Origin of the sequence: Nocardia anocheti (genome assembly GCF_029675105.1) — a bacterium.
Lineage (GTDB): Bacteria > Actinomycetota > Actinomycetes > Mycobacteriales > Mycobacteriaceae > Nocardia.
In genome coordinates, this window is the sequence record NZ_JAQQFV010000008.1 from 115344 (window position 1) to 170883 (window position 55540).

58 protein-coding genes, 1 tRNA gene and 1 pseudogene (2 of these 60 only partly in view) are annotated in these 55540 nt (G+C 69.4%); 27 read left to right on the plus strand and 33 right to left on the minus strand.

Going from position 1 to position 55540, the window contains the following annotated elements; genetic code table 11:
- A protein-coding gene (locus QC180_RS21525) for an ArsR/SmtB family transcription factor (RefSeq protein WP_278264601.1) crosses the window boundary here: on the minus strand, positions 1-7 show its beginning. It extends 374 nt beyond the left edge of the window; 7 of the gene's 381 nt are visible here — the first part of the coding sequence; the start codon lies at positions 5-7; the stop codon falls past the left edge of the window.
- Positions 8-25: 18 nt separating this feature from the next.
- Entirely contained in the window at positions 26-625 is a 600-nt protein-coding gene (locus QC180_RS21530; RefSeq protein ID WP_278264602.1) for a TetR/AcrR family transcriptional regulator, read from the minus strand.
- Between the two features lie 72 nt (positions 626-697).
- Between QC180_RS21530 and QC180_RS21535 the strand changes: the two genes are divergently transcribed.
- Entirely contained in the window at positions 698-1837 is a 1140-nt protein-coding gene (locus QC180_RS21535) for an acyl-CoA dehydrogenase family protein (protein ID WP_278264603.1), read from the plus strand.
- A gap of 98 nt (positions 1838-1935) precedes the next feature.
- Positions 1936-2709, plus strand: a complete 774-nt coding sequence (locus QC180_RS21540; protein WP_278264604.1) for a DUF1542 domain-containing protein — start codon at positions 1936-1938, stop codon at positions 2707-2709.
- A 3-nt stretch (positions 2710-2712) separates the two neighbouring features.
- On the opposite strand, the gene QC180_RS21545 is transcribed toward QC180_RS21540, so the two are convergent.
- Positions 2713-3327, minus strand: a complete 615-nt coding sequence (locus QC180_RS21545) for a hypothetical protein (RefSeq protein ID WP_278264605.1) — start codon at positions 3325-3327, stop codon at positions 2713-2715.
- Between the two features lie 225 nt (positions 3328-3552).
- On the opposite strand from QC180_RS21545, the gene QC180_RS21550 reads away from it, so the two are divergent.
- A tRNA-Arg gene (locus QC180_RS21550) sits at positions 3553-3628 on the plus strand.
- A 7-nt stretch (positions 3629-3635) separates the two neighbouring features.
- On the opposite strand, the gene QC180_RS21555 is transcribed toward QC180_RS21550, so the two are convergent.
- Positions 3636-4523: an exodeoxyribonuclease III gene (locus QC180_RS21555; RefSeq protein ID WP_278264606.1), complete on the minus strand. Its 888-nt coding sequence runs from the start codon at positions 4521-4523 to the stop codon at positions 3636-3638.
- A gap of 211 nt (positions 4524-4734) precedes the next feature.
- Here QC180_RS21555 and QC180_RS21560 point away from each other — a divergent pair, with 211 nt between their 5' ends.
- Both QC180_RS21560 and QC180_RS21565 read left to right on the plus strand, forming a co-directional pair.
- Positions 4735-5064, plus strand: a complete 330-nt coding sequence (locus QC180_RS21560; protein WP_278264607.1) for an ArsR/SmtB family transcription factor — start codon at positions 4735-4737, stop codon at positions 5062-5064.
- Positions 5064-5762 (plus strand): cation efflux transmembrane domain-containing protein, encoded by a 699-nt coding sequence (locus QC180_RS21565; RefSeq protein ID WP_278264860.1) that lies wholly within the window; start codon positions 5064-5066, stop codon positions 5760-5762. Before QC180_RS21560 ends, QC180_RS21565 begins: the two co-directional genes overlap by 1 nt.
- Positions 5763-5765: 3 nt before the next feature.
- Here QC180_RS21565 and QC180_RS21570 read toward each other — a convergent pair whose 3' ends face one another.
- The 3 genes from QC180_RS21570 to QC180_RS21580 all read right to left on the minus strand — a co-directional run bounded on the left by QC180_RS21570 (position 5766) and on the right by QC180_RS21580 (position 7785).
- Positions 5766-6080, minus strand: coding sequence for a hypothetical protein (locus QC180_RS21570; RefSeq protein ID WP_278264608.1), 315 nt, complete (start codon positions 6078-6080; stop codon positions 5766-5768).
- A 1091-nt stretch (positions 6081-7171) separates the two neighbouring features.
- On the minus strand, positions 7172-7414 hold the full coding sequence (locus QC180_RS21575) for a helix-turn-helix transcriptional regulator (RefSeq protein WP_278264609.1): 243 nt from the start codon (positions 7412-7414) through the stop codon (positions 7172-7174).
- 191 nt (positions 7415-7605) lie between these two features.
- A complete protein-coding gene (locus tag QC180_RS21580; protein ID WP_278264610.1) occupies positions 7606-7785 on the minus strand; it encodes a hypothetical protein in 180 nt (59 codons plus the stop codon).
- A gap of 160 nt (positions 7786-7945) precedes the next feature.
- On the opposite strand from QC180_RS21580, the gene QC180_RS21585 reads away from it, so the two are divergent.
- Both QC180_RS21585 and QC180_RS21590 read left to right on the plus strand, forming a co-directional pair.
- A complete protein-coding gene (locus QC180_RS21585) occupies positions 7946-9217 on the plus strand; it encodes a hypothetical protein (RefSeq protein ID WP_278264861.1) in 1272 nt (423 codons plus the stop codon).
- Positions 9217-10536, plus strand: coding sequence for a lipase family protein (locus QC180_RS21590; RefSeq protein ID WP_474646507.1), 1320 nt, complete (start codon positions 9217-9219; stop codon positions 10534-10536). Before QC180_RS21585 ends, QC180_RS21590 begins: the two co-directional genes overlap by 1 nt.
- On the opposite strand, the gene QC180_RS21595 is transcribed toward QC180_RS21590, so the two are convergent.
- The gene (locus tag QC180_RS21595; protein ID WP_278264611.1) at positions 10537-10953 is read right to left on the minus strand and encodes a MarR family winged helix-turn-helix transcriptional regulator; all 417 of its coding nucleotides are present in this window, start codon (positions 10951-10953) and stop codon (positions 10537-10539) included.
- A gap of 92 nt (positions 10954-11045) precedes the next feature.
- On the opposite strand from QC180_RS21595, the gene QC180_RS21600 reads away from it, so the two are divergent.
- Positions 11046-11402, plus strand: a complete 357-nt coding sequence (locus QC180_RS21600) for a DMT family transporter (RefSeq protein ID WP_278264612.1) — start codon at positions 11046-11048, stop codon at positions 11400-11402.
- Between the two features lie 39 nt (positions 11403-11441).
- Positions 11442-11762 carry a DMT family transporter gene (locus tag QC180_RS21605; protein ID WP_278264613.1) on the plus strand — a complete coding sequence of 107 codons (321 nt, stop codon included), beginning with the start codon at positions 11442-11444 and terminating at the stop codon, positions 11760-11762.
- Positions 11763-11851: 89 nt separating this feature from the next.
- On the opposite strand, the gene QC180_RS21610 is transcribed toward QC180_RS21605, so the two are convergent.
- Both QC180_RS21610 and QC180_RS21615 read right to left on the minus strand, forming a co-directional pair.
- Complete coding sequence (locus QC180_RS21610; RefSeq protein WP_278264614.1) at positions 11852-12136, minus strand: hypothetical protein; 285 nt, start codon at positions 12134-12136, stop codon at positions 11852-11854.
- A gap of 151 nt (positions 12137-12287) precedes the next feature.
- A complete protein-coding gene (locus QC180_RS21615) occupies positions 12288-12725 on the minus strand; it encodes a DUF6194 family protein (RefSeq protein ID WP_278264615.1) in 438 nt (145 codons plus the stop codon).
- A 61-nt stretch (positions 12726-12786) separates the two neighbouring features.
- Here QC180_RS21615 and QC180_RS21620 point away from each other — a divergent pair, with 61 nt between their 5' ends.
- Complete coding sequence (locus QC180_RS21620) at positions 12787-13554, plus strand: MerR family transcriptional regulator (protein ID WP_278264616.1); 768 nt, start codon at positions 12787-12789, stop codon at positions 13552-13554.
- Here the strand turns inward: QC180_RS21620 and QC180_RS21625 are convergent.
- Positions 13488-13997: a pyridoxamine 5'-phosphate oxidase family protein gene (locus QC180_RS21625; protein WP_278264617.1), complete on the minus strand. Its 510-nt coding sequence runs from the start codon at positions 13995-13997 to the stop codon at positions 13488-13490. The two genes, QC180_RS21620 and QC180_RS21625, sit on opposite strands and share 67 nt — an antisense overlap.
- 170 nt (positions 13998-14167) lie before the next feature.
- Here QC180_RS21625 and QC180_RS21630 point away from each other — a divergent pair, with 170 nt between their 5' ends.
- On the plus strand, positions 14168-15283 hold the full coding sequence (locus tag QC180_RS21630; protein ID WP_278264618.1) for a Fic family protein: 1116 nt from the start codon (positions 14168-14170) through the stop codon (positions 15281-15283).
- Here QC180_RS21630 and QC180_RS21635 read toward each other — a convergent pair.
- Positions 15265-16962 carry a SulP family inorganic anion transporter gene (locus tag QC180_RS21635; RefSeq protein WP_278264863.1) on the minus strand — a complete coding sequence of 566 codons (1698 nt, stop codon included), beginning with the start codon at positions 16960-16962 and terminating at the stop codon, positions 15265-15267. The two genes, QC180_RS21630 and QC180_RS21635, sit on opposite strands and share 19 nt — an antisense overlap.
- Positions 16963-16980: 18 nt before the next feature.
- A pseudogene (locus QC180_RS21640) lies at positions 16981-17638 on the minus strand (GAP family protein).
- A 124-nt stretch (positions 17639-17762) separates the two neighbouring features.
- Here QC180_RS21640 and QC180_RS21645 point away from each other — a divergent pair.
- A complete protein-coding gene (locus tag QC180_RS21645; RefSeq protein WP_278264619.1) occupies positions 17763-18227 on the plus strand; it encodes a hypothetical protein in 465 nt (154 codons plus the stop codon).
- On the opposite strand, the gene QC180_RS21650 is transcribed toward QC180_RS21645, so the two are convergent.
- Entirely contained in the window at positions 18224-19081 is an 858-nt protein-coding gene (locus tag QC180_RS21650; RefSeq protein WP_278264620.1) for an NAD(P)-dependent oxidoreductase, read from the minus strand. The genes QC180_RS21645 and QC180_RS21650 overlap by 4 nt on opposite strands.
- A 196-nt stretch (positions 19082-19277) precedes the next feature.
- Here QC180_RS21650 and QC180_RS21655 point away from each other — a divergent pair, with 196 nt between their 5' ends.
- From QC180_RS21655 to QC180_RS21685, 7 genes are all read left to right on the plus strand, one after another.
- Complete coding sequence (locus tag QC180_RS21655; RefSeq protein WP_474646508.1) at positions 19278-20273, plus strand: adenylate/guanylate cyclase domain-containing protein; 996 nt, start codon at positions 19278-19280, stop codon at positions 20271-20273.
- Between the two features lie 50 nt (positions 20274-20323).
- The gene (locus QC180_RS21660; RefSeq protein WP_278264864.1) at positions 20324-21088 is read left to right on the plus strand and encodes an RluA family pseudouridine synthase; all 765 of its coding nucleotides are present in this window, start codon (positions 20324-20326) and stop codon (positions 21086-21088) included.
- Positions 21089-21262: 174 nt separating this feature from the next.
- Positions 21263-22042 carry a metallophosphoesterase gene (locus QC180_RS21665; protein ID WP_278264622.1) on the plus strand — a complete coding sequence of 260 codons (780 nt, stop codon included), beginning with the start codon at positions 21263-21265 and terminating at the stop codon, positions 22040-22042.
- 201 nt (positions 22043-22243) lie between these two features.
- Positions 22244-24328, plus strand: coding sequence for an ABC transporter ATP-binding protein (locus QC180_RS21670; RefSeq protein ID WP_278264623.1), 2085 nt, complete (start codon positions 22244-22246; stop codon positions 24326-24328).
- The gene (locus QC180_RS21675; RefSeq protein ID WP_278264624.1) at positions 24325-25065 is read left to right on the plus strand and encodes an energy-coupling factor transporter transmembrane component T family protein; all 741 of its coding nucleotides are present in this window, start codon (positions 24325-24327) and stop codon (positions 25063-25065) included. Before QC180_RS21670 ends, QC180_RS21675 begins: the two co-directional genes overlap by 4 nt.
- A gap of 48 nt (positions 25066-25113) precedes the next feature.
- Positions 25114-25791: a DUF1345 domain-containing protein gene (locus tag QC180_RS21680; protein WP_278264625.1), complete on the plus strand. Its 678-nt coding sequence runs from the start codon at positions 25114-25116 to the stop codon at positions 25789-25791.
- 213 nt (positions 25792-26004) lie between these two features.
- Positions 26005-26643: a DUF8020 domain-containing protein gene (locus QC180_RS21685; RefSeq protein ID WP_278264626.1), complete on the plus strand. Its 639-nt coding sequence runs from the start codon at positions 26005-26007 to the stop codon at positions 26641-26643.
- Positions 26644-26796: 153 nt separating this feature from the next.
- Here the strand turns inward: QC180_RS21685 and QC180_RS21690 are convergent, their stop codons facing one another.
- From QC180_RS21690 to QC180_RS21710, 5 genes are all read right to left on the minus strand, one after another.
- Complete coding sequence (locus QC180_RS21690) at positions 26797-26976, minus strand: antitoxin (RefSeq protein ID WP_278264627.1); 180 nt, start codon at positions 26974-26976, stop codon at positions 26797-26799.
- A 73-nt stretch (positions 26977-27049) separates the two neighbouring features.
- The gene (locus QC180_RS21695; protein ID WP_278264628.1) at positions 27050-29308 is read right to left on the minus strand and encodes an ATP-dependent DNA ligase; all 2259 of its coding nucleotides are present in this window, start codon (positions 29306-29308) and stop codon (positions 27050-27052) included.
- Between the two features lie 48 nt (positions 29309-29356).
- The gene (locus QC180_RS21700) at positions 29357-29611 is read right to left on the minus strand and encodes an antitoxin (RefSeq protein WP_278264629.1); all 255 of its coding nucleotides are present in this window, start codon (positions 29609-29611) and stop codon (positions 29357-29359) included.
- A 27-nt stretch (positions 29612-29638) separates the two neighbouring features.
- Positions 29639-30772 carry an MBL fold metallo-hydrolase gene (locus tag QC180_RS21705; RefSeq protein ID WP_278264630.1) on the minus strand — a complete coding sequence of 378 codons (1134 nt, stop codon included), beginning with the start codon at positions 30770-30772 and terminating at the stop codon, positions 29639-29641.
- On the minus strand, positions 30772-31500 hold the full coding sequence (locus QC180_RS21710) for an enoyl-CoA hydratase (RefSeq protein WP_278264631.1): 729 nt from the start codon (positions 31498-31500) through the stop codon (positions 30772-30774). Before QC180_RS21710 ends, QC180_RS21705 begins: the two co-directional genes overlap by 1 nt.
- 90 nt (positions 31501-31590) lie before the next feature.
- On the opposite strand from QC180_RS21710, the gene QC180_RS21715 reads away from it, so the two are divergent.
- Positions 31591-32709: an NAD(P)-binding domain-containing protein gene (locus QC180_RS21715; RefSeq protein ID WP_278264632.1), complete on the plus strand. Its 1119-nt coding sequence runs from the start codon at positions 31591-31593 to the stop codon at positions 32707-32709.
- Here the strand turns inward: QC180_RS21715 and QC180_RS21720 are convergent.
- From QC180_RS21720 to QC180_RS21745, 6 genes are all read right to left on the minus strand, one after another.
- Positions 32690-33544, minus strand: coding sequence for an aldo/keto reductase (locus QC180_RS21720; protein WP_278264633.1), 855 nt, complete (start codon positions 33542-33544; stop codon positions 32690-32692). The two genes, QC180_RS21715 and QC180_RS21720, sit on opposite strands and share 20 nt — an antisense overlap.
- Before the next feature lie 93 nt (positions 33545-33637).
- Entirely contained in the window at positions 33638-35149 is a 1512-nt protein-coding gene (locus QC180_RS21725) for a carboxyl transferase domain-containing protein (protein ID WP_474646509.1), read from the minus strand.
- A 104-nt stretch (positions 35150-35253) separates the two neighbouring features.
- Positions 35254-35856, minus strand: coding sequence for a GTP-binding protein (locus QC180_RS21730; RefSeq protein ID WP_019044951.1), 603 nt, complete (start codon positions 35854-35856; stop codon positions 35254-35256).
- On the minus strand, positions 35837-36211 hold the full coding sequence (locus QC180_RS21735) for a DUF742 domain-containing protein (protein ID WP_019044950.1): 375 nt from the start codon (positions 36209-36211) through the stop codon (positions 35837-35839). The genes QC180_RS21730 and QC180_RS21735 overlap by 20 nt, the downstream gene beginning before the upstream one ends.
- A gap of 7 nt (positions 36212-36218) precedes the next feature.
- The gene (locus QC180_RS21740; RefSeq protein ID WP_011207200.1) at positions 36219-36632 is read right to left on the minus strand and encodes a roadblock/LC7 domain-containing protein; all 414 of its coding nucleotides are present in this window, start codon (positions 36630-36632) and stop codon (positions 36219-36221) included.
- Positions 36629-40435 carry an ATP-binding protein gene (locus QC180_RS21745; RefSeq protein WP_278264635.1) on the minus strand — a complete coding sequence of 1269 codons (3807 nt, stop codon included), beginning with the start codon at positions 40433-40435 and terminating at the stop codon, positions 36629-36631. Before QC180_RS21745 ends, QC180_RS21740 begins: the two co-directional genes overlap by 4 nt.
- Before the next feature lie 333 nt (positions 40436-40768).
- Here QC180_RS21745 and QC180_RS21750 point away from each other — a divergent pair, with 333 nt between their 5' ends.
- Genes QC180_RS21750 through QC180_RS21760 form a run of 3 tightly spaced genes read left to right on the plus strand, consistent with a single transcriptional unit; the run spans position 40769 to position 44917 of the window.
- Positions 40769-42817, plus strand: coding sequence for an AMP-binding protein (locus QC180_RS21750; RefSeq protein WP_278264636.1), 2049 nt, complete (start codon positions 40769-40771; stop codon positions 42815-42817).
- 31 nt (positions 42818-42848) lie between these two features.
- Positions 42849-43553, plus strand: a complete 705-nt coding sequence (locus QC180_RS21755) for a response regulator transcription factor (protein ID WP_278264637.1) — start codon at positions 42849-42851, stop codon at positions 43551-43553.
- Complete coding sequence (locus QC180_RS21760) at positions 43550-44917, plus strand: sensor histidine kinase (RefSeq protein WP_278264638.1); 1368 nt, start codon at positions 43550-43552, stop codon at positions 44915-44917. The genes QC180_RS21755 and QC180_RS21760 overlap by 4 nt, the downstream gene beginning before the upstream one ends.
- A gap of 52 nt (positions 44918-44969) precedes the next feature.
- On the opposite strand, the gene QC180_RS21765 is transcribed toward QC180_RS21760, so the two are convergent.
- The gene (locus tag QC180_RS21765; protein ID WP_278264639.1) at positions 44970-45626 is read right to left on the minus strand and encodes a DUF8020 domain-containing protein; all 657 of its coding nucleotides are present in this window, start codon (positions 45624-45626) and stop codon (positions 44970-44972) included.
- 265 nt (positions 45627-45891) lie between these two features.
- Between QC180_RS21765 and QC180_RS21770 the strand changes: the two genes are divergently transcribed.
- A complete protein-coding gene (locus tag QC180_RS21770; RefSeq protein WP_278264640.1) occupies positions 45892-47052 on the plus strand; it encodes a YhgE/Pip domain-containing protein in 1161 nt (386 codons plus the stop codon).
- A 50-nt stretch (positions 47053-47102) separates the two neighbouring features.
- Here QC180_RS21770 and QC180_RS21775 read toward each other — a convergent pair whose 3' ends face one another.
- Positions 47103-47741 (minus strand): DUF8020 domain-containing protein, encoded by a 639-nt coding sequence (locus tag QC180_RS21775; protein ID WP_278264641.1) that lies wholly within the window; start codon positions 47739-47741, stop codon positions 47103-47105.
- A gap of 247 nt (positions 47742-47988) precedes the next feature.
- On the opposite strand from QC180_RS21775, the gene QC180_RS21780 reads away from it, so the two are divergent.
- The gene (locus tag QC180_RS21780; protein WP_278264642.1) at positions 47989-48651 is read left to right on the plus strand and encodes a hypothetical protein; all 663 of its coding nucleotides are present in this window, start codon (positions 47989-47991) and stop codon (positions 48649-48651) included.
- 59 nt (positions 48652-48710) lie between these two features.
- Here the strand turns inward: QC180_RS21780 and QC180_RS21785 are convergent, their stop codons facing one another.
- The 4 genes from QC180_RS21785 to pdxH form a co-directional block, all read right to left on the minus strand.
- Entirely contained in the window at positions 48711-49070 is a 360-nt protein-coding gene (locus tag QC180_RS21785; protein ID WP_278264643.1) for an FKBP-type peptidyl-prolyl cis-trans isomerase, read from the minus strand.
- 78 nt (positions 49071-49148) lie between these two features.
- Complete coding sequence (locus QC180_RS21790) at positions 49149-50462, minus strand: citrate synthase (RefSeq protein WP_278264644.1); 1314 nt, start codon at positions 50460-50462, stop codon at positions 49149-49151.
- Between the two features lie 206 nt (positions 50463-50668).
- Positions 50669-51952, minus strand: coding sequence for an MFS transporter (locus tag QC180_RS21795; protein ID WP_278264645.1), 1284 nt, complete (start codon positions 51950-51952; stop codon positions 50669-50671).
- 63 nt (positions 51953-52015) lie between these two features.
- Entirely contained in the window at positions 52016-52711 is a 696-nt protein-coding gene (gene pdxH, locus QC180_RS21800) for a pyridoxamine 5'-phosphate oxidase (protein WP_278264646.1), read from the minus strand.
- A 127-nt stretch (positions 52712-52838) separates the two neighbouring features.
- Between pdxH and QC180_RS21805 the strand changes: the two genes are divergently transcribed.
- On the plus strand, positions 52839-53963 hold the full coding sequence (locus QC180_RS21805; protein ID WP_278264647.1) for a citrate synthase 2: 1125 nt from the start codon (positions 52839-52841) through the stop codon (positions 53961-53963).
- Positions 53964-54052: 89 nt separating this feature from the next.
- On the opposite strand, the gene QC180_RS21810 is transcribed toward QC180_RS21805, so the two are convergent.
- Together QC180_RS21810 and QC180_RS21815 are read right to left on the minus strand one after the other, a co-directional pair.
- Positions 54053-54625: a PIN domain-containing protein gene (locus tag QC180_RS21810; protein WP_278264648.1), complete on the minus strand. Its 573-nt coding sequence runs from the start codon at positions 54623-54625 to the stop codon at positions 54053-54055.
- A gap of 9 nt (positions 54626-54634) precedes the next feature.
- Positions 54635-55168: a helix-turn-helix domain-containing protein gene (locus QC180_RS21815; protein WP_278264649.1), complete on the minus strand. Its 534-nt coding sequence runs from the start codon at positions 55166-55168 to the stop codon at positions 54635-54637.
- Positions 55169-55360: 192 nt separating this feature from the next.
- Here QC180_RS21815 and QC180_RS21820 point away from each other — a divergent pair, with 192 nt between their 5' ends.
- Positions 55361-55540: the 5' end (the start) of an alpha/beta fold hydrolase gene (locus tag QC180_RS21820; protein WP_278264650.1), read on the plus strand. Its footprint extends 552 nt past the window's final position; only the first 180 of its 732 coding nucleotides appear in the window; its start codon is at positions 55361-55363; its stop codon lies off the right edge, out of view.

Consider the following 55540-nt stretch of genomic DNA (forward strand, 5'->3'; position numbering starts at 1 on the left):
CGTTCATGCGCAGATAATAGTTCGGTCAGCTCAGGGCCAGGTCCGCGAGGGCGGTCCAGTCGGCCAGCACCTGCTTGCGCCGGGCCCGGTCCCGCCCGACCATCTCGTCGAGGGTGGCCCCGCGCACCAGATTGATGGTGAGCCAGAACGTGCTCTCCAGTCGGTCACGCGGGATCGCGGGGTCGATGAGCGCGGCGCAGCGATCGAGCAGCTCGACGGTGAGATCGTGCTGCACGCGCAACATCTCGCGTCGCAGCGGCGCGTCGTTGGCGATGCCGACATACAGCTCCACCGCCGCGCGACCGAGCTGCCCCGCGAAGGTCGCGGTGACCAACCCCACCAGCACCGCCCCCGCCGACGACTCGGCCGCCACCGCTTTCGCCTTGCGCTGCATGGCTTCTCGCTGACGCTCGGTGAGATGACCGATGGTCTGCGCGAAAAGCTCGCCGCGCGTGTGGAACTGGTGCAGCTGCGCCCCGCGCGTGACACCCGCGCGCGCGGTGATGTCGGCGATCGACGCGCCCGTGTAGCCGACCTCGGCCAGGCTCTCGATGGCGGCGTCGAGCAGCAGCGTGCGCGTGCGCAGACTCTTCTCCTGGTGCTTGTTCGGCGGCAGCGCGGACATCGCACCAGTATAGAGGCAGAAAATTCCGTGCTGCCTTGCACGTAATTCCATGCTGGACGTACTGTTGCCGACATGGCTGTTGACCGGATGCTGCCCACCGACGAAGCGCGCGAGCTGATCGAGCTGACCCGCGACATCGCCGACAAGGTCCTGGAACCGCGCGTCGCCGAGAGCGAGAAGACCGGCGTCTTCCCCGAGGGCGTGTTCCCGGCGCTCGGCGCGGCCGGGCTGCTGAGCCTGCCGTATCCGGAGGAGTTCGGCGGCGGCGCGCAACCCTACGAGGTCTACCTGCAGGTACTCGAGGAATTGGCCAGCCGCTGGGCGGCCGTCGCCGTCGCCGTGAGCGTGCACGGCCTGAGCTGCCATCCCCTGTTCACCTACGGCACCGACGAGCAGAAACAGCAGTGGCTCGCCACCATGCTCTCCGGCGAAACCGTCGGCGCCTACAGCCTTTCCGAGGCGCACGCGGGCTCCGACGCCGCCGCCCTGCGCTGCCGCGCCACCCCCGTCGACGGCGGCTACCGGCTCACCGGCACCAAAGCGTGGATCACCAACGGCGGCCGCGCCGATTTCTACACCCTGTTCGCCCGCACCGGCGAGGGCTCGCGCGGCATCTCCTGCTTCCTCGTCCCCGCCGACACCGCGGGCCTGAGCTTCGGCAAGCTCGAGGAGAAGATGGGCCTGCGCGGCATTCCCACCACCACCGCCGCCTACGACGACGCCTTCCTCCCCACCGAACGCCGCATCGGCGAAGAGGGACAAGGCCTTTCGATCGCCTTCAGCGCCCTGGACGCGGGCCGCCTCGGCATCGCCGCCGTGGCCACCGGCGTCGCCCAGCGCGCCCTCGACGAGGCCGTCGCCTATGCCAAGGAACGAGAGGCGTTCGGCCGCAAGATCATCGACCACCAGGGTCTCGGTTTCGTCCTCGCCGACATGGCCGCCGCCGTCGACACCGCCCGCGCCACCTACCTCGACGCCGCGCGCCGCCGCGACGCCGGTCTGGCGTACTCGCGCCAGGCCAGCGTCGCCAAGCTGGTCGCCACCGATGCCGCCATGAAGGTGACCACCGACGCCGTGCAGGTCTTCGGCGGCTACGGCTACACCCAGGACTTCCCCGTGGAGCGCTACATGCGCGAGGCGAAGGTCATGCAGATCTTTGAAGGCACCAATCAGATCCAGCGCCTGGTTATCGCTCGCCATCTCGCCGGGTAGCTATCCCGCCACGCGCTGCTCAACGCGGGTCGACGCGTTCGGGCAACCATTCAGTAAACTGGACGGCATCTCGAGACCTCGGGCGAAAGAGGTGCGCGATGCTGTGGTGGTTGATCGTGATCGTGATCGTCTGCGTGGGTCTGCTGCTGTACCTGCGCGCCGAACAGAACCGGCGCACCGCCAGGGAGCTCGAGGAGGCCCAGGCCGACGCCAGGGTGACCATCGAGCGGCTCGGCGGGCAGGTCTACCAGCTCACCCCGCGCAACGAGGCCGCTCGTCAAGCCCTGGCCGACGCCTCCGAGCGCTACAACGCCGCGGGCGGCCAGATCGACCGCGCCACCTCCGCCGCTCAGGCGGGCCTGGCCAAACAGTCCGCCGTCGAGGGCCTCTACTACATCGCCGCCGCCCGCACCGCTATGAACATGGACCCCGGCCCGCCCATCCCCCCGCTCCCCGGCCAGGACGTCGCTGGCCGCGTCGACCAGCCCCGCGTGATCGAACACGACGGCCGCCGCATCGCGGCCTCCCCCGCCGCGTCCCCCGGTACCCCCAACTACTACCCCGGCGGCCGCGTCGCCGGGCGGCCCGTTCCGGCAGGCTGGTACTCCGAACCGTGGTGGCGGCCCGCCCTGATCGCCGGGGCGTGGGGTGCCGGGTCGGCGCTGCTGTTCACGTCGCTGTTCGCCGGAATGCCGGGAGTCGGGTACGACGCGCAGGCGTTCGAGGACGGGTCCGGGGAAGCCGCCCTCGACCAGGGCGACCCCGGCGTCGACCCCACCGGATTCGACGACCCGAGCGGTTTCGACGATCCCAGCTGGGGCGGCGGCACCGACACCGGTTTCGACGGAGGATTCGACGGCGGGTTCGCCTGACCCTCAGCTCCTGGTCTGACACTCGGCCAGTTCCGCGGTCTCACGCCGCACCTGTTCGGAGGCGGGCAGCCGGTCGGCGACCAGCCGGACACGCGGATTCTGGTTCGCGATCTGCTGCGCCGAGGCGGCGATGAGCTCGCGCGCGGCGGTCTTCAGATGATCCGGATCGCCCGGATCGACGGCCGCCATCTCGGTCGCGCGGGACCGGTCCGCCAGATGCAGACCATCGAACAGCAGGATCAATTCGGCCTGCGCCGACCGCCATTCGTCCGGGAACAACTCGGGAATCGGCAGCTCCGCGACCCCCCGCCGCGCGGTGTCGGCCGCCGTGGCCCGCGCCGTCAACATGGCCGCGGCCGCGTCCCGATACTGCACCGGCGTCAACTGCCCACCACCCGCCTCGGCCGCCTGCAGATCGGCCCGATACCGCGTCTGCACCACACACACCGACCGATAGAACGCGACCATCCCCGCCTGCACCCGCGGCCCCGCCCCCTCGATCTCCGCCGCCCGCGCCACCACCGCCGGATCGGCCTCCGACGTCACCGCCCTCCCCACCAACCCCCCTTCGACCGCACACCCACCCAGCACCCCACACGCCGCCACCGCGACCAGCACCCCTCGAAAACCCGCCCGACCAGCCATGACCAGGTACTCCTCGGAAGAAGAACACTCAGCATGCGCACCATCGCCCCACGGGGCGGAAACAAACCGAACGCTAGATCACCCACCCCTGAGTACCCCACCCCACACCCATTTCACATCCGGCGTGTCGCCCCACCACCAAGGTTGTAACCACCCCACCCCCACCCGGTAGACTCCCTTCGTCCCCCAGGGACCCCCGCCTTCGTAGCTCAGGGGATAGAGCACCGCTCTCCTAAAGCGGGTGTCGCAGGTTCGAATCCTGCCGAGGGCACCAGGACTTCTCAGGTCGGCATCGCCGAGTAGGTCACCACGAGTGGAGCGTGGTCGGAGAGTCGCTCGGTGGGTGAGGGTTCCTTGTCTACGACGACAGTCGCCGCGAGGCGGGCGAGAGCCGGTGTCGCGAGTTGGTGGTCCACTCGCCAACCCACATCCTTGGCGAAGGATCGACCCGCCCAGCTCCACCAGGTGAGCGGGCCAGGGCGGTCGCCGTGCACCTGTCGCACCACGTCGACGAGGCGGCGCGTGCCGAGAACCGAACCGAACCACTCACGGTCGGTGGGCAAGAAGCCGTCCATCGTGCGGGCGGCACGCCAGTTGGTCACATCGTGGTGGGTGTGCGCGATGTTCAGGTCGCCGGTGAGGACGAACTCGCGTCCCGCACTCAGCGCCGCGAGCCGGTTCCGATGCGCTTCGCGCGCGAACGCCGCGAGGAACCTTTGCTTCCGTTCGTACCTGACCCCACCGTCGGGCAGTTCGCGCATCGATCCCGGGCGCTGGAGATGCGCGGGCAAACCACCCTTGGGGAGATAGAGGCAGGCCACCGTCACCGGGCGGTCGGCCAGGTCGACCTCGATGTAGCGCCCCTGCGTGGCGAACTCACCGAGTCCGCGGGCCCTGGGTGGGTGGGTCACCCACGTTCGCACGGCAGCGGCGGGAACCTTCGTCAGTACGGCCACGCCGTTACGACCGGCCACGGAACCGACGTCCACCGCCGCCGAATAGCCCGGGAAGGTTCCCACATCAGCTGCGGGACAACGCAATTCCTGCAACCCGACCACATCCGCCGACCTGGTCCGCAACCACTGATCGAATCCACGACGACGTGACGCGCGGATTCCGTTGACATTGAAAGTGGCGACAGTGAAAGAGTCAGCGACCGACGAACCCATGGCAACACTGTGCCGGAGTGCCCTGCGGCCCACCCGGGCAGCTCCGGTACGCACCAGTCGTGTTCTTCGGGATGATCGCCCGCCCATGATGCGCAACTGTCGATCAACGCACCGACGCCGACCCGGCCATCGCGCAGAGAGTTCGAGGGGCAGCGTTCGCGCCATCAGTTCAGGATTCCATGAATACAGATTCGGATGTACTGTTGAGATCGTGGAAGCCGCCCTGCACACCGACGCCCTCGCCCGCTTCGGGCACGCCCTGTCCGACACCACCCGCACCCGCGTGCTGCTCGAATTGCGTTCCGGTCCCGCCTATCCCGCCGATCTCGCCGACACGATCGGGGTCTCGCGCCAGATCCTGTCCAACCATCTGGCTTGCTTGCGTGGCTGTGGGCTGGTCGTGGCCGTGCCGGAAGGTCGACGTTCCCGCTACGAGCTGGCCGACGCTCGGATCGCGGCCGCTCTCGACGACCTGCTCGGACTGGTTCTGACCGTCGACCCTGCGTGCTGCCCGGCCTCGGATACCGACGGGTGCTGCTGATGGTCTCCCTGGGCGTGTCCGCGGATCCGGCGCGCCGAGCGGTGCTGACGCGCCGGATCCGCTGGTTCGTCGCCGCGACCATCACCTACAACGTCATCGAGGCCGTCATCGCGCTCAGCGAGGGAGCGCGAGCGTCCTCCACCGCGCTGATCGGCTTCGGGCTGGATTCGGTGATCGAAGTGTCCTCCGCGGCGGCGGTGGCCTGGCAGTTCGCGGGGCGTGATCCCGAGAAGCGGGAGAAGATCGCGCTGCGGATCATCGCGTTCTCCTTCTTCGCGCTGGCCCTCTACGTCACCGTCGACTCGATCCGCGCGCTGCTCGGCGTCGGCGAGGCCGCGCACTCCCCCGTCGGGATCGCGCTGGCCGCGGTGAGCCTGGCCATCATGCCGGTGCTCTCGGCCGCCCAACGCCGCGCCGGACGCGAACTCGGCTCGGCCTCGGCGGTGGCCGATTCCCAACAAACCCTGCTGTGCACCTACCTCTCCGCCGTACTGCTGGCCGGGCTGCTACTCAACAGCCTCCTCGGCTGGTCCTGGGCCGACCCGATCGCCGCCCTGGTGATCGCCGGGATCGCGGCCAAGGAAGGCCGAAACGCCTGGCGGGGCGATACCTGTTGCCCCACAACGCCGATCGGCGCACGTGCCGAAGACGCCGTGGTCGACGCATGCGCCTGTTGCAACGATGACGACCGGCGATGACCACTATTTCGGCAGGCGGGATACGGCCGCGAGGAGCAGCGCGCCACCCGCGAAACCGATCAGCGTCGCCAGGCTGGTGGCGACGCCGGAGCCGAGCACACCCAGCGCGGCGATGATGATCGCGATGCGCTTGTTCGCGGCGATACCGACGATGCCGCAGCCGACACCGGCCACACCGGCCAACAGGTAGAAGAACATTGCCGCTGCGGCGGATTCACTGACGGTGCCACCGATTCCGTCTTCGGCGAGCTCACTGAGCGAGAACGACCCGAAGACGATCTCCACCCACGGCACGGCGATCGTGAGCAGTGCGAGCAATCCACTGGCGATGGCGGTAACGCCACCCCCGATGGCAGACAGCGGTCGGGACGGGGCCGCGGACATGACGGGGGTGCCGAATCCGTGCGGAGCGGGGTGCTGGGGAGGGTTGGAGTTCTCGGGATGTGTCATCGCCCGGCCTCTCTCATCGGTGTGGGTCTTACACCTTGGTGATGCCGACGTGCGTGAATCCGGTTCGCACGCTGGTTGATTCAGCTCACTATTCCAGTGAACCGATGGCTCGCCGGATCGCATCAACTGGTTACACGGACGAACTCGCCCGAATCAGGAGGAGAAGCGATGAGAGTTTCGACAGCTGGTACGGGCCGTATTCGTCGCCGGAGCGGTGCGCAGACGATTCGACGATCTCGTACTGAGATTTCAGGAGGATCCCGAATACCGGGAGTACATCGCACGATTGAGCTCCTGCGCCTACAACTCAGGAAGCGAAGGGCCCTCGTTCGGCGGCAACCCACCCAACACCGGGCCGGGATGGTACTTCGGTCACTACAACGGCATATAGACCCGTCCCGCTTTCGGTACTTCGGCCCCGCCCGCACGCTGAGCGCGTCAAGCCCAATGCCGTCGTACCCACAGTGATTCGATCGCGTCCGTGATCTGTTCCGTGCCCGGCGGCGGGGCGGTCGAGTGTACGACGTCCCACACCTTCGCCATCACGGATCGGACGGTTCGCTGGGCGACTCCATCCGGGCGCGCGACCAGGAGGACCTTGTCCTGAATTCCGGCCAGGGACGCCTGCGGGACCGTTCCCTCGGGGAGGTGATACGTCGGTAGGTCGGCGACGAGCCGGTCGACTTCGTCCCCGGAAAGTTCCCTGATCGAGCCCGCGGTGGGCACGGCATCTTCGGGAAGGCCGCCACGGGTCTGCCACCCACGCCTTTCGCGTCGGCGACCGGTTTGGTGCCGAAGGGCAGCGCCAGCGAAAGCACTCGTGCTCCATGGCCGAAGACATCCAACGCTTCGTCGGTGAATTCGAGCTTGTATCGGTAGGTGCTGGGTTCGGTGAGGTGGGCGACTCGGTGACCGTACAACCACACGTCCAGACCGCGGCCCTTGATACGTGCCACCGGTTACTGTTCCTCGACGGACACGCGGCTGAACTTGGGCACCACGACGGTCTCGTAGCCGCACTCGGACAGGGCGCGGATGGCCGTTTCCATGCTGACCGCACCGCCTCGTTCCAACCGTGACACCGTCATTCTCGTGACTCCTAGCCGCTCGGCCAGGTCCGCTTGGTGGAGGCCGCGCCGCTCTCGAGCATGACGCACCGCCTGACCGAATTCGGCCGGGGTTATCGCTCGCACGTGATCCATATATCAATCATACTCGACAGAACTGCATGAAGATCGATATAGCGATCATAGACGGTGAGCGATCAAATGATCGCTATACCGATCACCCAGGGCTGGCGGTGCGGGCCCTCGTGGCGGGTCGAGGCCAGAAGGTCAGTAGTCGACGTGGCGGTTCCGCCGACCAGGGAGGGGCGGCCGGGTTTCGGGGCGGGTCAGTGGGAGTAGTCGCGGAAGGTCATGACGCCGCCGACGAGGATGAGGATCACCGTGAGGATGTAGACGGTGACTCGGATCCAGGTGGGGCCGTAGAAGCTGACCGCCATCGACGCGCCGAGTGCCGCGAGAATCAGCACCACGCCGTAGAAGGGTGTGCGTTGCTCTCTGTCAACCATTCCTCCAGTGTCCGCCGCGGGGGCGCGAGCGGCAATGGTGGAGGAAAAGTGGGCGGTGAGCGGACGGCGGGTCCGCTTGCCATCGATGGCGGCGCTGTGTTTGCGTAGCTCGTTGTCTCCATCAGAAACGGTCATCTTCGGCGGAAGGCTGAGCAGACTGATGCGGATCGGCAGATTTCTTCGGGTGGCCGCGCTTTCTCTGGTGACCGTCGCCGGGCTCGGTCTCGCGGCCGCTCCGGCGGGGGCGGATGCCGAATTGGACCGATATCTGGACCTGCCGCTGGTGAATCGGGATGCCGCGCAGGGGCCCGGTGGGGTCAATCCGGAATTGCCGTATGACGGGGCGCGATTGCGGGAACTGCTGGATCAGGCCAGGGCGCAGAGGGTGGCGCCGACGCGGTATGCGGCATTGCTGTATCAGTATTGGCTCGTCGATGTCACGGGGAAAGCGGGGATCGACCTGCGGAGCTGGGACCCCCGGGCGGGTGTGCGGGCCAATCGGCAGAATCTGATCAATTCGTATCGGTATTACGAAGACCTGCAATTGGCGCATCGGGAATTGCAGTGGGCGGGGATGGGCGGGCAGGTCGGCGCCGATTTCGGTGGCGGGCTCGAGGACTTCGAGCTGATGACCGACATCTACAGCACGCCGGGGATCTCCGAGTCGGCGCGGGCGGTGATCGGGGCGGTAGGGCAGGTAGCGGGGCCGCAGGCGCTGGCGCAGCTGCCGCGTGGGCTGTTCGCGCTGGCCGAGGCGGGCTCGCAGATCACACCCGAGGACCTGCGCTACCTCATCGGCGCGATTCTGGTGATGCAGAAGAACATCTTCTCGGATCTGATGCCCATGCACGACGCGTATGTCACCGAGGGGTTGGACGCGCTCGCGGAATTCCAGGCGGCCGGATTGTTCGGTGACGACATCATGAACGCCTGGCGCGATATCGCCTCCGGTGACAACGATCGCATCGCGCGCGGAAATGGCATTCTGCTACGGCGCGAACAGGATTGGGTGATCGGCGAGCAATGGAATCAGGCCCGTGCGTACAAGGGCGCGGTGGGTGAGGCGATCACCTATGCCAGCGGGGCGGCGGGGTCGCCGTCGGTGGCCGGGGTGCGGCCGCCACGTGAATTCCGGCCGGTGCGTATTCCGTTCACCATGGCCGACGGGAAACCGGCGCTGCTGACGCTGCCGCTGCCCGACTGGAACTGGTCGGAACTGGACCCGCGCTGGGATTACATCACCACCGAACTGCTCCCGAAATACAAGGACCAGGTCGAGAACAATTGGCCCGCACTGGAAGCCACCATGCGGACACCGTACGAGATCCAGATGGAATCACACCGGCCGCTGCTGACCATTCCGCAATTGCTGGATTCGGCGATCCGCGGCTTGCAGATCACGCCGGTCGAGCGGGAAATGGCGGTGAACTGATGCGGAACTGGACCGCGGCGCTGGCCGCCACGCTGATGATCGGCAGCGCGGGAATGGCTGCGGCGGAACCGGTTCCGCCGCGCACACCGGGGCTCGGTGAGATCTTCAACGGCTATGTGGTCGGTGCGTTGCAGGGCGCGACGCCGGGCTCGCCGGAGGAGATCTTCCGTGGCCTGCGCGCCGACGATCCGTTCTACGTCGAGCCCCCGCTGACCGGGACCGAGAAGCCGGGCACGCTGCTGAAGTCGAAGAAGGTCGACGTACTGTTCACCGGGCTCAAACCGGCGAATCTGGACGCCTACAAGCTCATGTATGTCACCACCGGGCTGGACGGGGTGACGCCCGAGATCAGCACCGGCATCCTGATGATCCCGCGTGACGGGCAGCCGGTGGCGGAGAAGAAGTTGATCTCGTATCAGGAGGCCAACGACAGCGTCGGCTGGTCGTGTCATCCGAGTACGCAGTGGACCGGGGGCGCGCCGTTCGACGGGTCGTCGTGGTCGGCGCTGGGGCCGTTGGCGCTGATGTTCGGCAAGGGGTACGCGGTGATGATCTCCGATGTCGGCAACGACGCCGACCGTGCGCCGCACGGGGTCTTCGCGGGTAAGTACGCCGCGCACACCCAGCTCGACGGGGCTCGGGCGGCGCTGCACTTCGGGGAGGCGGGGCTGGACCCGGCGACCCAGATGGCGCTGTTCGGGATCGCGGGTGGTGGAGTGGGTGCGGCGTTCTCGGCCGAATTGCAGCCCACCTACGCGCCGGAGCTGAATGTGAAGTCGACGGTGCTCGAGGGCATGGTCGTCGATCAGCGCAACTTCCTGCGGGTGGCCGACGGGTCGGTCGGTTCGGGATTCGGGTTCGCGACACTGCTCGGGCTCGAGCCGCGATACCCGGAGATGCGGGTGGACGACAAGCTCAATCCGCTCGGGCGGGCGGTGGCCGATTTCTATCGGACGCAGTGTCAGGACGCCTATTTCACGATGCCGTTCGTGCCGCTGCACGCGCTGTTCGCGACCGGCCGCAGCCCCGCCGACGAGCCCGACTTCCAGCGTGCCTTCGACGACAACTTGCTCGGCCGCTCCGGCGCGCCCACCTCGAAGGTGCTCATCGCCTCGTGCGGGGCCGACGACTCGTTCATGTCGCTGGTGCCCGCCCAGGACGCTCGCGATCTCGCCGACGCCTACCGCGCGCAGGGCACCGATGTGAGTTATCAGCCCACCGACTGCGGGATGCTCACCATGCTCACCGACCTCTACGGCTGGGGCACCGACCTGTTCGGCATGCAGACCATCGACTGGCTGGCCGCCCAGTTCGACTGACTAGCCACGCATCCGGGTGAGCAGGGCCGCGACCGCGGGGTCGGACTCGGCGGCCGCGTCCAGGGCGGTGGCGAGGGTGGACTCGTAGGTGGGGTGGGCCGCGCGGTAGCGCTCACGACCCGCGTCCGACAGGACCGTGTAGACGCCGCGTTTGTCGTCGGGGCACAGGTCGCGATAGGTGAGGTCGGCGGCGGCTAGGCGGGCGACCAGGCGGGTCACCGAGCTCTGGTTCAGGCCCAGTTTCGCGGCGAGGTCCTGCATGCGCAGCTCGCTGTCGGGGGCCTCGGCGAGGAAGCCGAGGGCGCGGTACTCCGACAGACCGAGGCCGTGCTGACGTTGCAGTGCGGTGCCGAGCCGGGACTCGACCTGGGTGTGCAGGGTCAGGACGGCGGTCCAGAGCTGAGCGTCGGTCGTCATCTTTCTTCTCCTTCGGTCTTGACATCAGCTTACTTGTACATGCAAACTCTTCCAAGTAGTTGCACATACATACATCTAGTTCGGGAGTTTTCATGGCCTGGGTTTACCTGCTCGTCGCGTCGGTCTTCGAGGTCGTGTTCGCGCTGAGCACCAATGCCACGCACGGGTTCACCGTGCTCGGCCCGTCACTGCTCACCGCCGCGGCGGCGGGCGCGGGCATCTTCTTCCTGAGCCTCGCCCTGAAGACGCTCGACGTGGGCGTGGGCTACACGGTGTGGACCGGGATCGGTTCGGTCGGCACCGTCACCTTCGCCACGGTCGTCTTCGGCGAGACGCTCACCCTCGGCAAGGCGCTGGCCTTCGTGCTCATCATCGGTGGCGTGCTCGGGTTGAAGATCGCCGACACCGTCGCCGCCCGGCCGGTCGAACCGGCCGCCGTTCCCGCCTGATCCCCCACCCTCATCTCGTTCTCGGCAAGGAGTTCTGTCATGGCCTGGTTCTACCTCGGCATCGCCATCCTGTTCGAAATCGCCTTCGCGCTCGGCACCAATGCCACCAAGGGCTTCACGCGGCTGTGGCCGTCGGCGTTCACCCTGGTGGCGGCGGCGGGCGGGATCTTCACGCTCAGTCTCGCGCTGAAGACCCTGGACGTGGGTGTGGGCTACACGATCTGGACCGGCGTCGGCGCGATCGGCACGGTGATCCTCGGCGCGGTGATCTACCACGAGAAGATCACGCTGCCCAAGGTCTTGTCGTTCGCGGCCATCATCCTCGGCGCGGTCACCTTGAAGATCGCTTCGGGTGTGTAGGCGGGGTTCGGCCCGCCCGGCACCACCGCCGTCACCGCTCCGGTGACGGCGGTGCTCGCGTCGGCGGTGATCGCGGGCGCGGCCGGGGCTCAGCGCGAGCGGCGGTAGGCGGCGACGAACATCGTGACGCCGACCGAGATGGCCGCGACGACGGCGATCGTCAACAGGATCAGCGGCATGGTCGCGACGGCCGCGCCCGCGCCGTTGCGGCGGATCAGCGCGGCGGCGATCAGCGGGCCGACCATGGCCAGCCCGGCCGCGGTCAGCAGCATCCCGCCGGTGATCAGTTCGACGGGGCCGAGCGAGACGCCCGCCGAGCGGGCTCGTCGCACAGGTTGAACTCCGGCACCCAGCAAACGATGCTCGACGGACATGGTTTCCCCTTCCCGGTTACCACGCGGACACCCTGGTGAACTGGTATCCGAAAGGTACCCCCTCCGGGTTCGAGCCACGCCGCACCGTGATCCGACTGACGCCGAGACCGCATCAGCTACTTTTCAGCGACCGGCGCGTCGTCGGGCATGCTCAGGCGTGGCGGTCGTAGCGGGAGCGGGCGCGGTCGTGGGCGGTGCGCAGGAGTTCGCGGACGGTGTCGGCGGTGCGGTCAGCCGGGTCGACGACGGCGAGCCAGCCCGCCGGGGCATAGAGCGGGTGGGCGTGGACGACGTCGGGGACGCTCGGATCGCCCTCGGGTGTGGCGTGGTCGCGCAGGGCCCGCCTGCCCACGGCGATATTGACGCGGAAGGCGCCGGGGCGGTCGAGGCGGGAGCGGTCGTCGCCGGGGTAGTTCTTGGTGACGATGGTGGCGAAGGGTTGTGTGGTGGTGGGGACCTCGCCGTCGGGGGCGTAGTAGAAGAAGGTGTCGCCCCAGCTGATCTCGGGGTGGGCGCTGCCCTCGGTGGGGCTCAGGACGAGGACGCCGCCGAGGCCGCGGACGTAGTCGATGATGTCGGTTATCGTCATGGTTCGAGCGTCTCATTGATGTGCTGGTGTGGGTTTTTCGATCGATGTCCGGGGGTTTCGCGTGGAAAACCTCAACTCGCTGGTCGGGCGGACCGCTGATGTCGCGCGGCGGGCGGGGTATTCCGTGCAGCAGGTGCGTGATCTGGAGCGGGCGGGGGTGTTGCCCGCGGCCGAGCGGACGGCGGGTGGGCATCGGGTCTATCGGGAGATCCATGTGCGGTCGGCGCTGGCCTATCGGGCGCTGGCGGCCGGGGCGGGGCCGGGTGAGGCCAAGATGATTCTGCGGGCGGCGCAGGCCGGGCGGGCGGGCGCGGCGCTGGCGGCGGTCGACGCCGCGCACGCGCGGTTGCACACCGAGCGGGTCGATCTCGGGCTCGCGGTGCGGGCCGCGGCGGTGGTGTCGGCGGAACCGATCGGCGAGGTGCGGCGCTCGGACGCGCTGACGATCTCCGAACTGGCCGACGCGCTGGGCATCCGGACCTCGGCGTTACGGCATTGGGAGGCAAGCGGTCTCGTGACGCCGGAGCGCGACGGCACGGCGCGGCGCTACTCCCCCGCGCAGGTGCGCGACGCGCGAATCGTGCACCAGTTGCGGCAGGCGGGGTATCGCATACCGCTGGTGCGCACGGTGCTGCCGGAGTTGTTGCGGGCGAGCGGGTCCGAGGATCTGCACGGTGCGTTGACGGCGAGGGAGTCGGCGATCACCGCGCGTTCGCTGGCCCTGCTCGAGGGCGGCGCCGAGTTGGCGGCGGTGCTGCGGGCTCAGTCCTCGGCGGGCTCGGCCGTGGTGCCCGACAGCGGCATGGCGGGCAATCCGAGCTTGCGGTGATCCCAGGACCGGACCCGGTTCGGTTCGACGCGCACCACGATGCGCTTGTTCATCATGGCCTCGACGAACGGATGCGTCTCGGGGCTGTACGGGCCGACGTAGCGTTCGTAGATGTCGATCGCCGCCTTCCAGTACTCGTCGGCGGTGGTGTCCTCGAGCAGGCTCGCGGTGCCCTCGATCGCGACGCCGCGCAGCTGGTCGTAGGTGTCGCCCGCCTCGGCCATGCAGGTGATGGTGGGGTCGCGACGCAGGTTCACCGCCTTCTGCGACTTGGCCTTGGTCTCGAAGTAGATCACCCCGTCGATGTGCCCGAACCACATGGCGGTCAGATGCGGTTTGCCCTCGCGGTCGAGGGTGGCCAGCGTGAGCACCCGGCTCCGGTCCAGGAATCGCGCGATCTCCTGCTCGCTCATCCGCACCGCCGCCCGCTGATTGACTCCCACCACTGTCCACCTTCCGATCCGAGTCCCTTGGCGCCGACCCTACCCAGCCCCGCCCCACCCCGAACCCGAACGACCGAACACCACCCGCCGCTGACGACGACCAGGCGATCGCGGCGCAGACAGTCCTATTCACCGCAGAAAATGCGGTGAATAGGACGTACAATCGCCGCATGGACTCCGGGCGTCGGCGCTACATCTGGGAAGACCCGGGGTGGCCCGCGCTGCGGTACGACGCCGCGCGCCTCGCCATTCCACTCGCGGAGGTCGCGCACGCGCAGGGCAAGCTGCTGGGCAGGCTCACCGATACGCCACCGGAGATCCAGGACCAGGCCGGGCTCGCCGCGCTCACCGCCGACGTGGTGAAGACCAGCGAGATCGAGGGCGAGTTGCTCGACGTGGAGTCGGTGCGCTCGTCGATCGCACGCAGGCTGGGCGTCGATATCGGCGCGACCATCCCCGCCGACCGCAGGGTGGACGGAGTGGTCGACATGATTCTCGACGCCACGATCGACCACGACCTTCCGATCACCGCCGAACGACTGTTCGGCTGGCATGCCGGGCTGTTCCCCACCGGATATTCCGGGATCTCCCGCGTGCGGGTCGGCGGCTGGCGCACCGACGAGACCGGGCCGATGGAGGTCGTCTCCGGCCCCTACGGCCGACAGCGCGTGCATTTCGAGGCGCCGCCCGCAGCTCGGCTCGATACCGAGATGCGTCGATTCTCGGCGTGGTTCGACGCGACGTCACCGGATCACCCGATCGTGAAAGCCGGTCTGGCACACCTGCGGTTCGTCACGATCCATCCCTTCGATGACGGAAACGGCCGTATCGCGAGGGCTCTCGGCGATCTGGCGTTGGCTCGCGCGGACCGCAGCCCGCGGCGCTTCTACAGTGTGTCCGCGCAGATCCAGCGCGAACGCAAGGCCTACTACGACATTCTGGAACGCACCCAGAAGGGCACCCTGGATGTGACCGACTGGCTGACCTGGTTCCTCGAGACTGTCCGGCGCGCGATCGTGGCCGCGCAGGAGAACGTCGACGGCGTACTCCAGACGGCGAAGTTCTGGCGTCGCTGGGATCAGACGGTCCTCAACAGCCGCCAGATCACCGTGCTCAACCGGCTACTCGACGGATTCGACGGAAAACTCACCAGCCGCAAGTGGGCGATTCTCACCAAGTCGTCGCAGGACACCGCGCTGCGCGATATCAACGAACTCGTCGAGATCGGTGCGCTGCGACGTTCCGCTGCCGGGGGTCGCAGTACGTCCTACGAACTCGTCCCCTGAGTCGGGCTCATCGGGGGGTGATCAGGGAGGTCGGTGGTGGCGGCGGCGACGGTCGGGTAGACGCCGATGGGGGTGTCGCCCGCTTCGGCGGAGCCGAGGGCGTCGCCGAATTGGGCGATGGAGCGGGCGATGCGGAAGTCGATGCGGCGGTGGGCCAGGGCGTTGCGGAGGTCGAGCAGCATCTGGGCGGCGGTGACGTCGAGGCCGGGGGAGGTTTCGGCGTCCAGGACGACCAGGCGGGTGTCGTCGGTGCACAGCTGTTGGATGCGGTCCTTGACGTAGTCGGCGTTGGCGAAGAACAGGCCCGATTCGACGCGGACGACGAGCAGGTCGCGGCGGGCGGTGAGGTCGGAGTGGCGGGCCGTGTCGACCCACAGGCCACCGGATTTCGCCAGGGCGGCGATGTGGGGTTGGGAGGCGCGGTAGACCAGCAGCAGGATCGAGACGCCGACGCCGATCAGCAGGCCGGGCAGGGTGTCGAACAGCAGCACGCCGAACATGGCCGCCAGCGCGGCGAGGAAATCGGCGCGGGCGGCGTGGCCGTAGATGCTGCCGAGCAGTTGGGTCCAGACGCGGTAGAGGCGGCGCAGGGCGGCGATGTCGACGAGTTCGATGACGGCCGCGATCACCACCGCCGCCAACGTGGCTTCGGGCAGTTTCTCGAACAGGCCGGTCAGGAACAGCAGCGTCAGCAGGGTCAGCGCGGCGACGACGAGTCCGCTGACCTGCGTCTTCGCTCCGGCGCCACCATTGACCGCGGTCTTGGACAGGCTCCCGTTCACCACCATGCCCGAGGCCAGGCCGGACCCCAGATTGGCCGCGCCGAGCCCGAACAGTTCCCTGTTGGGGTCGATGGTGTAACCCGCCTTGGCGGCATAGGTTTTCGCCGCGCCGAGCCCCTCGGCGAAGCCGATCACCAGCACGCCGACGGCCGGGCCGAGCAGGTCGAGGTAGTCGTGGAAACCGACGCCGCCCGGCAGCCCGAGCGCGGGCAGGCCCGCGTCGATATGGCCGACGATGGCCACGCCCTTGTCCTCGAGATCGAACAACTGCACTGTCACGATGCCGAGCAGCACGGCCAGCAGCGAGCCGGGCACCAGCGGCAGCCAGCGTCGCAGACCCAGCACGACGGCCAGGCTGAGCAGCCCGATCAGCAGGGTGCGCCACTGGGTGTCACCGAGATTCCCCAGCAGTCCCCAGGCTTGTGCGAAGAAGTCGCCCTCGTGCTTGTGGACGCCGAACAGCTTGGGTACCTGGCCGATGATGATGGTCAGGGCCAGGCCGACGATGAAGCCCTTCAGCACGGGTTCGGAGATGAACGCGGCGATGAAGCCGAGCCGGATCAGCCCGGCCAGCAGCCCGACGAGGCCGGTGGCGACGGCCAGCGCCGTGGACAGGGCGATGTAGCGTCCCCCGTCGGCACCGGCCAGCGGGGTGATGATCGCGGCCGAGAGCGCGGCCGTCGCCGACATCGGCCCCACCACCAGGTGCCGCGAACTGCCCGCCAGCGCGTAGAGGACCAGCGCGGGCACGGCCGCGTAGAGACCGACGACCGGCGGCACCCCGGCGATCGAGGCATAGGCCAGCGCCTCGGGCACCAGCACCGCCCACACCGTGAGCCCGGCGATCACATCCGGCCTGATCCAGGTGCGCCGATACCCGTGCAGCGACTCGAACACCCGCACCCGCTACCCCCTTCAGAGCCCGCCGACGCCCTTGCCGACCACCGCGCCCATCACCAGCAGCACGATCGCCATCACCGCGTGGTTGTTGGCCTGCAACCACTGCCGGGCGTTGTCCAGGACGGGCCCGAGCCGGTCGGCGGCGAGCGCGTAACCGAGCACCACCGCGAGTACGGTGGCCGACCCGAGCAGGGTGAACACCACGATCGCGACGATGTCGCCACCGGTGCTCAACCCGCCCGCGCCGATGGCCACACCCGCCGACACGCACAGCAGCAGATTCTTCGGGTTCGCCGCCGAGAGCACCGCGCCCAGCCCCGCCGCCTTGACCACGGTCAGGGTGTCGATGGCCCGCATCCAGCCGGGCACCTCGGTGTCGGCGCGCGAACTCCGCTGCTCGGCGGCCAGCGCGATCAGCAGCACGCCGAGCACGATCTTGATCCAAGGACGCCGCCGGGGACGGGTCCTTGCCCGTCGAATCGCCCAGCAGACCCGACAGCAGCGTCACTACCAGGGTGACGAGCAGAATGCCGCCGACCCATCCGGCCGCGAACCCCTTCGCCGCCCCGCCCGCGTTCTTCGACAGGATCATGAGGATGGCCGCGACGATCGGGATCGGCGAGATCGCCACACCCACCGCCAGCGGCAGCAGATCACCGATGACTGAGCCCATGCGGTTCACGCTAGGAGTGGGTGGGTACTCGCGCGTCACACGTTGTGGGTGAGATCGGCGTGCGTTAACAGAGTTCGTGAGCAAGGCGAAATATCAGGTACACGAGATCGAGGGAGGACGTCTTATGTCGTATCGATCCATGCTCGCCGCGGTATCCGGGGTCGCGCTGGCCGTCGGACTGGCGGCGGCCGGACCCGCCACCGCGCAATCGGAGCTCGACGACTACACCCCGCTGGACCCCGTCGACTTCCAAGTGCCCGGCCCCGAACACGCGGGCACCGTCTTCTTCAGCACACCCGACGGCCGCCACTGCGCCATCTACTGGAACAACGGCCCGTCCGGCTGCGACGCGGTGCCGATCGACGCGCCCGAGGGCACCAACCAGGTGCGCGTGGGCATCGTCGAGCCCGCGCGGTTCGTGGCCTCGGAGGAACCGACCTTCACCCATCCGGACGCCCAAGTGCTGCCGGAGGGCCACCGGATCACGCTGGAGAACACCACCTGCGGGGTCGGCTACCAGGGGACGGTCAGCTGCGAGGTCGGTGAGCACGGCTTCGTGCTCGCGGCCACCTACGCCGTGCTGCGCTAGGCCCTGATCAGCTCGAACAGCGCGGTGACGCTCTGTTCGCCACGCCCCGCCGCGACCGCGCGGCCCAGCAGGTCGTGCATCGGGGCGTGCCAGGACAGGTCGACGCCGGTTTCGGCGGCGAGCGCGCGGTCGTCCTCGGTCGCGGTGTGGAACAGCGCGACCGAGGACCCCAGCCGGGTGTAGTCGGCGCTGTCGATCTCCTCGGCCAGCACCGGCAGGATCGACTCGATCATCCGCAGCCACTTCACCGAATGCTCGACCATGCTGCGCGCGGGCAGTCCGCGCGCGGCCAGCACCGCCGCGCCCTCCACGAAACCGAGCAGCGCCGGGAGCAGGGTCGCGCCGACGGCGGACTCGTAGAGGGCGGCCAGATCCGGTTCGGGACCGAGGAATTCGAGATCACCACCGAAGACCCGCAGCGTGTCGCGATGGTCGTCGAAGACCTGCCGCTCGCCACCGAAATACAGCAGCGTGTCCGGATCACCCACGGCCGCGGGGACATTCTTGATCGCGCCGCCCAGATAGCGAGCGCCACCGCACTGCGCCCAGCGCGCGAATTCCCTTGTCTGGGCGGGTGTTCCGCTGTTGAGGGTGATGAGGTCGCGCCCGGCCAGCGCATCGGCGGGCAGGCTATCGCGGGTCGCGTCGAAGCTGGTCATGGCCGCGATGGTCAGCGGGCTCGCGGCGACGGCTTCGGCGCTGGTGGGGTGCGCGGTCGCGCCCGCGGCGACCAGGGGCGCGGTGCGCTGCGCGGTCCGGTTCCAGAGGTGGGTGCGGTATCCGGCCGCGAGCAGCGCGGCGGCCAGGGCGCTGCCCATCGACCCGGTACCGAGCACGGTCACCGACTTGTTCATCCCGACTCCGATCGTCCGGGAGATCCGGCGATCTCCGCTGACCCGAGTCTCGGTGCCCACCGCGCGAGCCCACAAGTACGCACTTTGCCCGTCAGTTGCGCACTTTCGGGTAAGCGACGAGGTCGGGCGGCTGTGAAGTGTCCAGGGTCGACGCGAGGATCGCCGGGGTGCCGGGTGGGCGTCGTAGAGTTTGCGTATGTCGGACGCCGAAATGACCGAATTGGTGCAGCGCCGGGTGGACGAGGCCCTGCTCGGTGGACCACGGATCTATACGCGCACACAGGTGGGCGAGCGGTCCGGGGTGCCCGAGGCCGAATCGCGGCGGCTGTGGACGGCGCTGGGGTTCCCAGCCACCGACGACGATCAGGTCGACTACACCGAACTCGACATCACCGCCGTCACCGGTTTCCGCAGTATGAAGGTGGTGGCCGCGTCCGGACTCCGGCAGCAGGCCGCGGCCGCGCGGACCATCGGTCAGGGCATGGCCCGACTGGCCGAATGGCAGGCCGACCTGGTGATCGCCGAGATCAAGGCGCGCGTCGCCGACGCCGATCCGGCCATCCCGCTCGATGAACGGGTCACCGCCGCCACCGCGGCGACACTGGCCGGGATCGAGCAGTTGCAGGCGTATGTGTGGCGCAGGCATCTGGCGGCCGCGGCGGCGCGCGTGATGGACGAGACCGGCGCCGCCACCGAGGGTTCGCTGCGCACGCTGGCCGTCGGTTTCGCCGACATGGTCGGTTTCACCCGGCTGACCAGGCATCTGCATCCCGACGAATTGTCCACGCTGCTGGAGGCTTTCGAGTCCACCACCACCTCGGCGATCACCGACAACGGCGGCTGGGTGATCAAGAACGTGGGCGACGAGGTGATGTTCGCCGCCGAGACCGCCGTCGACGCGGCCCGCATCGCGCTGGCCATCCAGGAGTCGACCATGCTGGTCGGCGGTACCCCGGAACTGCGGGTGGCCATGGCCTATGGCGAGGTGCTGCAACGTTTCGGCGATCTCTACGGGTCGGTGGTCAATATCGCCGCCCGGCTCACCGGCGTGGCCCGCCCCGGCAACATCCTCATCGACGACGCCGCCGCGGCCGCCCTCGACGACCACCCGGAGTTCGCCATCCGTCACCTGCGCAGCGTCCGCGTCCGCGGCTTCAACCGCCTGCGCCCGCACCGCCTGCGTTCGGCATGACCGCGAACGTGCGGCGCGACGACACCGTTGCCTAGGGTATGCGGGTGGAGATGGACTGGGACGGCGTGCGCGAGCGGTGCACGGTATTCGCCGACGACGCGGTGCTCGCGCTGAACAAGCCCGCCGGGATCTCGGTGACCGGGGAGCGGCACGACACCGATCTGGTGGAGCTGGCGCGTACCGCCGGGACACAGCTGTATCCGGTGCACCGGATCGACAAGGTGACCTCCGGGCTGGTGCTGCTGGCGACCGAGCTGGCCGCGCACGGGCAGCTGACCAGGCAGTTCAACAAGCAGACAGCGCGCAAGCGGTATCTGGCGATCGTGTCGGGGGCGCAGCTGCCCGATCGCGGCGAGATCGATCTGCCGTTGAGTGTGGGCCGCAAGAACCGGGTGCGCATCGCGGCGCAGCGCGAGGCGATCCGGCGCGCGGGCGATCGCTGGTACGTCGACGAGGCGGATCTGCTGCCCGCCAAGAACTACCCCTCGCTGACCCGTTTCGTCACCGTCGCGCGGCACGGGGAGCACGCGCTGCTCGCGGTCGAACCGGTCACCGGGCGACGGCACCAGATCCGCGTCCAGCTGGCCTGGATCGGTCATCCGATCCTCGGCGACCCCCTCTTCGACCGCACCGCCACCCACCCCCGCACCCACCTGCACTCCTGGCGGCTGACCCTCGACGCCGACTGGCTGACACCGCCCGTGCTCGCCCTCGAGGCGACTCCGGGCCCCGACTTCTGGACGCCGTTCACCGACGACCCCGACAAGGGCGCCGAACTACTGCGCACCGCGTCCGAGTTGATCGCCGAGCCGTAGCCGAGCCCTCGACCGTCCGGTGACCAGCGTCACAGACCGGGGGTCTGGTTTCGGGTGGTGGCGCGGCTCATGGAGACGGATAAGCGCAGGTCATCTAGCCTGGATGGGTGCCGATGAGTCATACCGGCGCACTCTGACGCAACGGAGCGATCCCAGAGAAGAAAGCGACTGCCGATGATCCTGGCGGCTCAGCTCAGCGACACCCACTTCGACCTCAGCACACGCAACACCGAACGGGTGGAGGCGGTGATGGGCTACCTGGCGGAGCTGCCACGCAGGCCCGACGTGATCCTCGTGACCGGTGACCTCACCGACTCCGGCAAGCCCGAACAGTACGCCGAGGCCCGCCTGGCCCTGCGCTCCGAGATCCCCGTGCACGTGCTGCCCGGCAACCACGACGACCGCGCCGCCCTGCGCGCGGAATTCCTCGGCGAACCCGCCAGCGCCACCCCCGTCAACAGCGCCCACCGCGTCGGCCCGCTGACCGTGCTCATGCTCGACTCCAGCATTCCCGGCGAACCGAGCGGCCGCCTCGACGAGGACACCTACGACTTCCTGCGCACCGCCCTGGCCGAAGCCCCCGCCGACGGCCCCATCCTGCTGGCCCTGCACCACCCCCCGAAGCCCCTGTTCAGCCCGATCGTCGACGTCATCGCGCTGGCCGACCCCGGCCGCCTGGCCGCCGTCGTCGCCGGTGACGCGCGCATCGTCGGCACCCTCACCGGCCACGCCCACTCCCCCATCGCCACCACCTTCGCGGGCAAACCCATGATCACCTGCCCCAGCACCGCCTCGGTCCTCGGCGGCACCTGGGAGGTCACCCCACCCCACCGCGTCATGGACTACGCCCCCGACCCCGCGATCGCCCTGCACGTCATCGACGAGTCCTTCGGCCTGACAACCCATTTCCGCACGGTAGCCATGGGCGGATGGCTCTCGGAGCCCCCCGCCTGACCACACTCCCAACCCCGCACCCGCGACCCCGAGGAGCGGCGGCCGACGAAGTCGGCCGGTCGCGGCCCGGGCCGCGACTCGAGCGCGCCAGCGCTCCAAAAACACAGCCGTATACCCCCCCTGGGTCGGTACACAGGTTCTCCACACAACCCCCACCGCAGCTCTCACCGTCCACACAGCCCCTCCTGGCAGACTGGACGCGTGACAGACACGCCCGTGGCCCAGATCCGCGGACCCCTACGCCCCATCGAACTGGCGACCGCCGCGGTCATGGCCGGTCTCACCGTCGGCCTGATCACCGTGGGTTCGCTGGTCCCGATGGCCGCCGCCCTCCAGCTGGTCGCGGCGGTACCCCTGGGATTGCTGGCACACCGCTATCGCCTGCGCGCCCTGGCCACCGCCACCATCGCCGCCACCCTGGTCACCTTCGTGGCGGCGGGCATCATGCCCGCCCTCGGCGTGCTGGGCGCGGCCACCCTGGCCGGGATCATCGGCACCGTGAAGCGGCGCGGCGGCGGGTTGCCGACCGTGCTGGCGTGGTCGGTGGTGGCCGGGCTCGGCTGGTCGCTGTTCACCGTCGGCACGCTGCTGCTGTTCAGCCGGACCAGGCAGTTGTTCTTCGACGCCATCCGCAATACCGCCCAGGGCATCCAGAACCTGGCGGCCCGCCAGTCCCAGCTCGAACCGCTGGGTCGGATGGCGGCCGAGGCGACCGACGCGGTGCTGCGCTGGTGGTGGCTCTATATCGGCGCTTCGGTGGCGCTGGGCGTGGTGACCAGCGCGATCATCTCGTGGTTCGTCCTCGGCTCGGTGCTGGACCGGCTGGCCTGGCTACCCGGCAGCGACCGCCTCGACGCCCCCGCCGACGACCGCCCGGTCGCGCCGCTGCCGGTCAGCCTGCACGAGGTCGGCTACCGGTACGCGGGCGCGAGCTCCGACGCGCTGTCCGGCATCGAGCTCACCATCCGGCCCGCCGAGTTCGTCGCCGTCGTCGGCCACAACGGGTCCGGCAAGTCGACGCTGACCCGCGTGCTGGCCGGTCGACCGCCCACGACCGGCACCGTGCAGCGTCCCGGCTCGGCCGGGCTGGGCGAACTCGGCGGCACCGCGCTGGTGCTGCAACGTCCCGAGAGCCAGACCCTCGGCGTCTCGGTGGCCGACGACGTGGTGTGGGGCCTGTCGGCCGAGCTGGCGGGTGAGGTGGACGTGGACGGCCTGCTGGCCGAGGTCGGCCTGGCCGGGATGGGCGCGCGCGAGACCGCGACGCTGTCCGGTGGCCAGCAGCAGCGGCTCGCGGTGGCCGCGGCCCTGGCCCGCCGCCCCGCCCTGCTCATCGCCGACGAGGCGACCTCGATGATCGACCCCGACGGCCGCCGCGACCTGGTCGCCCTGCTGGCCGAACTCCCCCGCCGCCACGGCACCGCCGTCGTCCTGGTGACCCATCACGAAGCCGACGCCAGCGCCGCCGACCGGGTGATCCACCTGGCCGACGGCCGGATGGTCGCGCACCTGGCCAGCTGGCCGCAACCGGCGCGCGACCAGCGTCGACGCCCGATGGGCGAGCCCATCCTGGAGCTGTCCGGGGTGCGCCACACCTACAACCGCGGCACGCCGTGGGAGGCGCCCGCGCTGCACGGCGTCGACCTGTCGGTGCGCCAGGGTGAGGCGCTGCTGATCGTCGGTGGCAACGGTTCGGGCAAATCGACGCTGGCCTGGATCATGGCCGGACTGGTGGCCCCGAGCGAGGGCCGCTGCACGCTGCGCGGCGCCCCGGTGGACAAGAAGATCGGCGATATCGCGCTGGCCTTCCAGCACTCCCGGCTGCAATTGCAGAAGCAGACCGTCGGCGCCGAGATCGCCGACTGGGGCGGCCGGGCGACCGGGTCCGGCGCGGTCGGCAAGGCCCTGGACGCGGTCGGTCTCGATCGCGGGCTCGCCGCGCGCTCGATCGAGGAACTCAGCGGCGGCCAGGCCAAGCGGGTGGTGCTGGCCGCCATGGTCGCCAGCCATCCCCAGGTGGTGGTCCTGGACGAACCGCTCGCTGGCCTGGACCCGCAGGGACGCGCGGAAATCGTGGAACTGCTGGCCCGACTGCGGGATTCGGGGCTCACGCTGATCGTCATCTCGCACGACGTGAGCGATATGGCGGCGGTGTGCGACCGCACGGTGCATCTGGACTCGGGGGTGATCGCCGAGACCGCGCGTCAGCCGGTCACCGCGGCGGCGGGCCGCGATCCGGTCTGGCGCCTGGACCATCCATCACACAACGAACCGGGGATCCGATGAGCACCGTTCTGCTGCGCGAGGTCCCGGTCGACAGCGTCGTGCACCGGCTCTGGGCCGGGACCAAGATGATCGCCGCGTTCCTGATCAGCCTGCTGCTGATGTTCCTGCCGATGTGGCCGGTGCTCGGACTGATCATCGCGTTCCTGGTGGTGATCTGGGTTGCCGCGCGCCTGCCGATCCGCACCCTGCCCCGGCTGCCGTGGTGGTTCTGGGGACTGGTCGCCGTCGGCGCGCTGATCAACGCGCCGATCGGCACCAAGGCGCTGCTCGGCTACGCGCAGGTGTTCGTCTTCGGCATGGTGCTGGTGGCCGCGTCGTTCCTCATCGCCTACACCACACCCATGGGCGAAGTGGCGCCCGCGCTCGCCAAACTCGGTGCGCCCCTGCGCAAGCTGGGCCTGCCGGTCGACGAGTGGGCGGTGGTCGTGGCGCTCACCCTGCGCGGTCTGCCGCTGCTGCTCGACGAGATCCGGGTGCTGCGCGCGGCCCGCAAGCTGCGCCCCAAGGACAACCTGATCCATCGCGCCGCCGACCAGAATCCGCTCATCGACATCCTCACCGCGTGCATGGCGGTGGCCTCGCGCCGCGCGGGCGAACTCGGCGAGGCCATCACCGCGCGCGGCGGCACCGGCATGCTCACCGCGCATCCGAGCAGACCCGGCCGCGCCGATGTGATCGCGCTGCTGATCGTCGTGGCGGTGTGCGCGGGCGGGGTGGCGCTGGGCACGGCGCTCTGAGGCCCGACCTCCCGGCCACCGCCCGCGCGCCGGGCGATACTGACTCGCGTGACCGACAGCGAGCACGCGATACCGGCTTGGCAGCGACCCACCGAGGGTGAGTCCCGGCTCGCCGCGACCGGCGCCATCCTCGGGATCATCGTGGTGCAGGTGCTGCTGCCCAACGAGTTCCTGCCCGCGCCCGCGTGGGCGCTGCCCGCGCTGGAACTGGGCGTGCTGTTGATCCTGTTGATCGCCAACCCGAGCCGGATGGATCGGGAGGAACGCTGGATCCGCGGACTGAGCCTGGTGCTGGCCGGGCTGATCAGCGTCGCCACCGCGCTGTCGGCGCTGCGGCTGGTGCACACCATCGTCGTGAGCCAGACCGAGCAGGACGCGACCACGCTGCTCGGCAGCGGTGCGCTGATCTGGGCCACGAACGTGATCGCCTTCTCGCTCTGGTACTGGGAGTTCGATCGCGGCGGCCCGGCGGCCCGAGCCAACGGTCGGCAACCCGTCCCCGACTTCCTGTTCCCGCAGATGCAGGACCCGCCCACCACCGACCCGGACTGGCGGCCGGAATACCTGGACTACCTGTATCTTTCCTTCACCAATGCCGCGTCGTTCGCCCCCGCCGACGTGCTGCCGCTCTCGCGCTGGTGCAAGAGCGTGATGCTGGCGCAGTCGGCGATTTCGCTGGTCATCGCCACGCTGGTCATCTCACGGGCGATCAACATCCTGCACTGACCTCATAGCAATTATCTATGAGAGATCTCAGGTTTAAAATCCGATTCCGCCTGTCGGCAACCCCACAGCGGGCTATGGTTCAACCGATAATTCGAGCTGGACCGCTGTACGCGCCGTCACTCGGTTCTCGGGGGAGCCACGACCGCGGCGCTTTCGTTCGGGCACGTCAATTCGTTTGGCACGTCACCTGATGAACCAGATGGGAACGTACACATGATCATCCGTAAGATCGCCGCGGTCGCCATCCCAGCGCTCGCGGCAGCGCTGGTCGGAACCGGCATCTCCCATGCCGATCCGGTCACTCCCAATGTCGACTACCGCACGGAATTGGTCGGCAACAAGGTCGTCACCACCCTGACCAACGGGACTTTCGAGCTCACCGGCAACGGGGTCGAGATCCGTGATCAGGCGGGGGCCGCCGTGGTCGCCCTGCCGCTGTCGGTGCGCGACGGCAGCCTCGAGTACCCGCTGCCGCACGCGGTGAGCCAGAACCAGACCGTTCTGGAGATCACCGCCGTGAAGGACGTGGCCCTCGCGAAACCCAATCTCACGCCGGTCGCCTCGCCCGCGGAAAACTATGCGGCACAGGCGAACTTCGCCTCGACCTTCGGCTTGGCCACTGCGGTCGGCAGCTTCGTCGGCATGGCCATCGGCGCGGTGATCGGCCTGGTCGTCGGCGCGGCGGCCGGTGGCGTCGGCGCGATTCCCGGCTTCATCACCGGGGCCAGCATCGGCGGCATCATCGGCAGCCTGGTCGTCGGTGGTCCCACGCTGATCGTGGCGGGCCTGGACCTGATCAACACCCTGGCCGCCCCGCCCGGCACCACCCAGTGGGCGCAGCAGACCAGCTGACCTGTGCCCCAGTCACTCTCGTGCCGGGCGTTACCACCGGCCCGGCACGGGAGTGCCCTGCGGAAAGACGTGCCGAGGCCCGCGAAAGACCATCGGGCAAACTCTCGGCACGCTGATCCGGCGGACCGGTGGCGGCCGGTCCGCCGGGGCAGATCAGTGCTGTTCGCGCACAGCCTTCTTGGCCGCTTCCTGCGCGGAATCGACCTGGCCCGCGAACTTCCCGCCGGTCTTGGCGTCGACCACATCACCGGCCTTGTCGATGATGCCGTCCACCTTGTCGGCGTTCTTGGCCGCCAGATCCATCGCCTTGCCCGCCAGGTTCTTGAAATCCACCGTGCACTCCTCGCTGTGTCCAACCGCTCCAACGCGATCACCCTAGCAACACCACAGCTTTCGTGGACAGGGCTCAGCGGCGCGAACCGGTCACACCGTCCCACACCGGATGCCACAGCCTGCCGGTGTCGGTCCACGCCTGGAAGCGCACGGTGCCGGTGAGTTCAGGGTCCACCCACTGGGCGTCGCGCCGCTCGTCGGCGGTCAGCTCGTTGACGAACGGTGACGTCTCGCGCCGCAGTCGCCCCAGTTCGGTGGCGATGCGTGCGGCCTGCTCGTCCCCGAAACCGGTGCCCACCCGGCCCACGTAGACCAGCCCGTTCTCGTGCGGAATACCCAGCAGCAGCGACTTGAACTGCCGTTTCTCGCTGCGCCGCCACCCGCCCACCACCACGTACCTGGTCCGCCAGTTGCGCTCCTTGAGCCAGGTGTGGGCCCGCTTGCCCGGCTGATACACCGAGTCGCGCCGCTTGGCGACCACGCCCTCCTGCCCCTGGTCGCGACTGTCGGCCATCGCCTCCGCGCCCGAACCATCCAGCAGCGTGGACACATTCATCGACGGAGCCAGCTTGCCCAGCGCCTCGAGCACGGCCCGGCGATCGGTGTATCTCTTGCGCAGCAGCGAGGTGCCGTCCAGGTGCAGCACATCGAAGGCGACGAAGATCGCCCGCGCCGAATCCGCCTGGAGCGCCGAGATATCCGACAGGCCCGCGTCGTCGAGGACCACCGCCTCACCGTCGAGCACCACGCGGTGCCCGGCCAGTTCCTGACCGAGGGCGGCCATGCGCGGATACCGCGCGGTGACGGTGTTCCCGGCCCGACTGCGCACGGTGACGGTGCCGTCCTCGATCTCGACGATCACCCGGAAGCCGTCCCACTTGGTCTCGAAGGCCCAGTCCCGCGCCGACAGGCCGGTCACCTCACCCGCGGTGGCGAGCATGGGCGACAGGCCACGCGGAAGTGTGCCGGAACCGTTGTCCGACACCGGTTCCCGGCGGGTCTGGTCGCGCATGTAGTGCATGAGCCACTGGTCACCCTTGGTCTGGATGAAGGCGTAGCGGCCGTGCAGGCGCTCGCCGTCGAGTTCGACGATCACCTCGTCCTCGCGCCACTTCTCGGTGAGGTAGGTGCCCGAATCCCAGATGGTCATCTCCCCCGCGCCGTATTCGCCCCTGGGGATGGTGCCGTGGAAGTCCAGGTACTCCATCGGGTGGTCCTCGGTGCGCACGGCGAGGCGGTTGTGTTTCGGCTCGGTCGGCGGGCCCTTGGGCACGGCCCAGGAGGCGAGGACGCCCTCGTGTTCGAGGCGCACGTCCCAGTGCAGGCGGCGGGCGTGGTGTTCCTGGATGACGTAGCGGTTGCCGGGGCCGGGCGCCGGTGTGGCGGCGGGGACCGGTTCGGGCGTGCGATCCGGATCGCGCATGCTGCGGTACTTGGTGAGGGCGTCGGCCAGGGGTGGATCGAGGGCAGCGAGCAGGTCGCCGTCGGCCTGCCAGCGGGCCAGCACCTCGTCGAAACGCAACTGGCGCAGGGCATCCACGTCTTCGATCTCGGCCCAGGTGCGGGGGGCGGCGGCGTGTGGGTGGGCGCGGCCGCGCATCGAGTACGGGGCGATGGTGGTCTTGGCGGCGTTGTTCTGACTCCAGTCGAGGAACACCTTGCCGGTGCGCGCCGCCTTGGCCATGGTCGCCGTCACCAGATCCGGGTGCAGCTGTTGGAGATTGGTGGCCACCTGCTTGGCCACGGTCGACGCGCCGGAGGAGCTCATGACGCGGTCCAGTGGCACGTAGAGATGAATGCCCTTGCTACCGCTGGTCACCGGGAACGCCCGCAGACCGATCCCGGCGACCATGTCACGCACGGCCAGCGCCACCCGCGCGCACTCGGCCAGTCCGGCGTCCGGTCCCGGGTCGAGGTCGAAGACGATCCTGGTGGCGGGCCCGCGCTGTTCGCCGTCGAAACGCCATTGCGGCACATGGACTTCCAGCGCGGCCTGCTGTCCCAGCCAGGCCAGCCCCGCCTCGGAGTCGATCACCGGATACACCACGCGACGGCTGGAGTGTTCCATCGCGACCCGGTGGATCCAGGCGGGCGCGTGCTCGGGCAGGTTCTTCTCGAAGAAGTCGGCGTGGTCCACGCCGTTGGGCCACCGCTTGCGGGTGACCGGCCGCCCGACCAGGTGGGGCAGCATCGCCGGGGCGATCGCCGAATAGTAGGCGATCACCTCACCTTTGGTCGTTCCGGTCTCCGGGTACAGCACCTTGTCGAGGTTGCTGAGCTCGACCTCGATACCCGGTTCACCCGGTGACCCCCGGAACTCGCGGCGGACCATCGACGCGGTTCGGCGGCGGGGACCGAAACCCGGCCCCCGCGCACCGAATCAGGCCTTCGGCCCCGGATCGGTCGGCGCGGGACCGCCGGTGGCCGGTCCCTGACCGGTGCCGGGCTGCTGCGGCGGCACGACCTTCTTGGCCGCGTCCTTGCCCTTTTCGATCTTGTCGCTGTACTTGCCGCCGGTCTTCTCATCGATGAACGAACCGGCCTTGTCGACCGCGTCGTTGATCTTGTCGGCGTTCTGGGCGGCGGCGTCCTTGCCCTTACCGAGCAGGCCCTTCAAGGTATCCACGAGACTCATCTGCCGAAATTCCTTTCGCGAGGAGGGTCACTCCACATCTTCCCACCACGAAACCCGTGGCGGGAGGTCATTCGGAACCACCCGCTGGCCCGGCTTGGGCACGACGATCGCCGTACCGGCCGCGTCGGCGGCCGCGACCAGCCGCCGGACGGGTTCGGCCCAGCGGTGGAAGGCCAGGTTGAAGGTGGCCCAGTGGATCGGGACCAGCAGCCCGTAGCCCGGATCACCCAGGCACAGGTCGGCGTGCGCACGCACCGCCTCCTCGGGATTCATGTGCACATCGGTCCAGCGTTCGTCGTAGGCGCCGATGGGCAGCAGCGTCAGATCGAACGGCCCGAGCACCGCGCCCGCCTGCGCGAACGCCTTGGTGTAGCCGGTGTCGCCGCCGAAGTACACCCGCTTGATGGGCCCGGCCAGCGCCCAGGACGCCCACAGCGTGGTGTTGCGGACCAGGCCGCGACCGGAGAAGTGCCTGGCCTCGGCGCAGGTGATGGTCAGGCCGCGATCGTCCTTGTCGTGCCCGACCGAGACCGAGCCACCCCAGTCCAGCTCGATGATCCGGTACTCGGGCACACCCCACTGCCGCAGGTGCGCACCGATGCCGGTGGGCACCACGAAGGGGGCCAGCTGACCGCGCACGAGCGCGTCGACGGTGGCCTTGTCCAGGTGGTCGTAGTGATCGTGGGAGATGATCACCGCGTCCACGCTGGGCAGCGCGGCCAGCGCACCAGGGACCGGATGCAGCCGGGCCGGGCCGATGAGCGGTGACGGCGAGACCCGCTCGCTCCACACCGGGTCGGCCAGCACGCGGTAGCCGTCGAGTTCGATCAGCGCGCTGGCGTGCCCGTACCAGGTGACCGCCAGCTCGGCGGCCTGCTCGGGGACAGCGGGCGTGACCAGCGGCACCGGTTTGCCCGGCCTGCCGACCCTGCCCTTGGTGAGCCCGGACCACAGCAGCGACGGCGCGGCACCGGCCGCGAGCATGCTGCTGGGTTCGGTGTTGTGGAAACGGCCGTCCCGATAGGACGACTTGCCCAGGGCGGTCGGCTCGATGGCCGACGGCCCGGCGCCGAGCGCGGTGGGCAGACCCCACACCGCGCGCGCCACCCAGGCGAGCCCGAGCGAGCTCGCCACCGACCCCGCGACGCGCGCGAGGCTCATCACCGGCCCACGAATTTCGCGGGACGCTTCTCCTGCCGAGCCAATCGACCCTCCTTCGCGTCGTCACTGGTCCAGGCGGCTTCCAGCGCGGCCTGCTGGATCGCGCTGGCCGGTGCCCTGGTGCCGTCGTCGTTGAGCATGAGCTTCATCGCCCGCAGCGACAGCGGGGCCAGCGCGGCGATGGATTTCGCCCAATCCTTGGCATCGGCCAGCGTGCCCAGCTTGTTGGCGAAGCCGTAGGCGTAGGCGTCGGCGGCCGAGACCGATTCGGCCCCGAGCAGGATGGTGCGGGCCGGGCCGCCGCCGATCAGTGAGACCAGTCGGCTCACCGTCCAGCGGTCCACCGAGATGCCCAGCTTGGCGGCGGGCACCGCGATGTAGGCGTCGGGTTCGATCACCCGCAGGTCCGAGGCCAGGGCCAGCTGCACGCCCGCGCCGAGCGCGCCGCCGTTGATCGCCGAGATCACCGGCACCGGAAGCGATTCGATGGTGTGCAGCATGTCGAGCAGCCCGGACAGGAACGACTCGGAGTACACGCCGGTCAGGTCGGCACCGGCGCTGAAGATGGGACCGCGGCCGGTCAGCACGATGACGCGGGCGCCCTGGTCGACCGCGTCGAGCATCGCGGCGCGCAGCTGGCCCACCAGGTCCTCGTTGAGCGCGTTGCGGCGCTGTTCGCGCTGCAATTCGATCGTGATCACGTCACCGTCGCGGGTCACGCCGAGCATGGATCCTCCCCAGAAGGACGGGTTCACTGAATGTCTTCACTTTGCCACAGGCCGGGGTCGACGCCCCGCAAGGCGATAGCATCGGCGGCTGTGGCGACCGACTTCGACATCCTGGTGATCGGCGCGGGCCAGGCCGGATTGTCGGCCGGGTACCACCTGCGCAGGCGGGGGCTGGTGCCCGAACGCGACTTCCTGATCGTCGACCACGCGCCCGGCCCCGGCGGCGCCTGGCAGTTCCGCTGGCCCTCGCTCACGCTCACCACGGTGAACCGCGTGCACGATCTGCCCGGGATGTCCTTCGCCGAGACCCTGCCCGCCGGATCGGAGTCCGCGCCCGCCGCGACTGCCGTGCCGCACTATTACGAACTCTACGAAAAGCGCTTCGACCTGCGTGTTCACCGTCAGGTCTCGGTGCGGGTGGTCTGTGACCGGACCGCCGACGGGCAGACCTGCGCGGGCCGTGGCGAGGTGTTGCGGGTGGAGACCGAGGGCGCGGACACCCTGCGGGTGCGCGGCCTGATCAACGGCACCGGCACCTGGGAACACCCGTTCATCCCGGTGTATCCGGGCGCGGGCGAGTTCGCCGGACGGCAACTACACACCCGCGACTACCGCACCCCGGACGAGTTCGCGGGCCAGCACGTGGTGGTGGTCGGCGGCGGGATCTCGGCCGTGCAGTTGCTCGACGAGATCTCCCAGGTGACCTCCACCACGTGGGTCACCAGAACCGAGCCGCGCTGGCGGGAGACACCGTTCGTGGAGCAGGACGGCCGCGACGCGGTGGCGCTCGTGGAGGACCGCGTCCGGCGCGGACTGCCACCGGGTTCGGTGGTCTCGGTGACCGGTCTGCCGCTCGACGACCGGCTGCGGGCCGCCCGCGATCGTGGCGCGCTGGACCGGCTGCCCATGTTCGAGCGGATCGAGCCCGACGGGGTGCGCTGGGCCGACGGGCGGTTCCAGGCCGCCGATGTCATCCTGTGGGCGACCGGCTTCCGCAGCGCGCTGGACCATCTGGCGCCGCTGCGCCTGCGCGGGCCGGGCGGCGGGATCACCATGACCGGGCGGCTGGCCACCCAGGTCGCGGTCGACCCGCGCGTCCACCTGATCGGCTACGGGCCCTCGGCCAGCACGATCGGCGCCAACCGGGCCGGACGGGCCGCGGCCGCCGAACTCACCGACTACCTCGGGATCACTCCAGACCGGCGCTGAAGGTGCCCGGATCGGGGCCCACGCGGGTGCCCTTGTCGAGGCGGTTGATCGCCTCCATCGCCGCGGCGTCGAGTTCGAAGGTGAACACGTCGAAGTTCTCGGCGATGCGCGAGGGCGTCACCGACTTGGGGATGACGATATTGCCCAGCTGCAGGTGCCAGCGGATGATCACCTGAGCGGGCGTGCGGTCGAGTTCCTCGGCGATGCTCGTGATGGTGGGGTTGTCCAGCAGGGTGCCCTGCCCGAGCGGGCTCCACGCCTCGGTGGCGATGGCGTGGTTGGCGCCGTACTGGCGCAGGTCGCGCTGGGACAGGGTGGGGTGCAGTTCGATCTGGTTGACCGCCGGGGTCTCCCCCGCGTCGGCGATCAGGGTCTCGAGGTCGATCACCCGGAAGTTCGAGACGCCGATCGAGCCGACGCGGCCCTGCGCCTTCAGTGCCTGGAACGCGCGGAAGGTGTCGACGTAGCGACCGGCCGAGGGCACCGGCCAGTGAATGAGATACAGGTCCAAATAGTCCAGGCCCAGACGTTTCATGCTGGCGTCGAAGGCGCGCAGCGTGGAGTCGTAGCCCTGGTCGGCGTTCCACAGCTTGGTGGTCAGGTAGATCTCGTCGCGCGGGATCCCCGACTCACGGATGGCGCGGCCTACGCCTTCCTCGTTTCCGTAGACCGCGGCCGTGTCGATACTGCGGTAGCCGACCTTCAACGCCTCGGCCACCACTCCGGTGACGTCCTCCGCGGGCACCTGGAACACGCCGAACCCCAGCTGCGGGATCACGTTCCCGTCGTTGAGCACGATGGTGGGAACGAGGCTGCTTGCGCTACGGAAGGTCACCCTTCCGACCGTAGAAGTGCTTCGCCGTACCGTCAACGACGCCGACCTGCGTGTTTCCCCCGAGTCGAGATGGGGCACGAACCGGGGCGCCGGTCAGTAGACCACCCCGGTGAGCCCGATCCGGCGGTAGCGCACCCGGCGCAGGGCGCGCAGCTCGGCGGGCGCGGTGGCGCGCAGGGCAGCGAGTTCCTCGGTGACGGCCAGCACCACGCGCCGGGCGAAGGCGACGGGTTCGACTGCGGCGTCGGGGTATTCGCCGACGATACGGTCGACCACACCGTCGCGGTGCAGGTCGATCGCCCGAATGCCCTGGGCGTCGGCCAGTTCCGGCGCGTGCTCGGTATCGCGGAAGACGATCGCGCTGGCGCCCTCGGGCGGCAGCGGCGCCAGCCAGCCGTGTCCGGCGGCCAGCACCCGGTCGGCGGGTAGCAGCGCCAGGGCGCCGCCGCCGGTGCCCTGACCGAGCAGGATCGAGACCGTCGGGGTGTCGAGGGTGACGAGATCGGCCAGGCAGCGGGCGATTTCGGGCGCGAGGCCGCGCTCCTCGGCCTCCTTCGACAGTGCCGCGCCGACGGTGTCGATCACCAGCACCAGCGGCAGGCGCAGTTCCTGGGCCAGTGCCATCGCGCGCCGCGCTTCGCGTAATGCGGCCGGGCCCATGGTGTGTTCGCCGCGCTGGCCGGATCGGTCGTGGCCGAACACGACACAGGGCTGTCCACCGAAGCGGGCCAGTGCCAGCACGACGGTGCGATCGGATTCGCCCTGCCCGGTACCGCTGAGCGGAACCCGGTGTGTCACATGGCGTAACAGGTCGCGAATGCCGGGCCGCCCGGGACGGCGGGTACTCAGCACCGAATCCCACGCGCTCGCGGCGGGATTCGCCGCCGACACCGGACTCAGCACGGGCGCGGCCCATCCCGGCTCGGCCGACACCGGCATCACCGTGCCACTGGCCACACTCAGCGCGCGATGTGCGATGCGGCGGAACACCTCCACCGGCACCACGCCGTCGATCACGCCGTTGCGATAGAGGTTCTCGGCCGTCTGCACGCCGGGCGGGAACGGCTTGCCGTAGAGGGCCTCGTAGACGCGCGGTCCGAGGAAGCCGATGAGCGCGCCGGGCGCGGCGAAGGTGATGTGCCCCAGCGATCCCCACGAGGCGAACACGCCGCCCATGGTCGGATCACGCAGGTAGACGAGGTAGGGGTATCCGGCGGCCTTGTGCACGGTGACCGCGCCCGCGATCTTCACCATCTGCACGAACGCGACGGTGCCCTCCTGCATCCGGGTGCCACCGGAGGTCGGGGAGGCGATCAGCGGCAGACCCAGTTCGGTCGCGCGCTCCACCGCCGACACGATCCGCTCGGCCGCGGCGACCCCGATCGACCCGGCCAGGAACGCGAACTCACACGCGATCACCGCCACCCGGCGACCACGCAACAGACCCTCACCGGTGAGCACGGACTCGTCGGTCCCCGCGCGCACGGCGGCGTCCACCAGCTCCTGGCGGTAGCGCGGGGTGATCGGGGGCTCGACCGGGGGCCGATCCCAGCTCACGAAGGTCCCGGAATCGAGCAACTGCCCGAGCAGCTCATTCGCCGACATACGCACGGGCAGAGCCTAGCGGGACCGATGGACGGCGCGGCTCACCGCGGGCACACGAAAGGCGGGGCTGCGGCCTTCATCGCGGCAGCCCCGGATCCCGTGGGTCAGTAGCCCTGCATGACCTTGCGCAGGGCGTACTCGGTCAAGGAGACCAGGGCCTGCTTGGCGGGCTCCCGCCGACGGGCGTCGATCGACATGATCGGGACGTCGGCGGGGACGGCCAGGGCCTGGCGGATGTCCTCGAGCGGGTACTTGGGGGCGTCGTCGAACTCGTTGAGCGCCACCAGGAACGGCAGACCGCGCGCCTCGAAGTAGTCGACGGCGGCGAAGCTGTCCTCGAGCCTGCGGGTGTCGACCAGCACCACGGCACCGATGGCGCCGCGGATCAGGTCGTCCCACATGAACCAGAACCGGTACTGGCCGGGCGTGCCGAACAGGTACAGGACCAGGTCGTCGGCGAGGCTGATACGGCCGAAGTCCATCGCCACCGTGGTGGTCGACTTCATCGGAATACCGGTCAGGTTGTCGATTCCGGTACTGGCGTTGGTGACCAGCGCCTCGGTGCGCAGCGGAACGATCTCCGACACCGCACCGACCAACGTGGTCTTACCGACACCGAAGCCACCGGCGACAACGATCTTCGCCGAAGTCGGCTTGCTCGTGCGGGTGTCGACCTGCGCCGTCGAATCAAATACGCCGGAGTCCACTGAGAACCCTTTCGATCAGCTCGCGACGTTCATCGTCGCTGGAATCGTCTTTCAAAGTCGCCGAGACTCGCACGTGACCGGCCTCGATGAGGTCGGCGACGAGAACCCGCGCTACACCGATCGGTATACCCAATTGGGCAGCTATCTCGGCAACGGACGGCGATTGCCTGCACAACTCCACGATGGACGTTTCGAGGTTGTTCAGTTCGAACTGCCGCTCCATGGCGACCGGATGCGATGCGACGAGTGCCTCCAGCGCCAACTCGACCGCCGGTCTGGTGCGACCGGCAGTCAGTGAGTACGGGCGAACGAGGCTGGGCTCGGCGCTCCCCATGCGGTGATCGTCTATGTCCATCCCACCATCAGGAACCCATCGTGACGCGCGGCGTCGCCTGGACGGTCTGGCCCACACGCTCGACCAACAGAGCCATTTCGTAGCCGACCTGACCGATGTCACACGAGGTGTTGGTCAGGACCGCGAGGTAGGAGCCGTCGCCCACTGCCATCAGCAGCAGATAACCGTGCTCCATCTCGACGACGGACTGCAGTACAGTACCGCCTTCGAACAGATTCGACACGCCGACGGACAGACTCGCCAGTCCGGCGGTCACCGCGGAGAGCTGTTCCGCGCGGTCGACCGGGAGCTGGGCGCTCGCGGCCATCAGCAGGCCGTCAGCCGAGACCAGGACGGCATGGGCTACGCCAGGAACCTCGTTGGCGAAGTTCGAAACCAGCCAATCCAGCTGACGGTTCGTACCACCTAGATCGGGGTTCATCGGTCTCCTTTATCTCCGGTTAGGTTCATTGCCTTCATTGCGCGGCCATCCCGGACGCCTTGCTGGTGACGACTCAAGCTGGACCTGATCGTTTCGGGATCACGTTGCGGAGTGCTGTCGGCCTTGCCGGTGACACCACCGGGCACGAGCCTGCCGCCCGGATTGCGCTGAGGCAAGCCCGCGGCGGTACGAACCTCGGGTTTGGCCTCGCTGGCGCGACGCGCGGCCTGCCAGCCTTCGTCACCGGGTGATTCGAAGGCGGCAGCCATCTGGGACCGGTCGGAATTCTCGTCCGTGAGCCACGCCGACATCATCTCCGCGAAGATCGGCGTTCCGCCCATGACGGAATCGCCTTCCGGTGCCGGCTGCAACCTGGTCTGGAAGAACGACGCAGCCTTGGCCGGATTCGACCGGAAACTGTGCCGACCCGGATCGCGCCCTGCCGACGCAGCGCTCTCCGGCCCCGCAGGTTCCCGATCCCGTTGGGGCAGAGCCACTCCGGGCCCGGCGTTCGCCTGCGGTACCACAGTAGCGCCGGGGGCGCGCTGCGGCAGCCCATTCGGGCCCGCCGGTCGCGAGTCGGCGGGCGGCTGACCCGCCGCGGGGGCCCGCTGCGGGAGTCCGCCGGTCTGGTCGCGCTGGGGCAGACCGGTCGACGGGTCACGCTGGGGCAGGCCACCGGTCTGCTCACGCTGCGGGAGACCGCTGGCCGGGTCACGCGGCGGCAGACCACCGGACGGATCACGCTGGGGCAGACCGCCGGACGGGTCACGCTGCGGGAGGCCGCCGGTCTGGTCGCGGTGCGGCAGACGCGGGGTCGGCTCACGGGGCGGGAGGCCGTTGGCCGGGCCGCGCTGGGGCAGGCCGGTCGACGGGTCACGCTGGATCGGCGCCGAATCCCGCTGCGGCCCACCGGCACCGCGCTGCGGGAGCCCGGTCGAGGGGTCACGCTGCACCGAGGACGGATCACGCTGCGGCAGACCCGTCATCGGATCACGCTGCGGGAGACCACCGGTCTGCTCACGCTGGGGCAGACCACCCGAGGGGTCACGCTGCGGGAGACCGGACGGGTCACGCTGCGGCAAGCCGCCGGTCTGGTCACGCTGCGGCAGACCCGACGGATCACGCTGCGGCAGACCACCGGTCTGCTCACGCTGCGGCAAGCCGCCCGAGGGGTCGCGCTGGGGCAGACCGGACGGGTCACGCTGCGGGAGACCGCCGGTCTGCTCACGCTGGGGCAGGCCGCCGGACGGATCACGCTGTGGGAGGCCGCCGGTCTGGTCGCGCTGGGGCAACCGGGCGGGCTGGTCGCCGCGCTGCGGCAGACCGGCCGACGGGTCACGCGGCGGCGCGCCGTTGGCGCCGGGCGAGCGCTGCGGCAGCCCACCCGAGGTCTGCTGCGGCTTGGCGGGTTCGCGCGGCGGCAGGCCGCCCGCGGGCGACGCCGACTCACGCGACGGCGCGCCGTTGGCACCCGGCTGCCGCACGGGTAGGCCACCCGAGGACTGCGGCGCCCCGGCGGGCTTGGCCTCGCCCGGCTGACCGGGCGCGGCGGGCGGACGCGGAGGTCCGCCGGGAGACAGATTGCGCTTGGGCAGCGCGGCCGCGGCGAGCTTGCCGCGCTGCGGCACGTTCCCGCCCTGACCGGGCGTGGCCGGACGCAGAGTGGGCGCCGACTGCTCGGCCGCGTCCTGCCGCTCGCCCTGGGCCATGGAGTTGCCCGGCTGACGCTGCGGCAGACCACCCTCGGCGGCCGGACCGCTGACACCCGGATCGACGGTGACCATCATGTTGCCGCCCGGGGTGCGGGTGATGGCCCGGGTCTGCATGGTGCTCGGCGGGTTCTGCGGGGTCGGCCGCTGGGGCTGTTGCTGCTGGGGCTGCTGCGGCGCGGGCGCCTGCTGCGGCGCGACGACCGGTCCACCGGCACCCGAGACGATCAGGCCGACCGGCACGTGCACCGTGACGGTGACGCCCGGATCGCGCGCGGTGTCGAAGGTCGGGCGCAGTCGCACGGTCAGACCGTGACGCTCGGCCAGGCGGCCGACCACGAACAGACCCATGTGGCGGGCGGTGTCGGGGCCCGGCTCGGCGGTCTGCTCGAGCCTGCGGTTGATCTCCGACATCTCCTGCGGCGGCATACCGATACCGCGGTCGGCCACCTCGATCAGCAGACCCTGGTCGTGGGCCTGGGCGAAGGTGAACTTGACGTCGGTCTCCGGCGGGGAGGCGCGCAGCGCGTTGTCGAGCAGCTCGGCGAACAGGTGCGCCATGTCCGAGGCGGCCGGTTCCACCAGCGAGCCGCGCGGCGTGGCGCCGAGCTTGACCCGCTCGTAGTCCTCGACCTCGGAGATCGCGGCCCGCAGCACGTCGGCGATCTCGACCGGCGCCGACTTGGTGCGGCGCTGCTTGGTACCGGCGAGGATGAGCAGGTTGTCACCGTTACGACGCATGCGCGCCGCGAGGTGGTCGAGGCGGAAGAGGTTCTCGAGCAGGCGCGGGTCCTTCTCGTCGTACTCCATCGCCTCGATGAGGGTGAGCTGATGGTCGACGAGCGACTTGGAGCGCCGGGCCAGGGTCTCGAACATGTCGTTGACCTGCGAACGCATCTGCGCCTGATCGCTGGCCAGGCGCAGCGCCTGACCGTGGATGTCGTCGACGGCGCGGGCCAGCTGACCGATCTCCTCGTCGGAGCGCACCGGCATCGGCTCGAGCGGCACGTCCTCGGGGGCGGCGCCGTTACGCAGCTGGGCGACCTCGTGCGGGAGGTCGGACTCGGCCACGCGCAGCGCGGCCAGGCGCAGCCGGTGCAGCGGCACGATCATCGAGCGGGCGACGAACACCGCCAGCAGCAGCGCGGCGAGGATGGTCGCGATGACGACGCCGGTGTAGGTCCAGGCGCCGGTGGCGGCCGAACCGGCCAGGTCGTCCATGGCCGACTCGATGGCCTTGGTCGACTCGTCGACGACCTTGGCGTAGCCGACGAGGCTGGAGTACAGCGAGGTCCGCATCTCGCCGACGGGCAGCTTGCCCGCCTGGATGTCGGGCCCGGAGGCCAGGGTCTCGCGGGTCTCGGCCTGGGACTTGAGGTCGGCGATCACCTGATCGCCGTCGGGGAAGCGGTTGCTGAGCACGTCGAGCAGGTGGCGCTCGGTGCTCACACCGGCGAGGAAGTGCTGGGCGCCGGTGGCCTGGCCGCGCAGCATCTCGGTCATGCCCGCCAGCTCGTCGACCAGCACCGAACGGGTGTTGAGCGAGTCGACCAGACGCAGCTTGGCCGCGTCCATCACCGGATCGCTGACCTGGGTGAGCGTGGTCTCGACGATGTCGACGCTGTCGCGACGCACCTGCTCGACCGCCGCGAGCGCGGGTTCGGTGGAGGTGGTCAGGCCCTTGCCCTGCGCGCGCACCGCCTTGGCCTGCTTGATCATGCGCTCGAGGGCTGCGCGGGCCTTGGGCAGATCGTCGAGTCGGCTCAGCGACTGCTCCGCCGCGGCGATCGCGCCGTCGAGCTTGGCCAGGTCGTCGTCGGTGACGAGGGTCGTCGCCGGACCGGTCGGCACCATCTGGCTACCGGCGACCTGCGCCGAGGTAGCACTCAGCGCGGTGACCGACGGAATCGTGTCTACCTGCTCGTTGATACTGGAGAGCCGGTTGGCTTCCGAGAACTCGGAGGTAATCCTCGACACGCCGAGCCCGACCGCGACCGCGAGTGGCACGGCCAGTACGGCCGTAACCTTCCAGCGCAGGTCCCAGTTGCCGAGCGCCCAGCGCTTGCTGCCGGACCTAGCGGCGTCACGCATCTCCCACTCACTTTCCAAACTGGCCTCGTATACCAAGCGGTCTACCAAGCGCCACCAGCGAACCTTCACACTCGCAATGCTGGCTCGCCAGGCGGTGCTGGCCGAGAACTGCGGCTGGCCGAGAAATTGCGTCTACGACTGCCCTAATAAGTGACATCAGATTCTAACGGATCAATAACTTCTTGGCTCACTCCCGGTAGAGGTCCGCGCGATGACCTGCCCGTTCCAGGCAAAACCAAAGGTCGCGGCACCCCCTCGGGTGTCGCGTGAAGTCTGCCACAATCATCAGGATCTATCGAGCGGGCATCGAAGCGAGGCTAGGGAGTCACGGGCTTGGACACCGAACACGAGTACCGACCGGTCTATCAGACCAGTCTGGTCGATCCAGCCCACTTCTGGTCCGCCGCAGCTCAGGCCGTCGAGTGGGACGTGGCGCCGGAGCAGATCGTGGACGCGGCGGACAAGCGCTCGGCGCGCTGGTTCCCCGACGGCAGGCTCAACACCTGCGTGAACGCGCTGGATCGGCACGTGCGGGCGGGCACCGTGGCCGAGGGCGGACACGCCGATCAGGCGGCCCTCATATATGTCTCCGCTATGACGGACACCACGACCGTCTATACCTATGCCGAATTGCTCGACGAGGTCGCCCGATTCGCCGGGGCCATGCGTGATCTCGGTGTGGTGGCCGGTGACCGGGTCGTGATCTATCTGCCGATGGTGCCCGAGGCCGTGATCGCGATGCTGGCCTGCGCGCGCATCGGCGCGGTGCATTCGGTGGTGTTCGGCGGCTTCGCCGCGCCCGAACTGGCCGCCCGGATCGACGACGCCGAGCCGGTCGTGGTGATCACCTCTTCCGGGGGCATCGAGCCGGGCCGCCGCGTCGACTACCCGCCGATCGTCATGCAGGCGCTGGACCTGACCACGACCACCTCGGTGCGCACGGTCATCGTCAAGCAGCGGCCGCAGTTCGCCACCATCGAGTTCCCCGCTCCCCTGCCCGCCACCGACGTGCTGCCCGCCTCCGAGCAGACCGTGGCCGCGCGCTGGGTGGACTGGGACGCCACGGTGGCCAACACCGAGCCCGCCGAACCGGTGTCGGTCGCGGCGACCGATCCGCTCTACATCCTCTACACCTCCGGCACCACCGGGAAGCCCAAGGGCGTGGTGCGCGACAACGGCGGGCACGCGGTGGCGCTGTCCTGGTCGATGCGCAACATCTACGACGTCGGCCCCGGTCAGGTGTTCTGGGCGGCCTCCGATGTGGGCTGGGTGGTCGGCCATTCCTACATCGTCTACGCGCCGCTGCTGGTGGGCGCCACCACCGTGCTCTACGAGGGCAAACCGGTCGGCACCCCCGACGCGGGCGCCTTCTGGCGCATCGTCGACGAGCACGACGTGCGGGTGCTGTTCACCGCGCCCACCGCCCTGCGCGCCATCCGCCGCGCCGACCCCGAGGCCACCGTCGCCCACCGCTCGGATCTGTCCAAGCTGCGCGCGCTGTTCTGCGCGGGCGAACGCCTGGACCCGGCCACCTTCGAATGGGCCACCGACACCCTGCTCGCCGGGCACCCCGACACCCCCGTGGTGGATCACTGGTGGCAGACCGAGACCGGCTGGCCGATCTGCGCCGACCCGCTCGGCCTGCAGGAACTGCCGGTCAAGCCCGGGTCGGCCTGCGTGCCGGTGCCCGGCTACCGACTGCGGGTGCTCGACGCCAACGGCAACGCGGTGCCCGCCGGGGTCGAGGGCAACATCGTCATCGGGCTGCCGCTGCCGCCCGGCACGCTGACCGGTCTGTGGCGCGATCGCGACCGGTTCATCCGCTCCTACCTGGCCACCTTCCCCGGCCACTACCTCACCGGCGACTCCGGCTACTTCGACGAGGACGGCTATCTCTACGTCCTGGGCCGCAGCGACGACGTCATCAATATCGCGGGCCATCGCCTCTCGGCGGGCAGCATCGAGGCCGCGATCTCCGGGCACGAGGCCGTGGCCGAATGCGCGGTGATCGGCATGCCCGACGAGCTCAAGGGCAGCCTGCCGCTGGCGTATGTGGTGCTCAAGCAGGGTGTCGAGATCGATCAGGAGCGGTTGCGCGCCGAGCTCGTGGAGCGGGTGCGCACCCAGATCGGCGCCATCGCCAGTCTCTACGACGCGATCATCGTCTCCGGGCTGCCCAAGACCCGCTCGGGCAAGATCCTGCGCAAGACCATCCGCCAGCTCACCGCGGGCGAGCACGTCGAACCACCCGCGACCATCGAGGACCCGGCCGTGCTGACCGCGCTGTCGGACCGCATCCTGGCCAACCCGCCGCTGGGCATCCCGGCACCCGCGACACCGGCCCCCGACCGCGACGGCGACCAGGTCGCTCCCACCTCCTGAAAGGCGCCCCCCAGCCGCTAATGTCACCCTCGTGACCGAACGTGCCGCCGCCGCTGTCCTGGTCGTCGACGACGACGAGGACGTTCTCGCCTCCGTCGAACGTGGCCTGCGACTGTCCGGATTCCGGGTGCTGGTGGCCAGGGACGGTGCCGCGGCGCTGCGCGCGGTGGCCGAGCACGGCCCCGACGCGATCGTGCTCGACATGAACATGCCGGTACTCGACGGCGCGGGCGTGGTGACGGCGCTGCGGGCCATGGGCAACGACGTGCCGATCTGCGTGCTCAGCGCCCGTTCCTCGGTGGACGACCGGATCGCCGGACTCGAGTCCGGCGCCGACGACTACCTGGTGAAACCCTTCGAGCTGGCCGAGCTGGTGGCCCGGATCCGCGCGCTGCTGCGCCGCCGCACCGACACGCCGGAGCCGAGCGCGCCCGGTGCCATCGCGGTGGGTCCGCTGCAGGTCGATGTGGCCGGGTATCGCGCCCTGCTGCACGGCCGGGAAATCGAGCTCACCAAACGCGAATTCGAATTGTTGTCGACCCTGGCCAGGAATGCGGGTGTGGTGCTCACGCGCGAACGGCTGCTGGAATTGGTGTGGGGTTACGATTTCATAGCGGATACGAATGTCGTCGACGTGTTCGTCGGATACCTTCGACGCAAACTCGAAATAGATGACACGCCAAGGATTCTGCATACGATCCGCGGCGTCGGATTCGTGTTGCGGGAACCCAAATGACTCAGGCACCGCCGAAACGCCGTCGGAGACAATCGTTTTCGCTGAGAACGAGAGTCGCTGGCGCGGCCGCGGCCGGTGCCGTCCTGATCGTCGGGATCGCGACTTTCGTCAGTTTCCAAGCGATCGAACGCAATAATGTCACCCAGACCGATCAGCAGCTCGAGATCGCCTCGCGCATCGTGCTGATCGAGCCGGTGCTGGCGACCGGCTTCGTCAACCTGACCGGCCTGCAGAACACCATGGCGCTGACCGTGCGCGACGACGGCCGGGTCACCGCCTCCAGCTCCACCCAGCTACCGGCGCTGCCGCCCGGCTCGCAGACCGTCGAGGTGGACGACCAGCCCTACCGCGTGCTCACCACCACCGAGAACCAGCCCGAGGGCCGCACCGTCTCGCTGGCCATCCCCACCACCGAGTCGGCCAAGGCCACCGCCGACCAGCAGCGCTGGGTGCTCGCGGGCGCCGGTGTCGCGGTGGCCGCGGCGGCGGCGCTGGGCTGGCTGCTGGCGGGGCGCGCGGTCGGCCCGATCGTCACCCTCACCCGGCAGGTCTCGGCCCGCAGCGCCTTCCCCGATCCGGCGAATCCCGCCCAGCCGGTGGACGGTTCGGGCGTCGACGAGGCCGTGAAGCTGGCCGACGCGGTGAACACCATGCTGGCCCGCGTCGACCAGGCCCAGGCCGAGACCGCCGCCGCCCTGGAGACCGCGCGTGATTTCGCCGCCGTCTCCGCCCACGAACTGCGCACCCCGCTCACCGCCATCCGCACCGACCTCGAGGTCCTGCGCACCCTCGACCTCACCGATGCGCAGCGCCGCGAGATCCTCGACGACCTGGCCCGCAACGAGACCCGCGTGGAGACCACCCTCACCGCGCTGGAACGGCTCGCCCGCGGCGACCTCACCGCCGAGGCCGACCACGTGCCCACCGATGTCGCCGACCTGTGCGACCAGGCCGCCCACGACGCCATGCGACACAACCCCGGCCTCCAGGTGCGCATCGAGACCGACGCCGAACTGGTCACCCTCGGCCTGCCCGCCGGTCTGCGCCTGGCCATCGACAACGCGCTGACCAACTCGGTCAAGCACGGCGGCGCCACCCAGGCCGTGGTCTCCGCGCACCGCTACCCCGGCGACCACATCGTCATCGCCGTCGACGACAACGGCACCGGCGTGCCACCCCAGGAACGCGAGGCCGTCTTCGCCCGCTTCGCCCGTGGCACCAACGCCACCAAGGGCGGCTCCGGCCTCGGCCTGGCCCTGGTGGCCCAGCAGGCACAGCTGCACGGCGGGCACGCCTATTTCGCCGACAGCCCGCTCGGCGGTGCCCGGCTGGTCATCGACCTGCCGGTGCGCCGGGCCTACTGACGACGAGACCCCCGCGCCCGAGGTGGGCGCGGGGGTCGGGTCGATCAGGGGATCAGGGCAGGACCTGCGGCACCGACTCCGGGATCACCAGGCCGATGACCGCGCCGATCACGGCACCGGTCAGCGCGCTCGAGACCACCGAGGGCAGCGCGCAGACGAAGTAGCCGATGATGAACGCGGCCAGCGCGGGCAGGCACAGGATGGCCGAGGCGATCGCGCCGATGGCGGCACCCGCGGCCGCGGCGTTCTGCACCGGGTCGTGGTTGGCGGCGTTCGGGTCGGTGGCGATGTTCTTCAGCTCGGTGCTGGTGTCGGTGGACAGCTGCGGCGCCATCGACAGGGTCTTGCCGTCGGCGGAGACCACCGAGGCGACCGCGATCGCGTTGCCGGTGACGGTCTCGAACTTCAGCGGCAGCTGGCCGACCGTGGCGCCGGTGTCGGAGACCACGGTGACCGCGTCGGGGGTGAGCACGAAGCGGCCCGCGTCGACGGTGGCCGAGATGGTGCGCAGGTCCGGCGACACCGTGGTGGTGTAGCCGACCCCGTCGGCAACGCCCTGGCTCGACAGCCCGGTGGCGATCTCGGCCTGGCGCTCGACGCTCACATCGGCGGCCGCGGTGCCCGCGGTGACCAGCGAGGTGGCCACGGCCAGCGGCAGCGCGGCCACGGCCACGCGGCGTGTCGCGCGAGTGATGGTGCGGTGGAACATGTTCGGTGTCTCCCTCCCGACGCCCCCAAGGATTCCCCGAAACCCCCGGACGGATCGAAACGTTCTCGATGTCGATTGACTCGAGATTTGTACCTGACCGGAACCGATCTTGTAAGCCGTTGTGACACAAGGCATATCGGCGCGAGGAAGCGATGGCTGGCAAACAGCGGGTAATCGGACGGCGATCGTCACGGCGAGTCTTCCTCACCGAACTCTCAGACCTCTCCCAGAAGCCGCGACCATCCGGCCCGATACCGTCGCCACCGTGATCGACAAACCCGCGCGCCTGCTCCCCCTCGCCCTCGCCGTCCTGCTCGCGGGCGGCGGCCTGGCCGCCTGCGCCGGGCAGGACTCCGCGCCCACCGGCATCGCCCTGGTGAACGCCGACACCGGCCCGACCGGGCAGCGCGTGGCCGAGGCCGTGCGAGACGCGGGTGGCTACGACTGGACGCTGGCGAAACCCGGCGAGGTCGACGCCGCCGACTACGCCGCCGTGATCACCCTGCCCGCCGACCTCACCGCCTCGATGGCGACCCTGGCCACCCCGGACCCCCAGCGCGCGAAGGTCACTGTGACCACCCGCGAAGGCGCCGACACCGGCACCGTGAACGGCGCGGTCGACGTGGTGACCCACCGCATCGGCGCCTCCGGTGTGGACGCGGCGCTGGCCGCGGTCTCCCAGGCCCGCAATCAGATGACCTCGGTGCAGTTCACCGCCCAGCTGCTCAACGCGGGCGTGAACGCGGCCGCGGCGGGCGCCGACCAGTTCAGCGGCGGCGCCGAGCAGATGCTGGGCTTCCTCGATTTCGCCAAGGAGGGCGCGGGCCAGCTCACCTCGGCCATCGCGCTGCTGAACCAGACCGTCGACGGCGCGGCCAAGCAGGCCACCCAGCTCGCCGACGCGTTGAGCGCGACCGGTGTCACCATCGCCGGGGTGCAGAGCAGCGCGGCCGCCATGGGGTCCGGGCTCGACCAGATCCTGCCGCCGCTGAAGAGCCTGCCGTTCGCGAACGATCCGCAGCTCGCCGCGATCATCACCAAACTCGAAGCGCTGCAGACCGTCTCGAAGCAGGCGGGCACCCAGCTCGACGGCCTGAGCGAGCTCACCGGCGCGGCCGTGGACCCGAACACCGAGCTGGGCACGCTGCTGCGCACGGTCGTCGAGCGGCTCAACGGCGCCCGCGACCAGCTCACGCAGGGCGCCGCGCTCGCCGAGGGCCTGCCCGCGCTCGCCGAACAGGGCGGCGCGCAGCTCGTCTCGGCCATGGAGCAGCTCACCAGCGGGGTGGGCGCGATGCAGAACATCGTCGGCAATCTCAACACCCAGACCGGCAAGGCCCTGGAAGCGCTGCCGCCGCGCGGGCAGGCCCAGCAGTCGGCGCTGGCGCTGGCGCTGACCGACCCGGTCGAGGTGGTGCGCGAATAGCGCGACGGCCCACACCGGAATGGGTGTGGGCCGCTCACGAACTCAGCGGATCAGGGCAGCACCTGCGGGATGATGTCGGGCGCGACCACACCGACCACCGCGCCGATCAGCGCGCCCACCAGGGCGTTCGGCAGCCCGACCAGGCCGACACACGGCAGGTACAGGATCATCGTGGTGATCATCGGAATGCACACGACGGCAGCGGCGATCACACCGATGCCCGCGCCGACGGCGGCGGCATTCTGCACCGGATCGGGGAACTGGGCGGTGGGTGAGGTGGCGATGTCCTTCAGTTCGGTCGCCGCCGCCGGGGTGATCCGCGGGGTGACGGTGAGACCGCGCCCGTCGGCGGCGATCTCGGTGGCCAGCGCGATGACCTCGCCACCGACCGTGCGGAACTCGGCGGGGATGTCCCCGATCCGCTCCCCCGCCGCCGATTCCAGGACGACACCGTCCTCGGTCGCGACGAACCGCCCGGCATCGACCGAGGCGGAGACCGTCTTCAGGTCCGGCGCCACCGTGCTGCGGTAACCGACGCCGTCGGTCACGCCCACACTGGACAATCCTTCGGCGTAGCGAGTCTGCTGATCGACCTCGGCCGAGCCGGTGCCCGCGCCCACCAGACTCACCGCCACCGCGATCGGCAGCGCCGCGGCGAGTACGTGTCGAGCACCCTTGCGATGGAACATGATCGAGAAACTCCCTCCCGAAACCCCCGAAGAAAGCCCCGAACCCCGGGCGAATCGATCAGCGCACTGTCATGGACACTCGCATTACTAGCCCACCCGCCGACTGATAGCAAATCGACACAACCGGTCACAGACAACCTGCCTGCGGCCTCGCTCCGCGGCGGCGTCGACCCCGCTACCCGCCCCGCCATCACCCGAACCCGAAAGCCCTTGTCGGCTAAGGTGATCGGCGAGAGGGGGGAGCATCATGACAGGCCCTGACAATCCACCTCCCGGCCAGTGGCAACCCGCGCCACCACCGGGATACGCACCGCCGCCCGCACCCAACCCCGCACCGTTCCCGGCGCAAGGGAACTGGCAGCCGCAGGCAATGCCCTCGGCTCCGCGCAAGGTGTGGCCCGCTGCCCTGGGCGCCGGACTCGGCGGCATGGTGCTGGCGGGCGGCATCGTCGCCGGAGTCGCCGCCGCGCTCTGGCCCGACCCGCCCGCGCCCGACCCCGCGGCGGCCGCCCTGGCCCAGACCACGGCGGACCGCGAAGCCGCCCGCCTGGCCAGTTGCGAATACGCGCGCACCGTCTCGACCTACGACCACACCGACCTCGACGACTACTTCGCCCAGTCCGCCGCGGGTGCCACCGACCCGTACCGGACGGAGTTCGACAACGCGTCCCAGGCGCTGCGTCAGGCGATGGAGGCCGCGCAGGTGAGTTCCCGGGTGGAGGACCTGAACTGCTTCTACAAGTCCGGCGAGGGCGAGGAGATCGTCATCGTCGACATCATGTCCCAGTTCCGCCGCTCCAGCACCCAGCCGCTCGAGGAGAAGCAGACCTTCGTCATCGAGATGACCATGCGCAAGGTCGGCGACCGCTGGCTGTGCGGCAAGATGAACTCGCCGATGCTGAAGAAGTAGCAGCGGAAACGACCGCGGCCCGCCTTCCTGGGGAAGGCGGGCCGCGGTGCGGTTTCAGATCAGTCGGCCTTGAGCAGGTCGATCACGAAGACCAGGGTTCGACCGGAGAGCTGGTGCCCCGAACCGGCCGGGCCGTAGGCCAGCTCCGGCGGGATGGTCAGCTGACGACGACCGCCGACCTTCATGCCGGGGATGCCGTCCTGCCAGCCCTGGATCAGGCCGCGCAGCGGGAAGACGATCGACTCGCCACGGTCCCAGGAGGAGTCGAACTGCTCGCCGGTCTCGAAGTCGACGCCCACGTAGTGCACCTCCACGGTGCCACCGGGCACCGCCTCGGCGCCTTCGCCCTCGACGAGGTCCTTGATCACGAGCTCGGTGGGCGCGGGGCCCTCCTGGAATTCGATCTCCGGCTTGGTCATGTGCGCTATCCCCTTCGATAGGGCTCGATCCCCGCTCGTACGGGGAACACGGTAGTCGTCAGTGGCAGTGCTCGCCGGTCAGCGAGTACCGATGTCACGGTAGTCACGCTCACCGTAACCGGTGTAGATCTGGCGCGGACGGCCGATCTTCAGCGGTTCGGAGTGCATTTCGCGCCAGTGCGCGATCCAGCCCGGCAGGCGGCCCATCGCGAAGAGCACGGTGAACATGCGGGTCGGGAAGCCCATGGCCCGGTAGATGACGCCGGTGTAGAAGTCGACGTTCGGGTACAGGCGGCGCGAGACGAAGTAGTCGTCGGTGAGGGCGGCCTCTTCGAGCTGCTTGGCGATGTCGAGCAGCTGGTCGTCGCCACCGATCTTCGACAGGATCTTGTCGGCGGCCTGCTTGACCAGGGTCGCGCGCGGGTCGTAGTTGCGGTAGACGCGGTGCCCGAAGCCCATGAGCTTCACGCCGTCTTCCTTGTTCTTGACCTTGCGGATGAATTCCTTGACGTCGCCGCCGTTGGCCTTGATCTCGTCGAGCATCTCGAGCACGGCCTGGTTGGCGCCGCCGTGCAGCGGGCCCCACAGCGCGTTGATGCCGCCGGACACCGAGGTGAACAGATTGGCGTCCGAGGAACCGACCAGGCGCACGGTCGAGGTGGAGCAGTTCTGCTCGTGATCGGCGTGCAGGATCAGCAGCATGTCGAGCGCCGCGGCGATCTCGGGGTCGACCTCGTAGGGCTCGGCCGGGAAGCCGAAGGTCATCCGCAGGAAGTTCTCGACCAGGCTCAGCGAGTTGTCCGGGTAGAGGAACGGCTGGCCGACCGACTTCTTGTAGGAGTAGGCCGCGATGGTGGGCAGCTTGGCCAGCAGGCGGATGGTGGACAGCTCGACCTGCTCGGGGTCGCGCGGGTCCAGCGAGTCCTGGTAGTAGGCCGACAGCGCGTTGACCGCCGAGGACAGCACCGGCATCGGGTGCGCGTTGCGCGGGAAGCCGTCGAAGAACCGCTTGAGGTCCTCGTGCAGCAGCGTGTGGCGGCGGATGCGGTCGGTGAAGTCGTCGAGCTGGGCCTGGGTCGGCAGCTCGCCGTAGATGAGCAGGTAGCTGACCTCGATGAAGGTCGAGCGGCCCGCGAGCTGGTCGATCGGGTACCCGCGGTAGCGCAGGATGCCCGCCTCACCGTCGATGTAGGTGATGGCCGACTTGGTCGACGCGGTGTTCATGAAACCGGGGTCGTAGGTGACGTAACCGGTGCTGGACAGCAGCTTGCCGAGGTCGAGTCCGTTGTTGCCCTCGGCGGCCGTGGTGACCGTCATCGGGAACTCGCCGCCGGGGTACTGCAGTACCGCCTTGGCGTCCTCGGCGACGTTGGTGATGTTCTCAGCGGGCACGGAAGGATCCCTCTCAGGCTAGTTGAGATTCTCGCCGGGCCCTGAAACCCGGCGTGTAACCGTCAGCCCCGATGCGGTCGGCATACGGTGCGCTTGACGTAACGCTAGCTGTTGTTCGGGCGAGCTGAACAATCAGGGTTACCCTGCGGTGTTCTCACACCGGAGCCGATCGGCGGTGAGGTCTGTCGGCCCCGCCGTCGCGGTGGTCATCCCGTGGTGACGCCGGAGTGCGCCCGGCTGACCTGGTAGCGCACGAAGGCGGGGAAGGCCAGCGCGGCCAGCACCACGCCGATCACCACCAGAACTCCACCACCGGCGGCAGCTACAGCTGTACCCAGGCTCGCCGCGGCGAAACCGTGGGCAACATCACCGATGCGCGGTCCACCCGCCACGACCACGATGAACACCCCCTGCAACCGCCCGCGCATCTCGTCGGTGGACACGTTGAGCAGCATCGCCGTGCGCAGCGCCGCCGAGATCATGTCGACCGCGCCGCCCAGCGCCAGGAACGCCACCGCGATCCACAACCACACCCCCAGCCCGAACAGGTGCCCGGTCAACCCGACCGCCAACCCGAACCCGACCATCGCCACACCCCAGATCGCGATGCACACGATCACCGCCAGCCCCTGCCTGCGGATGCGCGGCACCCAGCCGGAGAACACCCCACCCAGCACCGCGCCCGCCGAGATCGCCGCGAACAGCAGGCCCAGCGCGACACCGCCCTCGGCCGGGTCGTGGAAGGTCTCGTGCGCGATCTGCGGGAACAGCGCGCGCGGCATGCCGAAGACCATGGCGATGATGTCGACGACGAAGGAGGCCAGCAGGATGCGCTGGGCGGTGAGGTAGCGGAAGCCGTCGATCACCGCGCGCAGCCCGGCGCGGCGCTGGTCGCCGGTCGGCGGGAAGGACGGCAGCCTGCTCACCGCCCAGAGCGTGGCGAGCAGGGCGATGGCGTCGAGCAGATACAGCGTGGGCAGCCCGAGCACCGGGATGAGCAGACCGGCCAGCACCGGGCCCGCGATCATGCCGACGTTCTGCACCGTCATCGACAGCGAACTGGCCGCGGCGATCTGTTCCGGCGGCAGCAGCCGGGCGATGGCCGCGCTGCGGGTGGGCTGGTTGACCGCGAAGAACGCCTGCTGCACCGCGAACAACCCCAGCACCAGCCACACATTGGTCATCCCCAGCGCGGCCTGCACCCAGAACGCGACGGCGGTGGCGCCGGTGCCCGCGGTGGTGATCACCAGCAGCGTGCGCCGGTCCATCACATCGGCCAGCGCGCCACCCCACAGCCCGAACACCACCAGCGGCACCAGACCGAACAGCCCGGCCAGGCCGACATAGCCGGAGCTGCCGGTGATCTGGAAGATCTGCTGCGGCACCGCGACCACCGAGAGCTGCGCGCCGATGACCGTGACGATATTGGTGGTCCAGAGCCTGCGATAGTCGCGATTGCGCAGGGGTTCGGTGTCGGCGAGCAGTTTCACTTACGGCACGTTAGATCGTGCGACCGTAAACGTCCCACGATTTTTCTCGGTGAGATAGCCCACTCACGGCTGCAGGCGCTCGACGGTCGCGTGCTCACCGTCGACGCGCACCACGATCCGGTTGTGCAGGCGGCCTCGTCGGCCCTGCCAGAACTCCACCTCGTCGGGTCGCAGGAGGTATCCGCCCCAGTGTGGGGGCACGGGGATGTCGTCCACGTCGGCGAAGCGGGCCGTGGTCTCGGCCAGCGCGCGGTCGAGTTCGGCGCGTGAGGCGACCGGGCGCGACTGCTGCGAGGCCCAGGCGCCCAGACGCGATTCGCGCGGACGCGCCTGCCAGTAGGCCAGCGTCACCTCGGCGGGCACCCGTTCGGTGCGCCCGCGCACGTGCACCTGCCGGGCCAGCGAGGGCCAGACGAAGGTGGCCGCGGCGTACGGGTCGGCGGCGAGCTGCTCGCCCTTGGCCGAGTCGTAGTTCGTATAGAAGGTGACGCCCTCGGGCCCGAGCCCCTTGCACAGCACCGTGCGGGCGACCGGGCGCGGCGCCGGACCGGTCAGCGAGACGGTGGCCAGCACCATCGCGTTCGGTTCGGCCACGCCCAGGCTCCTGGCCTGGTCGATCCAGTTCCGCAGCAACGGTTCCCAGCCACCGGCCACCCAGCTCTCGTCGAGATCGGCTTCGGTGGTGGGGACGGCCAGTGGGTCGCCGTAGTCGACGCGCATCGCGGCGAGATCGCCCGCCAGGGGTTCCGGGTCACGCATGGGGACAAACGCTACGCCGACCCGGCCGGTGGTCGTCGTCACGGCCGGGTGAGGGGCGGGGTTACCAGCGGGTATCCACAGGTCTATCGTTCAGGAAGATCGGCATTTCCCGGCAAGGAGAGTCACCATGACGGCCAGCGCGGTACCCCAGGATTTCGTCAGCGGATTGGAAGGCGTGGTGGCCTTCACCACCGACATCGCCGAGCCGGACAAGGACGGTGGCGCGCTGCGATATCGCGGCGTGGACATCGAGGATCTGGTCGCCAACCGCGTCACCTTCGGCGATGTCTGGGCCCTGCTGGTCGATGGCGAGTTCGGTCGCGGCCTGCCGCCCGCCGAGCCCTTCCCGCTGCCGGTGCACACCGGCGACGTGCGCGTCGACGTGCAGGCCGGACTGGCCATGCTCGCCCCCATCTGGGGCTACGAGCCGCTGCTCGACATCGACGACGAGACCGCCCGCGAGAACCTCGCCCGCGCCTCGGTGATGGCGCTGTCCTACGTGGCGCAGTCCGCGCGCGGCATCTACCAGCCCGCCGTCCCGCAGCGTCAGATCGACGAATGCACCACTGTCACCGAACGTTTCATGACCCGATGGAAGGGTGACCCGGACCCGCGCCACACCGAGGCGATCGACGCCTACTGGGTCTCGGCGGCCGAGCACGGCATGAACGCCTCCACCTTCACCGCCCGCGTCATCGCCTCCACCGGCGCCGACGTGGCCGCCTCGCTCTCCGGCGCGATCGGCGCCATGTCCGGCCCGCTGCACGGCGGCGCCCCCGCCCGCGTGCTGCCGATGATCGAGGCCGTCGAGCAGTCCGGCGACGCCCGCGCCCTGGTCAAGGGCATCCTGGACCGCAAAGAGAAGCTGATGGGCTTCGGTCACCGCGTCTACCGCGCCGAGGACCCCCGCGCCCGCGTGCTGCGCGCCACCGCCCAGCGCCTCGACGCCCCCCGCTTCGAAGTCGCCGCCGCCCTCGAACAGGCCGCCCTCGCCGAACTCCGCGAACGCCGCCCCGACCGCGCCATCGAAACCAACGTCGAATTCTGGGCCGCCGTCATCCTCGACTTCGCCGAGGTCCCCGCCCACATGATGCCCGCCATGTTCACCTGCGGCCGCACCGCCGGTTGGTGCGCCCACATCCTCGAACAGAAGCAGTTGGGCAAACTGGTCCGCCCCGCCGCCATCTACACCGGCCCGGGCCCCCGCACTCCCGAGGAAGTAGCGGGCTGGTCCACCATCGCCCGCTCCTGAACCAGCATTCCGAGTCGGTCCGGTCAGGTATCACCTGACCGGACCGACTCGTTTCCGTCCGCACCGCACGGAACGTCGCTATGACAACGTCAACTCGCAGATCGCAAGAGATCGACGGCGTCATCCATCCCATAGCGGGACACCAGAATCTTCATCGCGTCCTCCTCCGCGACAATCGGGTTCCGATACCGGCTCAACATCATGCGCAGCGCGTACATGGCCGTCTCCGGGGAGACCGCCACCGTGTCGGCGGCGAATTCCGCCGCAGTCCGAACCGAGAGGCCGTCCGGTAGGCGATCAGCCGGAAAGTCTCGGAGATTCTGGGTGACGATCGCGTCGGCGCCACCGACGACGGCAGCCGCCACGACATGCTCGTCATCGGGATCCGGAAGCCCGAAGACGCCCTCGTGTGGCTCCCAGTTCAGAACCAGAGCATCGTCGAACCGTGACTCGAGCGTGGTGACGAGCCGCCGAGCTCGCGATGCCCCGGTCATGTCGTCTTCGCCCCGGGCAACGAGTTTCGCGCATTCGCTCAACTCCAGCTCCAACAGAATCCGCTCGGACCACAAAGGGCGGTACAACCCCTCGACCGCTAGCGACAAGAGGAAATCGCGCTGCAGGCTGGGCCAGAGAACGCACGTGTCGAGCAATACCGCGAACACCGATCCCCCTCAGTCGTTGCGCTTGCCTCTAGTCCGTTCGGCCGCGAGGCGCCGGGCCTCGCGCAGGTGACGCTCGATATCGGCGGGGTCGTCGTCGATGGAGATGTCGACGGCCGTCTCTGCGAGGGCGTCGTACTGGCGGCGACGGCGCACCTCGCGGTAGTCGAGCACATCATCGAGATCGAGCCGGTGCCGAGTGCCGATCCGTTGGGCGGGCAGCTCCCCCTTCTCGATCAGGCGCTTGACAGTCGGCCTGCTGACACCCAGCAGGTCGGCCGCTTGCTGCGAGGTCAGAGTCATACTGCGCGGCGCGATCGTGACGGCCCGACCGGCCAACAACGCCGCGACCACCTGTTTGAGTGCCTGGTGCACATCGGCGGGGAGTTCGATCCGATCACCCTCATCGGTGCCCACCAGCGCGTAGCTCGGCTTCGCCGCGACACCCCACCTGCGCTCATGCGCTTCCAGGAAGCTCATGACGGGAGCCAGCCGTCCTCGATCGTCAGGCAGGAACGTGCGTTCTTCGAGCGGTTGCGAGACCATCGCACCTCCTCGGTTTTCGAACGTTTCGAAATATTGTTCGATTTATTCGAATACTACCCGACTCCCCGTTCGAGACTCGCCTTACGACATCCAGACCAACATCTGATCTATATTCAGAGAATGGTGAAACTGGATCGTAGGTTGGGGCGGCCTGGGGGCGAGATCGTGTATTCGGATAGTGGGGGTGGTGGGGTGGCGGTGGTGTTCGTGCATGGGGCGGGGATGGATCACACCCTGTTCGAGGCGCAGGTGGATGCGGTGGTCGGGCGGGGGTTTCGGGTGGTGACGTGGGATCTGCGGGGGCACGGGGAGTCGACGCTGGTGGGGCGGTTCGGGGCGGGGGACGCGGTGGAGGATCTTTCGGCGTTGCTG

What these genes read in the sequence shown, in the direction of transcription:
- QC180_RS21530 (WP_278264602.1), bottom strand. Translation starts at nt 625, where the DNA reads ATGTCCGCGCTGCCGCCGAACAAGCACCAGGAGAAGAGTCTGCGCACG.
- QC180_RS21535 (WP_278264603.1), top strand. Translation starts at nt 698, where the DNA reads ATGGCTGTTGACCGGATGCTGCCCACCGACGAAGCGCGCGAGCTGATC.
- QC180_RS21540 (WP_278264604.1), top strand. Translation starts at nt 1,936, where the DNA reads ATGCTGTGGTGGTTGATCGTGATCGTGATCGTCTGCGTGGGTCTGCTG.
- QC180_RS21555 (WP_278264606.1), bottom strand. Translation starts at nt 4,523, where the DNA reads ATGGGTTCGTCGGTCGCTGACTCTTTCACTGTCGCCACTTTCAATGTC.
- QC180_RS21565 (WP_278264860.1), top strand. Translation starts at nt 5,064, where the DNA reads ATGGTCTCCCTGGGCGTGTCCGCGGATCCGGCGCGCCGAGCGGTGCTG.
- QC180_RS21575 (WP_278264609.1), bottom strand. Translation starts at nt 7,414, where the DNA reads ATGGATCACGTGCGAGCGATAACCCCGGCCGAATTCGGTCAGGCGGTG.
- QC180_RS21580 (WP_278264610.1), bottom strand. Translation starts at nt 7,785, where the DNA reads ATGGTTGACAGAGAGCAACGCACACCCTTCTACGGCGTGGTGCTGATT.
- QC180_RS21585 (WP_278264861.1), top strand. Translation starts at nt 7,946, where the DNA reads ATGCGGATCGGCAGATTTCTTCGGGTGGCCGCGCTTTCTCTGGTGACC.
- QC180_RS21590 (WP_474646507.1), top strand. Translation starts at nt 9,217, where the DNA reads ATGCGGAACTGGACCGCGGCGCTGGCCGCCACGCTGATGATCGGCAGC.
- QC180_RS21595 (WP_278264611.1), bottom strand. Translation starts at nt 10,953, where the DNA reads ATGACGACCGACGCTCAGCTCTGGACCGCCGTCCTGACCCTGCACACC.
- QC180_RS21600 (WP_278264612.1), top strand. Translation starts at nt 11,046, where the DNA reads ATGGCCTGGGTTTACCTGCTCGTCGCGTCGGTCTTCGAGGTCGTGTTC.
- QC180_RS21605 (WP_278264613.1), top strand. Translation starts at nt 11,442, where the DNA reads ATGGCCTGGTTCTACCTCGGCATCGCCATCCTGTTCGAAATCGCCTTC.
- QC180_RS21610 (WP_278264614.1), bottom strand. Translation starts at nt 12,136, where the DNA reads ATGTCCGTCGAGCATCGTTTGCTGGGTGCCGGAGTTCAACCTGTGCGA.
- QC180_RS21615 (WP_278264615.1), bottom strand. Translation starts at nt 12,725, where the DNA reads ATGACGATAACCGACATCATCGACTACGTCCGCGGCCTCGGCGGCGTC.
- QC180_RS21630 (WP_278264618.1), top strand. Translation starts at nt 14,168, where the DNA reads ATGGACTCCGGGCGTCGGCGCTACATCTGGGAAGACCCGGGGTGGCCC.
- QC180_RS21645 (WP_278264619.1), top strand. Translation starts at nt 17,763, where the DNA reads ATGTCGTATCGATCCATGCTCGCCGCGGTATCCGGGGTCGCGCTGGCC.
- QC180_RS21650 (WP_278264620.1), bottom strand. Translation starts at nt 19,081, where the DNA reads ATGAACAAGTCGGTGACCGTGCTCGGTACCGGGTCGATGGGCAGCGCC.
- QC180_RS21655 (WP_474646508.1), top strand. Translation starts at nt 19,278, where the DNA reads ATGTCGGACGCCGAAATGACCGAATTGGTGCAGCGCCGGGTGGACGAG.
- QC180_RS21660 (WP_278264864.1), top strand. Translation starts at nt 20,324, where the DNA reads ATGGACTGGGACGGCGTGCGCGAGCGGTGCACGGTATTCGCCGACGAC.
- QC180_RS21665 (WP_278264622.1), top strand. Translation starts at nt 21,263, where the DNA reads ATGATCCTGGCGGCTCAGCTCAGCGACACCCACTTCGACCTCAGCACA.
- QC180_RS21675 (WP_278264624.1), top strand. Translation starts at nt 24,325, where the DNA reads ATGAGCACCGTTCTGCTGCGCGAGGTCCCGGTCGACAGCGTCGTGCAC.
- QC180_RS21685 (WP_278264626.1), top strand. Translation starts at nt 26,005, where the DNA reads ATGATCATCCGTAAGATCGCCGCGGTCGCCATCCCAGCGCTCGCGGCA.
- QC180_RS21695 (WP_278264628.1), bottom strand. Translation starts at nt 29,308, where the DNA reads ATGGTCCGCCGCGAGTTCCGGGGGTCACCGGGTGAACCGGGTATCGAG.
- QC180_RS21700 (WP_278264629.1), bottom strand. Translation starts at nt 29,611, where the DNA reads ATGAGTCTCGTGGATACCTTGAAGGGCCTGCTCGGTAAGGGCAAGGAC.
- QC180_RS21705 (WP_278264630.1), bottom strand. Translation starts at nt 30,772, where the DNA reads ATGAGCCTCGCGCGCGTCGCGGGGTCGGTGGCGAGCTCGCTCGGGCTC.
- QC180_RS21710 (WP_278264631.1), bottom strand. Translation starts at nt 31,500, where the DNA reads ATGCTCGGCGTGACCCGCGACGGTGACGTGATCACGATCGAATTGCAG.
- QC180_RS21725 (WP_474646509.1), bottom strand. Translation starts at nt 35,149, where the DNA reads ATGTCGGCGAATGAGCTGCTCGGGCAGTTGCTCGATTCCGGGACCTTC.
- QC180_RS21735 (WP_019044950.1), bottom strand. Translation starts at nt 36,211, where the DNA reads ATGGACATAGACGATCACCGCATGGGGAGCGCCGAGCCCAGCCTCGTT.
- QC180_RS21740 (WP_011207200.1), bottom strand. Translation starts at nt 36,632, where the DNA reads ATGAACCCCGATCTAGGTGGTACGAACCGTCAGCTGGATTGGCTGGTT.
- QC180_RS21745 (WP_278264635.1), bottom strand. Translation starts at nt 40,435, where the DNA reads ATGCGTGACGCCGCTAGGTCCGGCAGCAAGCGCTGGGCGCTCGGCAAC.
- QC180_RS21760 (WP_278264638.1), top strand. Translation starts at nt 43,550, where the DNA reads ATGACTCAGGCACCGCCGAAACGCCGTCGGAGACAATCGTTTTCGCTG.
- QC180_RS21765 (WP_278264639.1), bottom strand. Translation starts at nt 45,626, where the DNA reads ATGTTCCACCGCACCATCACTCGCGCGACACGCCGCGTGGCCGTGGCC.
- QC180_RS21775 (WP_278264641.1), bottom strand. Translation starts at nt 47,741, where the DNA reads ATGTTCCATCGCAAGGGTGCTCGACACGTACTCGCCGCGGCGCTGCCG.
- QC180_RS21780 (WP_278264642.1), top strand. Translation starts at nt 47,989, where the DNA reads ATGACAGGCCCTGACAATCCACCTCCCGGCCAGTGGCAACCCGCGCCA.
- QC180_RS21785 (WP_278264643.1), bottom strand. Translation starts at nt 49,070, where the DNA reads ATGACCAAGCCGGAGATCGAATTCCAGGAGGGCCCCGCGCCCACCGAG.
- pdxH (WP_278264646.1), bottom strand. Translation starts at nt 52,711, where the DNA reads ATGCGTGACCCGGAACCCCTGGCGGGCGATCTCGCCGCGATGCGCGTC.
- QC180_RS21805 (WP_278264647.1), top strand. Translation starts at nt 52,839, where the DNA reads ATGACGGCCAGCGCGGTACCCCAGGATTTCGTCAGCGGATTGGAAGGC.
- QC180_RS21815 (WP_278264649.1), bottom strand. Translation starts at nt 55,168, where the DNA reads ATGGTCTCGCAACCGCTCGAAGAACGCACGTTCCTGCCTGACGATCGA.